This window comes from Tateyamaria sp., assembly GCF_039940735.1.
GTDB lineage: Bacteria > Pseudomonadota > Alphaproteobacteria > Rhodobacterales > Rhodobacteraceae > Tateyamaria.
The window spans coordinates 1-57087 of sequence record NZ_JBDVGB010000061.1; the positions used below are offsets into that span (position 1 = coordinate 1).

At 56.2% G+C, this 57087-nt stretch carries 54 protein-coding genes and 1 tRNA gene (1 of these 55 only partly in view); 25 read left to right on the top strand and 30 right to left on the bottom strand.

Annotated features, from left to right (window positions below; translation table 11 throughout):
- Together ABJF76_RS13045 and ABJF76_RS13050 are read right to left on the bottom strand one after the other, a co-directional pair.
- The coding region (locus ABJF76_RS13045; RefSeq protein WP_413822589.1) for a calcium-binding protein at positions 1 to 1185 on the bottom strand (1185 nt) is incomplete at its 3' end.
- A gap of 1116 nt (positions 1186 to 2301) precedes the next feature.
- Positions 2302 to 3669, bottom strand: coding sequence for a radical SAM protein (locus ABJF76_RS13050; RefSeq protein ID WP_348422634.1), 1368 nt, complete (start codon positions 3667 to 3669; stop codon positions 2302 to 2304).
- 649 nt (positions 3670 to 4318) lie between these two features.
- Here ABJF76_RS13050 and ABJF76_RS13055 point away from each other — a divergent pair.
- The 3 genes from ABJF76_RS13055 to ABJF76_RS13065 all read left to right on the top strand — a co-directional run bounded on the left by ABJF76_RS13055 (position 4319) and on the right by ABJF76_RS13065 (position 6376).
- A complete protein-coding gene (locus ABJF76_RS13055; protein ID WP_348422633.1) occupies positions 4319 to 4786 on the top strand; it encodes a MarR family winged helix-turn-helix transcriptional regulator in 468 nt (155 codons plus the stop codon).
- 67 nt (positions 4787 to 4853) lie between these two features.
- Complete coding sequence (locus ABJF76_RS13060; protein ID WP_348422632.1) at positions 4854 to 5438, top strand: YceI family protein; 585 nt, start codon at positions 4854 to 4856, stop codon at positions 5436 to 5438.
- A gap of 86 nt (positions 5439 to 5524) precedes the next feature.
- The gene (locus ABJF76_RS13065; protein ID WP_348422631.1) at positions 5525 to 6376 is read left to right on the top strand and encodes a fumarylacetoacetate hydrolase family protein; all 852 of its coding nucleotides are present in this window, start codon (positions 5525 to 5527) and stop codon (positions 6374 to 6376) included.
- Here ABJF76_RS13065 and ABJF76_RS13070 read toward each other — a convergent pair.
- Genes ABJF76_RS13070 through ABJF76_RS13090 form a run of 5 tightly spaced genes read right to left on the bottom strand, consistent with a single transcriptional unit; the run spans position 6373 to position 11518 of the window.
- Positions 6373 to 7674 carry a TRAP transporter large permease gene (locus ABJF76_RS13070; protein WP_348422630.1) on the bottom strand — a complete coding sequence of 434 codons (1302 nt, stop codon included), beginning with the start codon at positions 7672 to 7674 and terminating at the stop codon, positions 6373 to 6375. The genes ABJF76_RS13065 and ABJF76_RS13070 overlap by 4 nt on opposite strands.
- The gene (locus tag ABJF76_RS13075) at positions 7671 to 8156 is read right to left on the bottom strand and encodes a TRAP transporter small permease (protein WP_348422629.1); all 486 of its coding nucleotides are present in this window, start codon (positions 8154 to 8156) and stop codon (positions 7671 to 7673) included. The genes ABJF76_RS13070 and ABJF76_RS13075 overlap by 4 nt, the downstream gene beginning before the upstream one ends.
- Positions 8144 to 9172, bottom strand: a complete 1029-nt coding sequence (locus tag ABJF76_RS13080) for a TRAP transporter substrate-binding protein (protein WP_413819674.1) — start codon at positions 9170 to 9172, stop codon at positions 8144 to 8146. Before ABJF76_RS13080 ends, ABJF76_RS13075 begins: the two co-directional genes overlap by 13 nt.
- Positions 9173 to 9196: 24 nt before the next feature.
- Entirely contained in the window at positions 9197 to 10231 is a 1035-nt protein-coding gene (locus ABJF76_RS13085; protein ID WP_413819673.1) for a cupin domain-containing protein, read from the bottom strand.
- 3 nt (positions 10232 to 10234) lie between these two features.
- On the bottom strand, positions 10235 to 11518 hold the full coding sequence (locus ABJF76_RS13090) for a Rieske 2Fe-2S domain-containing protein (protein ID WP_413819672.1): 1284 nt from the start codon (positions 11516 to 11518) through the stop codon (positions 10235 to 10237).
- Between the two features lie 105 nt (positions 11519 to 11623).
- Between ABJF76_RS13090 and ABJF76_RS13095 the strand changes: the two genes are divergently transcribed.
- Genes ABJF76_RS13095 through ABJF76_RS13110 form a run of 4 tightly spaced genes read left to right on the top strand, consistent with a single transcriptional unit; the run spans position 11624 to position 15129 of the window.
- Positions 11624 to 12562 carry a PDR/VanB family oxidoreductase gene (locus ABJF76_RS13095; RefSeq protein WP_413822590.1) on the top strand — a complete coding sequence of 313 codons (939 nt, stop codon included), beginning with the start codon at positions 11624 to 11626 and terminating at the stop codon, positions 12560 to 12562.
- A complete protein-coding gene (locus tag ABJF76_RS13100; protein ID WP_413819670.1) occupies positions 12552 to 13718 on the top strand; it encodes a Gfo/Idh/MocA family protein in 1167 nt (388 codons plus the stop codon). Before ABJF76_RS13095 ends, ABJF76_RS13100 begins: the two co-directional genes overlap by 11 nt.
- Positions 13715 to 14701, top strand: a complete 987-nt coding sequence (locus ABJF76_RS13105; protein WP_413819669.1) for an ABC transporter substrate-binding protein — start codon at positions 13715 to 13717, stop codon at positions 14699 to 14701. Before ABJF76_RS13100 ends, ABJF76_RS13105 begins: the two co-directional genes overlap by 4 nt.
- Positions 14698 to 15129, top strand: coding sequence for a hypothetical protein (locus ABJF76_RS13110; RefSeq protein ID WP_413822463.1), 432 nt, complete (start codon positions 14698 to 14700; stop codon positions 15127 to 15129). Before ABJF76_RS13105 ends, ABJF76_RS13110 begins: the two co-directional genes overlap by 4 nt.
- Positions 15130 to 15184: 55 nt before the next feature.
- Here the strand turns inward: ABJF76_RS13110 and ABJF76_RS13115 are convergent, their stop codons facing one another.
- From ABJF76_RS13115 to ABJF76_RS13145, 7 genes are all read right to left on the bottom strand, one after another.
- Positions 15185 to 15544, bottom strand: a complete 360-nt coding sequence (locus tag ABJF76_RS13115; RefSeq protein ID WP_413819668.1) for a hypothetical protein — start codon at positions 15542 to 15544, stop codon at positions 15185 to 15187.
- An 82-nt stretch (positions 15545 to 15626) separates the two neighbouring features.
- Positions 15627 to 15701: transfer RNA gene (locus ABJF76_RS13120), tRNA-Phe, on the bottom strand.
- A gap of 705 nt (positions 15702 to 16406) precedes the next feature.
- Positions 16407 to 16556 (bottom strand): DNA gyrase inhibitor YacG, encoded by a 150-nt coding sequence (locus ABJF76_RS13125; protein ID WP_413819667.1) that lies wholly within the window; start codon positions 16554 to 16556, stop codon positions 16407 to 16409.
- Positions 16553 to 17575 (bottom strand): ribonuclease E/G, encoded by a 1023-nt coding sequence (locus tag ABJF76_RS13130; RefSeq protein WP_413819666.1) that lies wholly within the window; start codon positions 17573 to 17575, stop codon positions 16553 to 16555. Before ABJF76_RS13130 ends, ABJF76_RS13125 begins: the two co-directional genes overlap by 4 nt.
- Complete coding sequence (locus ABJF76_RS13135; protein ID WP_413819665.1) at positions 17572 to 18144, bottom strand: Maf family protein; 573 nt, start codon at positions 18142 to 18144, stop codon at positions 17572 to 17574. The genes ABJF76_RS13130 and ABJF76_RS13135 overlap by 4 nt, the downstream gene beginning before the upstream one ends.
- 33 nt (positions 18145 to 18177) lie before the next feature.
- Positions 18178 to 18396, bottom strand: a complete 219-nt coding sequence (gene infA, locus ABJF76_RS13140) for a translation initiation factor IF-1 (RefSeq protein WP_223428705.1) — start codon at positions 18394 to 18396, stop codon at positions 18178 to 18180.
- Positions 18397 to 18627: 231 nt separating this feature from the next.
- Positions 18628 to 19059, bottom strand: coding sequence for a nitrilase-related carbon-nitrogen hydrolase (locus ABJF76_RS13145; protein ID WP_413819664.1), 432 nt, complete (start codon positions 19057 to 19059; stop codon positions 18628 to 18630).
- A 338-nt stretch (positions 19060 to 19397) separates the two neighbouring features.
- On the opposite strand from ABJF76_RS13145, the gene ABJF76_RS13150 reads away from it, so the two are divergent.
- Complete coding sequence (locus tag ABJF76_RS13150; protein WP_413819663.1) at positions 19398 to 20360, top strand: LysR family transcriptional regulator; 963 nt, start codon at positions 19398 to 19400, stop codon at positions 20358 to 20360.
- Here the strand turns inward: ABJF76_RS13150 and ABJF76_RS13155 are convergent.
- Positions 20357 to 20905, bottom strand: coding sequence for a site-2 protease family protein (locus ABJF76_RS13155; protein WP_413819662.1), 549 nt, complete (start codon positions 20903 to 20905; stop codon positions 20357 to 20359). The two genes, ABJF76_RS13150 and ABJF76_RS13155, sit on opposite strands and share 4 nt — an antisense overlap.
- Before the next feature lie 3 nt (positions 20906 to 20908).
- The gene (locus tag ABJF76_RS13160) at positions 20909 to 21049 is read right to left on the bottom strand and encodes a hypothetical protein (protein WP_413819661.1); all 141 of its coding nucleotides are present in this window, start codon (positions 21047 to 21049) and stop codon (positions 20909 to 20911) included.
- 123 nt (positions 21050 to 21172) lie between these two features.
- Between ABJF76_RS13160 and ABJF76_RS13165 the strand changes: the two genes are divergently transcribed.
- Positions 21173 to 21871, top strand: a complete 699-nt coding sequence (locus ABJF76_RS13165) for an NAD-dependent deacylase (protein ID WP_413819660.1) — start codon at positions 21173 to 21175, stop codon at positions 21869 to 21871.
- 111 nt (positions 21872 to 21982) lie between these two features.
- Here the strand turns inward: ABJF76_RS13165 and ABJF76_RS13170 are convergent, their stop codons facing one another.
- The 4 genes from ABJF76_RS13170 to meaB all read right to left on the bottom strand — a co-directional run bounded on the left by ABJF76_RS13170 (position 21983) and on the right by meaB (position 24449).
- Positions 21983 to 22501 carry a copper chaperone PCu(A)C gene (locus ABJF76_RS13170; RefSeq protein WP_413819659.1) on the bottom strand — a complete coding sequence of 173 codons (519 nt, stop codon included), beginning with the start codon at positions 22499 to 22501 and terminating at the stop codon, positions 21983 to 21985.
- Between the two features lie 48 nt (positions 22502 to 22549).
- Positions 22550 to 22891 carry a hypothetical protein gene (locus tag ABJF76_RS13175; RefSeq protein ID WP_413819658.1) on the bottom strand — a complete coding sequence of 114 codons (342 nt, stop codon included), beginning with the start codon at positions 22889 to 22891 and terminating at the stop codon, positions 22550 to 22552.
- Positions 22892 to 23028: 137 nt separating this feature from the next.
- A complete protein-coding gene (gene rpmB, locus ABJF76_RS13180; protein ID WP_413819657.1) occupies positions 23029 to 23319 on the bottom strand; it encodes a 50S ribosomal protein L28 in 291 nt (96 codons plus the stop codon).
- Between the two features lie 155 nt (positions 23320 to 23474).
- Positions 23475 to 24449 (bottom strand): methylmalonyl Co-A mutase-associated GTPase MeaB, encoded by a 975-nt coding sequence (gene meaB, locus ABJF76_RS13185; RefSeq protein WP_413819656.1) that lies wholly within the window; start codon positions 24447 to 24449, stop codon positions 23475 to 23477.
- A 107-nt stretch (positions 24450 to 24556) separates the two neighbouring features.
- On the opposite strand from meaB, the gene hrpB reads away from it, so the two are divergent.
- Entirely contained in the window at positions 24557 to 26965 is a 2409-nt protein-coding gene (hrpB, locus tag ABJF76_RS13190) for an ATP-dependent helicase HrpB (RefSeq protein ID WP_413819655.1), read from the top strand.
- A 94-nt stretch (positions 26966 to 27059) separates the two neighbouring features.
- Here hrpB and ABJF76_RS13195 read toward each other — a convergent pair whose 3' ends face one another.
- The 3 genes from ABJF76_RS13195 to ABJF76_RS13205 form a co-directional block, all read right to left on the bottom strand.
- The gene (locus ABJF76_RS13195; protein WP_413819654.1) at positions 27060 to 28052 is read right to left on the bottom strand and encodes a 2-dehydropantoate 2-reductase; all 993 of its coding nucleotides are present in this window, start codon (positions 28050 to 28052) and stop codon (positions 27060 to 27062) included.
- Positions 28053 to 28056: 4 nt separating this feature from the next.
- A complete protein-coding gene (argF, locus tag ABJF76_RS13200) occupies positions 28057 to 28962 on the bottom strand; it encodes an ornithine carbamoyltransferase (RefSeq protein WP_413819653.1) in 906 nt (301 codons plus the stop codon).
- 76 nt (positions 28963 to 29038) lie between these two features.
- Positions 29039 to 30211 carry an aspartate aminotransferase family protein gene (locus tag ABJF76_RS13205; protein WP_413819652.1) on the bottom strand — a complete coding sequence of 391 codons (1173 nt, stop codon included), beginning with the start codon at positions 30209 to 30211 and terminating at the stop codon, positions 29039 to 29041.
- Positions 30212 to 30380: 169 nt separating this feature from the next.
- On the opposite strand from ABJF76_RS13205, the gene ABJF76_RS13210 reads away from it, so the two are divergent.
- Together ABJF76_RS13210 and ABJF76_RS13215 are read left to right on the top strand one after the other, a co-directional pair.
- Positions 30381 to 31355: a DMT family transporter gene (locus ABJF76_RS13210; protein WP_413819651.1), complete on the top strand. Its 975-nt coding sequence runs from the start codon at positions 30381 to 30383 to the stop codon at positions 31353 to 31355.
- A gap of 101 nt (positions 31356 to 31456) precedes the next feature.
- Entirely contained in the window at positions 31457 to 32047 is a 591-nt protein-coding gene (locus ABJF76_RS13215) for a GcrA family cell cycle regulator (RefSeq protein ID WP_413819650.1), read from the top strand.
- A gap of 179 nt (positions 32048 to 32226) precedes the next feature.
- Here the strand turns inward: ABJF76_RS13215 and cueR are convergent, their stop codons facing one another.
- Together cueR and ABJF76_RS13225 are read right to left on the bottom strand one after the other, a co-directional pair.
- The gene (gene cueR, locus ABJF76_RS13220; RefSeq protein ID WP_413819649.1) at positions 32227 to 32625 is read right to left on the bottom strand and encodes a Cu(I)-responsive transcriptional regulator; all 399 of its coding nucleotides are present in this window, start codon (positions 32623 to 32625) and stop codon (positions 32227 to 32229) included.
- Positions 32622 to 35003: a heavy metal translocating P-type ATPase gene (locus tag ABJF76_RS13225; RefSeq protein ID WP_413819648.1), complete on the bottom strand. Its 2382-nt coding sequence runs from the start codon at positions 35001 to 35003 to the stop codon at positions 32622 to 32624. The genes cueR and ABJF76_RS13225 overlap by 4 nt, the downstream gene beginning before the upstream one ends.
- A gap of 156 nt (positions 35004 to 35159) precedes the next feature.
- Here ABJF76_RS13225 and ABJF76_RS13230 point away from each other — a divergent pair, with 156 nt between their 5' ends.
- From ABJF76_RS13230 to mdoH, 6 genes are all read left to right on the top strand, one after another.
- Positions 35160 to 36800, top strand: coding sequence for a thiamine pyrophosphate-binding protein (locus ABJF76_RS13230; protein WP_413819931.1), 1641 nt, complete (start codon positions 35160 to 35162; stop codon positions 36798 to 36800).
- Positions 36784 to 38016 (top strand): CaiB/BaiF CoA transferase family protein, encoded by a 1233-nt coding sequence (locus ABJF76_RS13235; RefSeq protein ID WP_413819647.1) that lies wholly within the window; start codon positions 36784 to 36786, stop codon positions 38014 to 38016. The genes ABJF76_RS13230 and ABJF76_RS13235 overlap by 17 nt, the downstream gene beginning before the upstream one ends.
- A 171-nt stretch (positions 38017 to 38187) precedes the next feature.
- Complete coding sequence (locus tag ABJF76_RS13240; protein ID WP_413819646.1) at positions 38188 to 39534, top strand: tetratricopeptide repeat protein; 1347 nt, start codon at positions 38188 to 38190, stop codon at positions 39532 to 39534.
- Positions 39535 to 39626: 92 nt separating this feature from the next.
- A complete protein-coding gene (locus ABJF76_RS13245) occupies positions 39627 to 40883 on the top strand; it encodes an OpgC family protein (protein ID WP_413819645.1) in 1257 nt (418 codons plus the stop codon).
- Positions 40859 to 42415, top strand: a complete 1557-nt coding sequence (locus tag ABJF76_RS13250) for a glucan biosynthesis protein (RefSeq protein WP_413819644.1) — start codon at positions 40859 to 40861, stop codon at positions 42413 to 42415. The genes ABJF76_RS13245 and ABJF76_RS13250 overlap by 25 nt, the downstream gene beginning before the upstream one ends.
- The gene (gene mdoH / locus ABJF76_RS13255; RefSeq protein WP_413819643.1) at positions 42415 to 44268 is read left to right on the top strand and encodes a glucans biosynthesis glucosyltransferase MdoH; all 1854 of its coding nucleotides are present in this window, start codon (positions 42415 to 42417) and stop codon (positions 44266 to 44268) included. Before ABJF76_RS13250 ends, mdoH begins: the two co-directional genes overlap by 1 nt.
- A gap of 117 nt (positions 44269 to 44385) precedes the next feature.
- Here mdoH and ABJF76_RS13260 read toward each other — a convergent pair whose 3' ends face one another.
- From ABJF76_RS13260 to ABJF76_RS13275, 4 genes are all read right to left on the bottom strand, one after another.
- Entirely contained in the window at positions 44386 to 44892 is a 507-nt protein-coding gene (locus ABJF76_RS13260) for a rhodanese-like domain-containing protein (RefSeq protein WP_413819642.1), read from the bottom strand.
- 11 nt (positions 44893 to 44903) lie between these two features.
- On the bottom strand, positions 44904 to 45428 hold the full coding sequence (locus ABJF76_RS13265) for a YHS domain-containing (seleno)protein (protein WP_413819930.1): 525 nt from the start codon (positions 45426 to 45428) through the stop codon (positions 44904 to 44906).
- Positions 45429 to 45580: 152 nt separating this feature from the next.
- Positions 45581 to 46369 (bottom strand): SseB family protein, encoded by a 789-nt coding sequence (locus ABJF76_RS13270; RefSeq protein ID WP_413819641.1) that lies wholly within the window; start codon positions 46367 to 46369, stop codon positions 45581 to 45583.
- A 103-nt stretch (positions 46370 to 46472) separates the two neighbouring features.
- Positions 46473 to 47045 carry a uracil-DNA glycosylase family protein gene (locus tag ABJF76_RS13275; protein WP_413819640.1) on the bottom strand — a complete coding sequence of 191 codons (573 nt, stop codon included), beginning with the start codon at positions 47043 to 47045 and terminating at the stop codon, positions 46473 to 46475.
- Positions 47046 to 47238: 193 nt separating this feature from the next.
- Between ABJF76_RS13275 and ABJF76_RS13280 the strand changes: the two genes are divergently transcribed.
- The 6 genes from ABJF76_RS13280 (at position 47239) to ABJF76_RS13305 (ending at position 53665) form a co-directional block, all read left to right on the top strand.
- Positions 47239 to 47583, top strand: a complete 345-nt coding sequence (locus ABJF76_RS13280) for an ArsR/SmtB family transcription factor (protein ID WP_413819639.1) — start codon at positions 47239 to 47241, stop codon at positions 47581 to 47583.
- Complete coding sequence (locus tag ABJF76_RS13285; RefSeq protein ID WP_413819638.1) at positions 47576 to 48607, top strand: permease; 1032 nt, start codon at positions 47576 to 47578, stop codon at positions 48605 to 48607. The genes ABJF76_RS13280 and ABJF76_RS13285 overlap by 8 nt, the downstream gene beginning before the upstream one ends.
- A 383-nt stretch (positions 48608 to 48990) precedes the next feature.
- Complete coding sequence (locus tag ABJF76_RS13290) at positions 48991 to 49650, top strand: ABC transporter ATP-binding protein (RefSeq protein ID WP_413819637.1); 660 nt, start codon at positions 48991 to 48993, stop codon at positions 49648 to 49650.
- The gene (locus ABJF76_RS13295) at positions 49628 to 51328 is read left to right on the top strand and encodes a capsule biosynthesis protein (protein WP_413819636.1); all 1701 of its coding nucleotides are present in this window, start codon (positions 49628 to 49630) and stop codon (positions 51326 to 51328) included. The genes ABJF76_RS13290 and ABJF76_RS13295 overlap by 23 nt, the downstream gene beginning before the upstream one ends.
- A gap of 1 nt (position 51329) precedes the next feature.
- The gene (gene kdsA / locus ABJF76_RS13300) at positions 51330 to 52163 is read left to right on the top strand and encodes a 3-deoxy-8-phosphooctulonate synthase (RefSeq protein ID WP_413819635.1); all 834 of its coding nucleotides are present in this window, start codon (positions 51330 to 51332) and stop codon (positions 52161 to 52163) included.
- Between the two features lie 5 nt (positions 52164 to 52168).
- Positions 52169 to 53665 carry a phosphomannomutase/phosphoglucomutase gene (locus ABJF76_RS13305; RefSeq protein ID WP_413819634.1) on the top strand — a complete coding sequence of 499 codons (1497 nt, stop codon included), beginning with the start codon at positions 52169 to 52171 and terminating at the stop codon, positions 53663 to 53665.
- A 78-nt stretch (positions 53666 to 53743) separates the two neighbouring features.
- Here the strand turns inward: ABJF76_RS13305 and ABJF76_RS13310 are convergent, their stop codons facing one another.
- Complete coding sequence (locus ABJF76_RS13310) at positions 53744 to 55693, bottom strand: AsmA family protein (RefSeq protein ID WP_413819633.1); 1950 nt, start codon at positions 55691 to 55693, stop codon at positions 53744 to 53746.
- A gap of 102 nt (positions 55694 to 55795) precedes the next feature.
- Here ABJF76_RS13310 and rimO point away from each other — a divergent pair, with 102 nt between their 5' ends.
- Positions 55796 to 57087: the 5' portion of a 30S ribosomal protein S12 methylthiotransferase RimO gene (rimO, locus tag ABJF76_RS13315; RefSeq protein WP_413819632.1), read on the top strand. Its footprint extends 106 nt past the window's final position; 1292 of the gene's 1398 nt are visible here — the first part of the coding sequence; the start codon lies at positions 55796 to 55798; its stop codon lies beyond the right edge, outside the window.

Below are 57087 nucleotides of genomic sequence, written 5' to 3' on the forward strand. Positions count from 1 at the left end.
CCATGTGCCGCTGGCTGTTTGTGCTGCCAGATCAACGTTGACGGCATCCACGCCCGAACGGTCATAGCGCACCCGGTCCTGCCCGTCGCCACCATCGACGGTGTCGTTGCCTTGTTCGGTGATAAAGCTATCGTTGCGATCCGAGCCCATGATGCTGTCGTTGTTGCCGGTGGCGCGAATTTCCAGTCGACCGTCACCTGTCGCGTTGATTGTGTCCTGCCCGCCAAAACCGTCATTACTGACGATACCGGTGCTTAGATCGGCGACCAGGCCAAAAAATGGGCTGGACCCGGCACCCTCATTAAAACTGATCCGGCCTCCGCCACCGATTTCGACATTGAAGGTATCATTCCCTTGGCCCCCAAACAGATTGAACCAGCCGTCATCAGTGTTCACTATGTTAAAGACATCGTTGATTTCGCTGGCGCCAAACCCGATGCCGTCTGCCTCCATGATGCGGCGTACGTCTATCAGTGTGGTTGTGAAACCTGCGCCCGTGATCGTGCCCGTGTTGGCAACGGCATCAAGATTGAAAGTGACGGCCCCGTCCACGAACGCTGCGTAATCGAAGAATTGGAAGTTGGTGTCGCTGACATTAGAAAAATCGATGGTGTCGTTGCCCAATGTCGCTTCGATATTGCCGCCGTCAAATGCACCGCTGTCTGCACCAACGACAATGGAATCGTTGCCAATGCCGCCGTAAAGATTGTCGAACTGGCTTGATCCAAGCACCGTAATCGGCTGGGTCACCAATCCTGTCAGTTCTGGTGGCAGTAGCTCGAACATGATCAGCCCGTTTGGCGCATTGGAACCGTCAATCGTGATCGGTCCGTCACCGTTCAACAAATTGGCAAGGGGTTGGAAGTTGCCATCGAAAGATATATCATCCAAGGCAACGACAAGTTCGACGAACCCCCAATTTATGTCAGTGACTGTCCCCTCAAGGACGGTCCCGTTGTTGCTGGACATCGATATGCTGGTGATGGTGCCTGAAGAAGGATCTCCGTCGTTACCGAGCGCAAAGTTTGTTCCAAGCAACGTTGTGGTAATTCCGGTGTCAGGGTTGTTGACCACGAATTTTGTTGGGGTGTTCGATATGAGGTCCGGGCTGACTTCACCATCATTGCCAAAGAATCCGTCGCCAAAAAAGCCTGAGTTGTTTCCAAAAAGAGTGAATTTGGTCATTTGGGCAGCCTTCCGAAATTGGATTTGATATAACGATGAATTCGGTAGTGAAAATATTACCAATCGATATTAGGGCTGTCGATGTCTGCGTGTGGAATAATACGCGGAAGGTGAAATATATCCATTTTTGGCCCTAAAGGGGCGGTAATGATGGGGCATCAGACGTTGAATGCCGTTTTGCATTGGGTGAAATACCGCAAGAAGTACAATACAGGTTGCGTTTTCACACGCGTTTTTTGGGGCCTTACGGCTTTATTCCACAAATCGTTTGAAGGGATTCACGGGTTGAATCCAATGTGATAGCTGAAGGCCATGAGCAGTTGAGAGCCTACAAAGTACTAGGCCACGAATTGGTCGTCTTACAATGCGGGTTTGAAGCAACGCGGATCGTTGTTAAATCCTTGACCGACAGCATATGCTTGCATGTGTGAGAGGTTGGTTTGATCCAGAGATGGTTTGGACATCACCGCCAAGTGGTAAGCGCGGCGGACAACAGCAGTGCAGTGACGCCGCCATTCAAACCTGCCTGACCATTGCCCGGCAGGGTACTGTACAACAATGTCCCGAAAGGGGCTGACACTCCCAAGCTACCCGAGTTGTTGAAACAATTCGTTGCCGATCATGACATCGTCAGCGTCACCATCGACGGGGCGCATGCAGCGGGAGCTCATCACTTACTGGGCGCAATTGCACAAGTGGAAGAAGCCAGAGCTACCAGTGATCGGGTCTCAAAAGGGCGGCGCGTGATCGGCAGTTGAATTTGCTGCTTAAGCTAGGTCAGATTCTTCAAGACGATGGAGAAAGCTGACCTTGGCGGTCTTCGCACCTAAGGTCGGCAGTGCGTGAAGAAACACTATTTCACTGCGGCGGCATCAACGTCCGGTTTCAAGAAAGCGCGATGCAGTTGCCCGCTTTCAGAATCCAATCTTCGCGCGCCTATGCCAATCGATCACATTGCATCAGACGCAATCCTTGGCCAAGCCTAAACCCATTTTATCTGATGCCGTGACATGGACTTTGGATAGGCTGGTTGCAAGGCAGTCTCCCTATCCTCCGCTCGTTCGGGAAAGCCGTCGCTTCAGAACCACGAACACCGAAGTTCGATGAGGTCGGACGTCATGGTTTCTGGATTTGTCGCTCGCGCGCAGCCAGAGCACGTTGGCGCCCTTTCAAGAGCTTAAATGGTGCAGACTTTGGCTCTGTTTGATCTGGCAACTTGGTTACTTCCCCCGTCGCCGCACTCCACCATTCAGTGCGCTGACCCTTTTGAACAGGGACCGGTTTAAAGATAAGTGCATCACGCTTGGCGTTGAAGGCGCACATGGATATCGGGCCATCCGATGTCATCGTCATGAAGACACATGAGGCACAGCGCTCTGCGTCCAATTGATCTGCATCCATGAAGCTGTGGATCACAACACTCAGCCGGTGCACGCGCCCCCGGCCCGCGATCAGCCCAGTGCGAATTTGCCACAATAGACCGAGCCCCTTGAAAAGCCCTTTCAAAGCAATCCCTGGTTTTTGGCGGATCATGCGCCAAATCACCGGCGCGTTGCGTTCTACATTAGGGTCTTCAAGCGCTGGAATAAGTTGACGCAAAAACGATGTATCGCGCGTCGCCGAAATCGCCTTTTTGCCCGCGACAAGTAGAATGTCGTACCGATTGCATTCGCGGTGACCGATGGCGAGTGATGCCCGAAGGTCCGTTCCAAACCCTTTTGAAAGTGCGTCAGAAACAATATCGCGCGACACAGCCTTGGCATGATGATCTGAAACGCCACGCCCTGTGTCAGCACCCATTTGAAAGGACGCGAGTGTCACATTCGCCGCGTGATCGCGAAAAAACTGCGCCAACAAAGGCAATTCGTCAATGTTGCCGTCAAATACAGTTGTGTTGAAAAGAATGCGCAACCCAAGACCCTTCGCCCTGTCAATGTAATCACGTCTTACAGTGTTCAGGCTCGCTTCTGTTGGGTAGCCTTTGCGCTCTTCCGTCAGGTCGACATGGAATGCGACGTCATCTAACCCCGCCGTTGCAAGGCGGCTTAGCATGGCGCGTGTGGCGCGGATTCCGTTTGTCATCAGGCAGGACCGAAGACCCAAGCGACGGATTTCCGCACAAATCGCCTCGAGATCTTCGGTGGACCGCAGCGTGGGATCGCCACCACTAATCTGGACTGGCGTACCCGGTCCATAGTGTTGCGCAATCATTGCAATGCGGGTGAACAAGATCGGCAACGGAATATCGTGGGCGAGCTCCGCGCGATCCGACAAATAGCATAGCGTACAATCGAGGTTGCAGCGTTGTGTAATTTCCAGAGATACGCAGACCATCGGATAAAAACGTCCTGCGGTTTGTAGATCATCAAATTGCCCCGCCGCGATAAGACCATCGCGCAAAGGGGCTTTCTGATCCGTTCCCTCAAAAGTGCGCCCTCGGGCGGCAAAAGCCGGATCATTCAGAATATCTGGATCGTTCACCATGGGATGTTCTCGCGACGGACTTTCGCCTTATCCTGTCGCTAATTCTTCTCACACGCTAGACGTCATGCTCCAACAATGACGTTATACCTTTCACAGTCTCGTCATTCGAAAGGATATTCAAATGGCAGAGGTCAACGATCCAGTGGCGCGTCGCTACGGCACTTCATTCAAAGACCCATCGCTGTACCGGCAATAGCTATGAGGTTACCGTTTTTGAGACTGTGCTAACACTGTGCTAGGTAAAATCACTGCGCTAGAAGGATTTCTCCGCAAAGCGGAAAATCTTTAACCTACTGTTATTGCAATTTAAAAATGGTGCCCGTGGGCAGAATCGAACCGCCAACACGAGCATTTTCAATGCGCGTCATGGTGGGTTAAGCCGTTGATAAAATTGGGTGCAGTTTGAACTGCGCTAGGCCTGTGCTAGATTTTGGCATCGACACGCGGATTGGCTGAAAGCTTGTTTCAATCAACCTTTCAAAGCGACGTGAACTTCCGTAGCAACGTGTACAAATTGCAATTGTGCCGGGCTACCGTGCGCGGTTGTACCCTTTGTGTCGCTGCCAATGTTGGTGGTGGGCGCATTGCGCTGTTCAAGGATAAATTAGTTCTTTAGAAATGATCCATTCCAAATTGGGTGTATGCGGAAATGACCTCACATAAAGACGAACGCATTGCGCATTTGGTCCGGCTGTTAGAACGCCAGTTTCGCCGTAACTTGCAAGCTAAGCTGAAGCAGCACGATGTGATGTTTGGCCATTGGGAATTTCTGCGGATTCTTTGGGAAGAAGAAGGCCTTTCACAAAAAGAACTGGCAGATCGGGCTGGGCTAACGGGGCCGACGGCGCACACGGCGCTTTCTAAGATGGAGGTGAAGGGGCTGATCGAAAAAGAGGTTCCAAAAGGCGGGCAAAGCCGACCTGTGATTAACCTGAGCCCCTTGGGCCGATCCTTGCGTCTTAAACTTGAACCCCTTGCCATCGAAACGAACGACACTGCATCGCATGGTTTAGCAGCAGATGAGATTTCACAATTCCGTAGACTTCTTATCAAGATGACGCAAAACCTTGACGAAGATAGCGAGGTTCAACGAACTCGAGATATGCAAGAAAGTTAGACATCTATTTTTCTTGCATGTTTGCATGAACCGCCTAAAATTAGATATCTAATTTAGGGAGAGAGACATGAAGCTACTGTTAGGGAAACTCATAAGGCCAGTGATGGCAGCTGCATTGCTTGCGACACCTGCATTCGCCGCTGATGACTATGTGATCGACAGCGGCCACACATTGGTCGTTTTTGAACTGAACCACCTTGGGTTCTCAAAGACCATCGGCTGGATGGGTGATGTATCAGGCACGATTTCTTATGATGCAGATGATATCGCCAAAAGCGCAGTGTCGGTCATCATGGCCGTATCTGCTGTGAATACAAACCACCCAGAGCGTGATGGCTGGATCAAATCAGACAAAGCTTTGAACGTGGCTGCGAACCCGGAGATTACTTTTACATCCACCGGCATCGAAGTGAGCACCGAGACCACAGGTAAGATCACGGGCGATTTGACCATGAACGGTGTGAGCAAGCCAGTTGTACTGGATGCTGTTTTCAATGGCGCTGGCTCCAACCCGTTGACTAAGAAAGATACCATCGGTGTGAGTGCGACGACCAGCATCATGCGCTCTGATTGGGGTGTGACGGCTTTTGTTGGCCCCCTTGGCGATGAGATCGCAATTCAGATTGAGCTGGAAGCCGTCAAGGCCGAGTAGAGCGAAAATTTGACTTCTGACGTTTAAGCGGGGCGGTGTTGATCACATCGCCCCGCTTATATGTATAAAAAATCAAGAGAGATAAAATGCAGTTTTGCCGGTTTAACGTTGATCGCCTGGGTGTTGTTCACGGTGACGAGATTTTTGATGTAACGGATGCGCTAGACACATTGCCTGATGTGAAATGGGTCCGCAGCCTGCACGATCCGTTTGTGGCGGCGCTTGATCAGGTTGCTGTGAAGGCGCGGGCATTGCTGGCATCTGCTCCACGTCTGAACCGCAACGATGTTGTGCTTGAGGCCCCTGTCGCCTTGCCCTCTAAAATCATCGGCGCGCCTGTAAATTATCACGCCCACCTTGACGAAGCCCAAGATGATCACGGGCTGCATCAAGGCGCGAAAGTTCATCCAATTGATGAAATCGGATGCTTTTTAAAAGCCGGATCGGCCCTTGTTGGCGATGGGGCGACGATCACCTTGCCAAAAGACGCAGCACGTGTGGATCACGAAGCTGAAGTGGCCGTAATCATCGGCAAAGCCGGGCGCGACATCGCGGCCAGCGATGCCATGGCTTGTGTCGCGGGCTACAGCCTTGCGCTGGATATGACAGCGCGAGGAAAACAGGACCGATCAATGCGCAAGTCTTGCGATGGCTTTGCCGTATTGGGGCCAACATTGGCCACGCCGGACGAGGTTGCCGACCCCGCCCACATTGCCTTTTCACTGACCGTCAACGGCGAGGTCCGTCAGGCGTCTGATACCAGTCTGTTGATCCGCTCCATTCCTGAACTGATCGAAATGTGTTCCGCATTTTACAGCCTTTTGCCGGGTGACGTGATCATGACGGGTACGCCTGCAGGCGTTGGCCCTGTCAGTACGGGGGATACGATTGTTGTGACCTCGCCAGAGCTTGGGGTGCTGACTGTCAACGTCGCTTAATACAGTAAGCTTGGCAGCCAGATCGCAAGGCTTGGGATCGCGATCAACAGTGCGATCCCAACGATATGTGTCACAAGAAATGGCATGATGCCGCGATAGATTGTCATCAGTGGGATATCTGGCGCTTGGGCCCGGATGACGAATATATTCAGACCCACTGGCGGTGTGATCAACCCAATCTCTGCCACGATGACCAAAAAGACACCGAACCAGATGGGGGAATACCCAAGTGCCTCTACGATGGGAAGGAAGACCGGTACGGTGATTAGGATCATTGAGATTGAATCCAGAAAACATCCCAAGATCACATACATCACGACAAGAAACAGGATCACCGCAAGCGGGGCCATCCCTTGTGATGTGACCCAATCGCCCAACGTTGCGGGGATACGGGTTTGGACCATGAAGGCTGCGAACATGAACGCACCTAGGATGATGAAGAACAACGTTCCTGTGGTCGTGACCGTTTCTTTGAACGCGCTGATCAAAGTTGGAATGTTCAATTGACGGGTCACAAATCCCATCAGAATGGTCAAAAGTGCGCCGATGGCTGCGGCTTCGGTCGGGGAAAACCATCCTAGAAAGATCCCGCCAACAACCAAGGAAAAGATCACGGCCATTTTCCAAAAACCGCCAATGGCGGCAAAGCGCTCAGACCACGACATGGACGGAACCGGCGGCATATCATCGGGACGCAGTCGTGACAGCACGCTCAAGGTCACAAGGTGCAAGGCGGCCAGCAGCAGACCCGGGATCAAAGCCGCAGCGAACAACGCAGGGACGCTCTGTTGGGCAATGATCGAATAGATGATCAAGATGATCGATGGTGGGATGAGAATGCCCAAAGTGCCACCCGATGCCACAACACCGGCGGCGATCGCGTCTGAATACCCATGTTTGCGCATCTCTGGGATCGACACCCGCGTCATGGTGGATGCCGTGGCCAGTGATGATCCACAGATCGCCCCGAACCCCGCACAGGCCCCGACGGTGCCCATCGCAAGCCCACCGCGAAAGTTGGAGAACAGCGCATTTGCCGCCGTAAATAGCTCTGTCGCCATCTTGGTGCGACTGGCGACCACGCCCATCAAAAGGAACAGCGGTACGACCGAAAGTGAATAGGCTTGTGCGAGCAAAAACGGTTTATCGCCAAGCGTGTAAAGCGCTGTTTTTGAGCCATCAATCGCCCAATATCCGCCAAGGCCGACCAGCAACAATGCTGTTCCGACAGGCACGCGCAAGAAAATCATGCCAACAAGGATCGCAATGGCCAGCAGGCCTATAATCTGAGGCGTCACGGTTTTGGACCCTTTTTGGTTACGATTTCAAGCAAGACAGCAAGGATGGAAAACCCTATGCCAACCCAAATCGCGATCCAGTAATAAAACTTCAAAATGCCCAAATCGAACGTCACCTCGCCCCATTCAAGCACAGCAAGTGCCGGGCGAATGATCTGTGAGCCAACAGCGATCAACGCGATCAAAGTCAGCATTTGGCCGATCTTTTGAAAGCGGTATCTGGTGTCCCAATTATCGATGATATCCACTGCAATCACCTGTCCCGCAAAAAAGGCGGCGGCAATCGAAAGATAGATCATCCAGTCTAGGGAAAACTCAACATAGTCCAACGTCCCTGATATCCGCCACTTTGGATCAATTGCGCGCATGGCAACGTCAGCGGTGACGATCAGCATCAGGAAAGCCAAACAAACAGAAGCCGCAGCAGTCATCACCGCTGCGGCTCCGTTTCGTATCGTGTTCAGGGTCGTTAAGACTGACATCCAGGTCCCACAGGTCCGACGACCTCAATCGCTGCTTTGATCGCAGCCATAACGTCATCACCAGGCAGCCCTGCGTCATTGAGTGAAGCAAGATATCTCGCCGTCTGCGCGGCGCCAACAGCTTGGAACTTGGCGGTTTCCTCGTCAGACAAGGTGTGAATGTTTACACCCGCTTTGGTCAGCACATCTTTGCCAATCGCATCTAGCTTGTCCCAGATCTGACCGATTTGGGGCGAGATACCAACAAGGCTTTCGTCCACCATCGCTTGCAGATCGGCAGGCAAATCGCCAAAGCTGTCCGGATTCATAACTAACGCGAACGACGAGGTGTAGGCGTAGACTTCGGTGATATCCGTCAAGAATGGTCCTAACTGGAAGGCAAGACCGGCCCCACCATAATCGATCATGGTGCCGTCAATTGTGCCTTTTTGCAGCGCTTCGGCCATCGCGGTTGGCGGCAATCCAACAGGTTTTCCGCCCAGCATCGCAATCAATTGCCCGACCGTTTTCGACGGCGGTCGCATGGCTTTGCCCTCAAGATCGGACAGCGCCAGAACAGGGCCGCCCTTCATGTTGATCTGCCCCGGAGGGTGCATAAACGTTGTCAGAACTTTAACACCGCGATGTTCGGGATCGGTCAGCGCCCGCACGGATGGGTCGTTCAAAACTCGCGTCGCCTGTTCTGCCGAGCAGAACAGATACGGCATGTTCGAAATCTCAGTCAGCTTGAAACGCCCCGGCGTCGCGCCGTGCAAAACCCAAGTAATGTCCGCTTGGCCATTGGACGCAAGGTCGTAATAGGCCGGAGGTGGGCCCATCTGCGCACCATGCAGGATCTCAAATTTCAGGCGGCCTTCGGACTTTTCTTCAAGCGATGCCGCCCAACCGTCGATCCATTTGGACATCCCATGTTTTGGCGTCACAAAGGTCGCAATTTTCAGATCATGCGTCTGCGCCGAGGCAAAAGTACCCACAGCAGACAGCACGGCGGCTGCGATGATAGATTTTAATTTCATCTGTCCCTCCCAAGACAATTTACGTTAGGCAGCAGGCTTTTCTTCGCGAAAAATCCCTAGCTTTTCTTGCGCGGCCCGGTCTGAGAAACTGAACAGCACCGCGTCCGTGTCGGCTGTGATTTGGTAGGCCGTCCAATTGGGGACAACGAAGGTGTCACTTTCTTCAAAGCGCATTTCGGTGTCGCCAACACGCACAACGCCTGATCCTTCGACCACGCTGAACACAGTTGATTCCGTTGAGCGCCACGCGGCCGTCTCAAATCCCTTTGGCAAATGCTGCAAAAACGCGGAAATTGTTGGCAGAACATGCCCCCCGTCATTGGGGTTTGCGTAGATCATTTTGTGACCCAGATATGGATCGATGGTGCCTTGTGCCATATCCATCAAAGCCGCGCGGCAGCGGTCGTATGGATAACGAAAGATCGGAGAATAGGGTTTCTGTTCGGCCCCATTGAATGGGCGCAAGCCAGTGCCATACGTCGCGACAGACGCATTATCGCTGCGAAAGATCGGTTGCTGGTCCGTTTCATTTTCCTCGGCAAATTTGCCGCCCAAGAAATTCACAAGCGGCACATCCAGACCATCCAACCAAATCATCGGGCCATCGCCTGTGTTCTCGTGATCGTGCCAGCACCAACTTGGTGTCGTGATAAAGTCCCCGCGCTGCATTGTGCAACGTTCACCTTCAACCGCCGTGTAACCGCCTGTGCTTTCCAACACGAACCGAATGGCCCCTTGCGTGTGGCGGTGTGCGGGCGCGATTTCGCCCGGCATGACAAGTTGCAAACCCGCAAATAGTGTCTGCGCTATACCGGGACGTTCAAGGCCGGGGTTCTTGAGGGCAAGAACGCGGCGTTCTGCCTCTTCAGCAGAGATTTTATTGCCAGCGTCCAGCAAAAGTGGGCGCAGATCGCTATAGCGCCACAGATGCGGATCACCCATCGGCTTTGGCTCGTTTGATACCAGCAGGTGATAAATCTCCCACAAGGGGATCGTGGAATGCTTGCCCATTTCTTTATAGGCGTCGGCCAAATGCGGGTGGATTGGGTTCTTGATCATCATCTACTCCGCTGCGGTCTTTGTATTGGCGCCAACAAGATCACGCCAATCCACATCCTTGGAGACGACCCCTTCATAAGACGCGATATCGGTTTGGACGATGTCAGGATTGGCCCCAATTACAGGGCCGCCCTCAGCGACCAGTTGTGCCGCATCCACCATCAGGCGACGGAACTCGACAATGGCCAAATCGGACGCCCCCAAGATATCTTTGCTACGGTCAACCTTGGCCCCCATCGAAACCCACATGGCGATGTCTTGGTTAGGGATACCCGCGATGCCGGTAAAGTTCCCTTCTTTCATCCACTCGCGGTCCTGACCGAACCAGTTTTCCTTGGTCCGTCGTGTGGCCCACGTGCCTTCATCAAGGTCTACGCCGGGCACAACATGGTTAAATTTGCGCCAGCTGTCGGTGTCGGGGGTTGTTTCTGCATCACCCCACGCGATGAAGTGAAACGCGCTGGTTTCATCGTCAATGGGCACAATAACGGTCGCGACTTGGTACGAACTGTTGGGGGGGATCAGCGAGAAATATGGTGCGACGTATTCAGTCACGCGGATGTAGTTATGCGTCGCAGCCCCTTTGATTGGACGGCGAATGGCGGCGTAGTGAAAGCCATATTCTGTGGTCTGCGTTTGCATGCGCGGCGATTTATCAGTCGATGGGCGATACCAGCTTTTGTCATCGGCTGCGGCCCCTTCGACCCGTGCAGGCACCATGTCTGAGGAATGCAACGACGACGAATGCGCGCTGTCGATTTGGCCCTCGGTGATTTGCGCCCAGTTGGCGGGAATGCGGATCTTTAAGATAGACACGCGCACATCGTCATTGGGTGCGAAAGGCGGGCGGCGGAATTCTGGTGTGTCTTCCTTTGCGCCCAGCCACGCCCAAACAAAACCACCGCATTCACGTACAGGGTATGACCGCGCGCTGACTTTTTCGGCCAGCGGACTGCCTTCGGGTTCAGACGCCATTGCAACCGTCTTGCCGGTCACGTCGAACTTCCATCCATGATAGAGACAACGTAATCCGCAATCCTCGTTGCGCCCAAGAACAAGCGAGGCTTTGCGGTGCGGGCAAAGTTCATCAAGCAAACCCAAGCGGCCTTCGGAGTCGCGAAACGCCACGTAGCGTTCGCCAAGCGCTTCGACCAACAGTGGCTTGCAATCGGGTTCGGCAACTTCTTCGACTAGACAGACAGGTGTCCAATGGCTGCGCATCAAGGTGCCCATTGAGGTGCCAGGTCCAGCCTCTACAAGCGTTTTGTTTTCTTCTGTCGTGAGCAAAGCAACCGTCCAGATAACCTACATTCAAGCCCAACCTTATCACCATATTCTCGATTGACAATAAAAATTAGATATCTAATTATTATTCATCCAAGGAGATTGATTTTGCCCCAAGACATGATGCTTACCTTGATGTCGCGCCGTGACGTTGCGCAGGACATCACAGAGTTCACGTTTGAAGCATCGGGCGCAAGCGTTCTACCTGCGGCGGATGCGGGTGGGCACGTCGCCATTGAAACGCCCGGTGGTGCTGTGCGTCAATATTCCTTGGTGCATCCCGACCAAAGCCCAGCCCGCTATACCGTTGCTGTGAAACGCGACAAAAACGGACGCGGCGGGTCGCTGGCCATGCATACGCTTGGTGTTGGCGACAGCGTATCGGTTCAGGCCCCGGCAAATAATTTCCCGCTTGGCGCAGCCCCCGAATACATTTTGATTGCAGGCGGTATCGGCGTCACACCGATTTATGCGATGGCCCAGCACCTAATGGCCTCAGCGGCAAAACTGCGGATGATCTATTGCGCCCGCAGCGCCCAAGACGCCGCTTATGTGCCCGAACTGCAAGCCTTGCTTGGGGATCGATTGACCGTTCATTATGATAACGGCGACTTGGCAAATCTGTACGACTTTTGGGATGATTTCGCAGAACCCAACAAGGCGCATGTCTATTGCTGTGGCCCCGGCCCGTTGATGGAAGAGATTAAAGGCATCTCTGGCCATTGGCCCGATGATTCAATTCATTTTGAGGATTTCGCAGGCATCGCCGCCGTGCGCGAAGATGACAAGCCCTTTAAGGTGAGCCTTCGAAAAACCTGTCAAACGATCACCGTGCCAAGCGATAAATCTATTCTTGAGGCGCTGCGCGATGCGGGGATTGCAACGATCAGTTCGTGCGAAAGCGGCACCTGTGGCACCTGTAAATGTGGCCTGATCGAAGGCGACGTAGACCATCGTGATATGGTGCTGATGGATGACGAAAAAGCAGACCAGATTATGATTTGTGTATCGCGCGCGCGCGCAGGCGAGTTGGTTCTTGACCTATAGTTCGATCAAGATGGGCGTGATCGGGTTGGGCCGCGGCTTTGCCCTTTCGGCGCGGGGATTGCAGGCGCATCCCGACATTCACCTGATCGCAGGCGCAAACCCTTCCGAAGCCCCACGCAAAGCCTTTGAGGCGACCTTTGGCGGGCAAACATACCCTGACTATACAGACATGCTGCGTGATCCCGAGATCGAGATCGTCTATGTCGCAACCCCGCACCAAATGCACAGCGCGCATGTCACCGATTGTTTGAATGCGGGCAAACATGTGGTTGTCGAAAAACCCATCACCATTGATCTGGATGAGGCGCGCGCGCTCACGCAATTGGCCGCCGACAAAGGCCTGCATCTGTTGGTCGGCCCTAGTCACAGCTATGACGCACCTGTGGCGCAAGCCGCTGCCACAATCGAAAGTGGCGCGGTGGGGCATGCCAAAATGCTACATATGCTGACGGCCACCGACTTTATGTACCGGCCCCGCAGGCCTGAAGAATTGCAAACCAGTGCGGGCGGCGGTGTCATTTTCTCGCAGGCTGTGCATCAGGTGGACGTCGCCATGCGATTGATCGGATCGCGCCCCGTTTCCGTCTTTGCCAAGACCGGAAATTGGGATCCTGGGCGTCCCAGCGAAGGGGCTTTCATTGCGATTGTGTCGTTTGAAAATGGCGCGCACGCCAGTCTGACCTATTCAGGTTATGGGTATTATGACAGTGATGCGCAGATGGATGGAGTGTCGGAGCTGGGGGTGGCAAAGCCTGCGGATACCTATGGTAAAGCCCGCCGCACACTGAAAGACGTCACCGACGAGGCCACTTTTAAACGCACCCGTGCTTTCACCGGCATAGACGGGTTACCAGACCCCACGCATCACGAACACTTTGGGCCCATCACCGTGTTTTGCGAGCGTGGTGATATTCATATCGGCATGGACCGTGTTTCAATCTATGGACATGACAAAATCGAATCCATCGATTGCCCTTTTGACTATTCCCGCAAAGACTTTGCACAGGCGATTGTAGATCTTCTTCGTGCTGGCCCAATGCCTGTGCAAACAGGGGCATGGGGCCATGATGCCCTCGCCACCTGCCACGCAATCTTGGACAGCGCACATTCCGGGCAGCCGACTTCGATAAACCCACTAAGAACTGGTGATACATGACTGATCTGACGTTATCCGTAGCCGTTGGCGACTATGATCGCACCCGCCCAATTTACGACGGGCGCGTCAAGATTGACGGCGTCGATCCTGTGGTCATGCTGCAAAGCCCCGAAGAGATGTTCTTTAACGCTTTTCGCCACAAAACTTGCGATATCAGTGAACTGTCATTCAGCTCTTACTGCATGTCTCTGACCCGCGATGATCCGCCCTACATTGCGGTGCCCGTGTTCCTTAGCCGCGCCTTTCGCCATACCTCGATCTATATCCGGACGGACAAAGGCATCGCGTCACCCGCCGATCTGAAAGGCAAAAAGATCGGCATTGCCGAGTATCAGTTGACCGCAAACGTTTGGGTGCGTGCGATCTTGCAAGACTACGGCGTGTCACCCAGCGATATCGAATGGGTGCGCGGTGGCATGGATACGGCCGGACGCCCTGAAAAGCTCAAGTTCACGCCACCGGATGACGTAACCATTACACTGGCACCAGAGGGACGTTCGTTGAATGAAATGCTCGCAGCAGGAGAGATCGACGGTTTCGTCGGCCCCCGCTGGCCGCGCTGTTTTGCTGAAGGGCACCCTCATGTCGGACGCCTGTTTGCCGACAGCCAAGCGGTTGCAACGCAGTGGTACAAAGACACGAAAATCTTTCCGATCATGCACGTGCTTGGCGTGCGCCGTAGCCTTGCAGATCAACATCCTTGGTTGCCCGGCGCGCTGTTGAAAGCCTTTGGCCAGTCCAAAGCAATGGCCACGGCGGCGCTGGCGGATACATCAGCCACCAAAGTCACAATGCCGTTTGTCGAGGACACGTTGCGCCTTGCTGATCAACTCCAACCCAACATTTGGTCCTACGGTGTGGCGGGCAACGAACATGTCATCGACGCCTTTTTGACTGCGCATCACGCGCAAGGTCTTTCCCCGCGCAAACTGGATATCGCAGAGCTGTTTCATCCCGCGACATATGAAGGTTACAGCCTGTGACACTACGCGCTGGCGACGTTGTTCGCATCGACCTTGATGATGCGCATTTTTATGCGAAATGCGTTTGCGTTCATCCAACCTATCACGAAATTTTGGCGATTGACCCGAACCGATACGAGGTGCCCGTTGCAACATCTGATGCATTGTCATTTTCTGAGTTTGCAATTGCCTCAATGTCGCACGCTTTGCAGTCAGGCAGCCTGAAGGGGCAAATCCAAAACCATCTGTCCAATCAAAATCCGCTAACGATGCCTTTGTTTCGGTTTGCTGTAAGAGACAGCGCAGGACGACCCATTTACTGGTGGTTGTGGGACGGGCAATCAATCAAAATCGCAGAACCTGGTTGTGATATTTCTTGTCTACCGGACCGCAAACTGACGTCGATTTCTGACCTTACGTCTCGGTGGGTTCATCAAATGGACGACTGATTGTTGCAAAAAAAGTGGTGCATTGGATTTCTACCCATCCAATGATGCGCATCCTCTACGGGTCCAGTAGCTTGCTTGCCTCTTCTTGCCGCCACGTCCATTCATTGAGGTTGCCTTCGTCGTAACCTGACGAGTGAGGGTCAGCACCCCACCTTTCCAGTAACGCCTTGAGGCGAGTCCGTTGTTCGTTTGGCGACAGGCCCGCGACCCCGTTCTCTGCCAGTGCCTTCAAGTGTTCGATCTGCGCATGACACCGCGTGTATTCGGCCAGCACGTTGGCACCTTTGCCCAGCGCCTTCACCAGCATAGTTTGCCCACGAAAGTACGACTTAAGCACTTTGGGTACGCGCCTGCGGTAGTTGATGTTCTTGTTCCGAGGATCGGTCTTTGCGTATTTCACGGCTATCGTCATCATAGTTGTTGCCCGTCATGTGAACACATATACAGACAACCACCTATGGGAACACAATTAAATCAACGCATTACAAGAGATTTAATGGTGCCCGGGGGCGGAATCGAACCACCGACACGAGGATTTTCAATCCACTGCTCTACCCCTGAGCTACCCGGGCACGGAATGAAGGCGACGCCTTCTGGGTGGAGGCGTGATAGGACGAAGACGCCACACTGTCCATAGAAAAACCAAGAAAAAATGACCGTCTGCCCACATGATACCATCAATGTGCCACTGGACCCGCGTCATCCGGAAAAACTTGGTCTTTAAAGTGGTTCAGGAAAACAAGGTAACGTGTAAAATTGAACTCAACAAAGAAGGCAAAGGACCCAGATATCCGGACAAGTTCTAAGCCAATGTTGCGCTTGAGGTGCGGGGTGACGACAGGATGGTTCAGGAAGCATTCCACAGGTTGAACGTCAAACTTTGCGTTGAAAAAAGCCATCATTAAGCACACCACGCCAGAGATAATGAATAGTGATCAAGGATCGCAGATCACAAAGCATCTGCCTGAAAAAGCAGCTTAATCGATAGTTGGCGTCTCGGCATTCATGCTCGACGGGGCGGTAACCTTGGTCTCGTTACACCTTCGAACCAACTGGCGCAAAGAATCGCCACCTTCGTCGAACGGTTTTGTCGACTGTTTAACCGCGAGGCTTTTCAAACGCACAAACTGCATGGCCGGTTCTAGGCCAGCCGAATGGTCAAAGCTTAGATTGGACCAGGCAACACCGAAGCCTTTCGACAAGTAAACACCAGACATAGTAAACTTCGAGGCGGAACGGCCCGAACGCATCTTAACGGAATAACAAACCTGCCTGAATTAGTGGATCCGCTCTACATCTTCTTCGCGCTCAGACGGTAGCGCGTAGCCACCGTTCACCCAACGTGCCAGATCGACATCCGCGCAGCGGCGTGAGCAGAATGGGCGGTAGGCAGGTTCCGTCTTGCGCTGACAAATTGGGCAACTCATGCCAACACATCCGACAATGGCAACCTCGCGCGTTTACGTTGCAGTTCGAAATGGCCCAAAGGGGTCCAGCCCGCCAGCACAGTATCCACATCATCGGCGCGGAACGCGCTGCGCAGAGTTGCTTCGAAGGTTTTGCGTTCTTTCTTTGGCATCGGGGCCAAGTCAATTGTGATCTGCCCGCCAAGGCCGCGCACGCGTAATGCCGCGGGCAAAGCACGGGCGCAGGCCATGTTGGCCTTTAGTCCCGCCGAAAACGATCCGTCCGCGCCTGTGTTCACATCCACTGCAACCAAAGCACGGGTGGTTTCAACAAACATCGATGCATTTGCACCAAGAGGGACGCGGAGGCCGCGGGCCTCGTCCAATGCATCAAGCACACCGTGGGTTTCAAAACAACCGGCCTCAGTCACCACATCTGCATCTGCGATCCAGTCACGCCACGCCAACACATGTGGGCCATCGCCAAGGGTCAACGTTTCGACCCCTGTGTCCGTGTCTCCGGTAACCTGTTCAGCCAGTTCGCGCATGGCGGCAATGTCTTCGGCCACGGCGTCTTCATCGGCACCCGCAGCGGCGGAGCGCAGGATGAGGCCCATCACACAACCTTCCATCCCGTCGTGCGCCAAAGCAAGCAATCCGTCGCGCACATCATCGTCACGGATGCTGCGTGACAAATTTATACCCGGGGCGTCGGGCGTAATGATTGCATAGCGGCTTTTAAACAGCAGTTTGTGCGACACAGGGATCGCTTTGCCTTCTTCGGCGTAGCCTGTGACCTGCACTTGCAAATGCTCACCCGCATCGATGCCTTTAACGCCGCGCAGATAGGCCTGCCCATCCGGCGTCTTGAGGAATATCCCCCCCTGCCCTGCCACCGGGCGGTCGGTGATCGCGCGGTAGATTGTACCGGGACGTGAGGCGTCACCTTCGATCAACAGATCGCTAAGACGCCCATCAACCATCAAAGCAGCGGCTTCGCGTTCGCCCATATGATCCAACAGTATCTGAGTACCCTTCATGCCCACACCTTTAATCCAGCAGCTTGTAACAGCCCTGCGGTTTCGGCCAACGGCAGGCCAACAATTCCCGTGAATGACCCCGATATCCATGGGATCAATGCGCTTGCGGGCCCCTGAATGCCATAGCCACCTGCTTTGCCACGCCAGTCTTCAGAGGCAAGGTAACCTGATACCTCAGGTTCCGAGAGGTTCTTCATGCGCACAATGCTGACCACGTCCTTTTGCCAGATCTGCGCGCCTTTGCGCACAGCCACGGCTGTGACGACGCGGTGGCGACGGCCCGACATAAGTTTTAGAAACGCGCGGGCCTCGTCTGCGTCCGCAGGTTTGCCCAAAATCCGTCGCCCCAATGCAACGGTCGTGTCTGCGCACAGCACGACATCATCTGCGTCGGCTTCCACCGCGGCGACCTTTTCACGCGCCATACGTGCGCAATAAGGACGTGGCAGTTCTGCCCCGTTGGGATCTTCGTCAATGTCAGGAGGGCGCACAGCGTCTGGCACAATGCCCAACTGCGCAAGCAGCTCAAGACGACGCGGGCTGCCAGAGCCAAGGATAAACCTGCTCATGGGCAACCTGCGGTGCGCGCAAAAGCGCACACCCTACTTAAAGCGGTAATTGATGCGGCCCTTGGATAGGTCATAGGGGGTCATTTCGACCTGCACCTTGTCACCTGCCAGAACCCGGATGCGGTTCTTGCGCATTTTCCCTGCCGTGTGCGCGATGATCTCATGGCCGTTTTCAAGCTCGACCCGGAACGTCGCATTCGGCAGGAGTTCCTTAACGACACCGGGAAATTCGAGCGTATCTTCCTTGGCCATGGTCTCTCCTTGAATTGGACAATCCGCCATATATGCGGACGCGGCACTAAATGCGCCTGCACGGCCCATAATTCAAGGGCTAATCCACCAATGATGTCACGGGGGTTGGGTCAGTGCGTCCTTGTTGCAAGTCCCAATGGTGCCGATTGAGCACAACACCGTCCGCGCGCACGGCCCTGACGGCACCAATGTCGATGTCTGCATACCCCCAGCCCGGCGCGTCAAGCGTGCTCAGCGCGATAATACCCGTATCCGGAAAACCGACATCCGACGGGCCAAACCGGTCGAGACATCCACCACAGACGACCAAGGTGCGGGCCCGATCACGGACGACATCACTGTAGCGTGTTGATTCTCTAACGCGCGGGCCCGCGCATCGATCCGAATCCAAGAATAGCCCGCAAAGGCTTTGGTCACGGAAGGCACCAAAATGAAATTGGCCTCGGCCAATGCCCGGCCAAAAAGCGGGAATTCACTGTCATAACTGATCAAAATGCCGATCTTGCCCAAGTCTGTGTCGAACAGCCGTGCACGGTTTACCGGGCGCGTGGTGCCGCCCGGCAACGCGTCAGTTGCAGGGCCTGAGCCAGCCAGAACATGCCCCTCCCTGCATTTGTGCCAGATCGGCATGTAATGCATCCGCAATCCGCGCCGCAACCGCATGCAACGAGGCCTCAAGATCGTTTGCGACCTCAGGTCCTGCCAAAGCGGCCAGTTCCATTACGCCAAATACAGGAAACACCAAAAGGGCCGCACCATGACGCGCCGCCTCTTCCATCCACGTTATCAGTTTGGTGGTGCAGGTGGCTCAATTGAGAAAGACATCGAGCGGATAAGAGCCTGTCGCGATTTTCGTATCCGCATGATGGTGGGCCACGACAACCTAAGCAAGTACGTGGATTTTTCCAAAAACCAGAATATAAAAAACGGATCTGTCATATTTTCATTGACGAACTTGCTTAGCAGTTTCAAAAAACGTGAAGCTAGAAGGAAAAAACCGAATGCTCAGCAAAGGCGTCACATTGCGCGGTCTCGAAGTATTCGAGGCCCTTGCCGCCACCGGATCGGTTGCACAAGCCGCAACCGTAACCGGGCTAAGTCAACCTGCCGTTAGCCAGCAATTACGCAATCTAGAAACGGCCTTGGCCACTGATCTGATCAATCACGGCAAACGCCCCATGCGGCTGACCCCGGCAGGCCAAAGTTTTCTAGCACGGGCCGAGGCAGCTTTGTCGCAACTGCGGCTGGCGCAATCCGAACTGACGGTCATGGACCTTGCGCATCTTTCAGCCTTGTCCATTGGCGTGATTGACGACTTTGAAAACGATCTAACACCGCGTCTTGTGACGATCTTGGCCGACAGTCTTACACGCTGCAAATTCACGCTCGCGACGGCGCCCAGCCATGAAATTCTGCGCTCAATTCGGGACAAAAGTTTGCACATCGCCATTTCGGCCAGCGACGGCACTATGAACGATGGGGTTCTGGAATACCCGCTGGCCCGCGATCCGTTTATCCTTGTCGCCCCGAAAGGGTTAACGCAACAAAACGACGTCCTGAGCGGCCTCTCACATCTGCCGTTTCTGCGGTACGAACGCGATCAATTGATCTCGCGCCAGATCGAAGCGCATTTGGCGCGGCAAAAGCTTAACCTTGTGGACCGCTTTGAAATCGGCAGCCACCTGGCCCTGATGGCCATGGTCGCCCGTGGCATTGGTTGGGCCGTGACGACCCCCCTTGGCTTTATGCGGGCCGGGCGGTTTCACGATCAAGTCGATGCCTTCCCCCTGCCCTTCGCCCCGTTTTCGCGCACGATTTCACTGTATGCCAGTGCCGATTGGGCCGGAAACGTGCCCACTGACGTGTCGCAGACCATGCGACGCCTGATCCAAACGCACGTGATTGACCCCGCTTTGGGGCACTTGCCTTGGTTGGCGGGTGAATTGCGGTTGATCGAAACTTAAGGCATTGGCCGAAAAAGCTGTGCCGGGCCTAGGATCGGCTTGATGTCCAACACTTCTGGCCCTGTATCCCGGCCAAAAATCATACGCCAATGGGTTTGTAGATTCGGCAAAACCGGGATGAAAAGCCCCCAAGTCAGCATCCAAAACATAAACGGCACCCAAATCACCCCAATCGCCAGCCCCACGCAACCAGCGATCAAGCGTGCCCGATCGGGATCCAAAAAGCGCGACAATCCCAGATGCACCAACCGTCCCCCATCCAAAGGCTGGAACGGAAACAAATTGAGGACGGCAAGGGCCAGATTGATACAACCGAATATAACCAACCACATCCAAAGGTGGGGGTTTTCTGCGATCACAGACGCATCGACACCTCGAAGCGTCAAATAAACGACGAAAACAACAGACGCCGCAAAGCTAGAAATGCCTATCGCAACACTGGCCATTGGCCCTGCCAGCACCATCCAAAAGACGCGGTTCACATCACCCCCGCCCGTGTCGCACACACCGCCTCCGAGCGTCAGCGCGATCCGCTCGACCTTCAAACCTTAGCGTCGTGCCCCCCACTCATGCCCAAGCACGGCCAGCGCGAACATCAAAGGAACGGCAAGAGCCTGAAACGACAACCCATTTGGCACCATCAGAATGGCGGTAAGCAACACGTAAAACAGCACTGCTCCGCGCGTCACGTCGATGCGTATTCCCAAAGACCGATTGCGCTCCAAATGACTGTGTTCAACTTCATGCCGGGACTTGCCTTTGCCGTGTCGCTTTGTTCAGGTGACAGTGAACCAGAATAAATGGACCGAAATGTGACGCATCCCTCCATCGTTATCCTGACAGGCGCAGGTATTTCAGCTGAAAGTGGCCTTGGCACCTTTCGCGACGAAGGTGGGCTGTGGGCGCAGCACCGGATCGAAGACGTGGCGACGCCCGAAGGGTTTGCGCGCAACCCAAGCCTTGTGGTGGAGTTTTACAATACACGGCGCGCACAAGCGCACGATGCCGTTCCCAATGCGGGTCACACGGCACTTGCGCGTTTACAACGTGAACACAAAGGCGAGGTGCTGCTTGTCACGCAGAACGTTGATGGGCTGCACGAAAAGGCCGGGAGCACGGATGTCGTCCACATGCACGGTGCGCTGAACTCTGCCCTGTGCAGCACTTGCGACCACCGCTGGGCGGCACCATTGGAAATGCAGGTCGGCGAGGCCTGCCCTAACTGTGCGGCCCCGACGGCGCGCCCTGACATCGTGTGGTTCGGCGAGATGCCCTATCACATGGATCGTATCGAGGCCGCTTTGATGCAGGCGGATATTTTTGTCGCCATCGGCACCTCGGGCAACGTTTACCCCGCGGCTGGTTTTGTGCAGATGGCACGCCATGTGGGGGCCCATACGGTTGAGATGAACCTTGATCCATCCGAAACCGTGGCGCTGTTCGAGGACACGCGCCCAGGCAAAGCGTCGATCACAGTTCCAGCGTGGGTGGATGACATTCTTGACAGCTAAGGCGCAGTAAACTGCGCCTTACAGGCTCTAAGATGGCCCTGTTTGCCGTTTCAAAGCACGAGACTGCTCTTGGACGTAAGGCGGAGGTATCCCTCCGCCCCTTTCCTTAGATTACTCGTTGGCCGCGCCGTGACCTGAATGATCGTGCGAGTCGTCTTTGTGGCCCGAATGATCATGAGAACCAGCTTTGGGTGTGCGTTCGTTGTCGACAGGAATGGTCACTGTCACTTCTCCGGCCTTTTCAAAGACCAGCGTGACTTCGATTTCATCGCCCTGTGTCAACGACCCCGTTAACCCCATCAGCATGACGTGATCTTTGCCACGCACCATTTGGTGTATGCCGCCAGCAGGCAGTGCAATCCCGCCTTCGATTTCGTGCATCTTCAGGATCCCATCACCGGTTTCAGTATGGGTGTGCAATTCCACACGCTTCGCCGCATCAGTACGCGCCCCGATCAGGCGATCGTTCGTATTGCCGGTGTTATGAAGCGTCACAAAAGCCGCACCTGCTTTGGCATTTGGACTAGCGGCACGCGCGTAAGAATCCATCACCACAACGCCGTCAGCAAAGGCTGGGACAGCCAAAAATGCAGCCGTCACAGCCGCCAAAATACGTACACGATAGGACATCATAGTCCCCTTTTCTTGATCTGATAGTTCTGAAAAATGAAAGACTGTTCAGATCAAAACAGGCGGTGCACGCGCCAATGCGCGCCCATAGGCCAGCAGACGCACAGCCAACGCGACCTCGCCCGCCGCGTGATGCGTAAAGACCGATGCATGCTCAAGAACAGGTGCCGCTGACGACAACACATCCAAACCATGCAATGCACAGTCCGGACACATGTGTGGTGCTTGTGTCGGTTCCCCTGTTGCGTCGACATAAACGGTAACCGCGCGCGCGCCCGCACAAATCACCATCCGGTCCACTGCGGGCTCTGCACCGCGCGCCTGCGCCATGTTGTGGCTGGTCACCACAAGCATCAGGCTAAAGAAAAGGGTTAGGCAACGACGCAACATAGGGCAAACTTTAGGCCACCCGAAGGCGACACTCAACTGCGACACTTTACAACAACAGTCACCAAAACATCACAAAAACGAAAACCCCGCCTGCAGTAAGCAGACGGGGTTAAATCCGTAATCGATTGTCCGAACGCTTACGCGCTGGCAGCTTGTGCCTTGGCAATCTCTTTTTTCACTTTCAGCATGCTGGCTGACAGTTCAGCGTCCTTGGCTTTCGCCATGAACCCGTCCAAACCACCACGGTGATCGACAGTGCGCAAAGCAGCTGCGCTGATGCGCATCTTGATGCCACGGCCCAACGCTTCGGACTGAAGCGTCACATCGTTCAGGTTCGGCAGGAAACGCCGACGTGTTTTGTTGTTGGCGTGGCTGACATTGTTGCCAGTCATCGGGCCTTTACCGGTCAATTCGCATACTCGCGACATGGGCGTACCTCGTCAGTTTGTGCGAAAGTCAGGCTATCGCAAATATCAATGGGGCACAGCGACAGCCAACCCCGGGAATCTGGTCTGGGGCTGATTAGGCCCCCCCCGCGCCCGCGTCAACCCCGTCCGGGCCATCCAGTCGCGCAATTCACACCTTACTGACCGGCTTGGCCCGCAATCAACGCCTGCGCCGCGGCCGCCGGCGTCAATTCACCCGCAGCCACACGGCTGCCAAGCGCGTCCATCGCAGCCCGCATATCCGCACCGCGCAATTGCGCAAGCAAGGCTTCGCGCACCTCTTCTTCGAACCAATATCGCGCCTGAGCCGCGCGTGTCGCATCAAAAAACCCGTTGGCACGGCGCCATTCGACCAAAGCCTGCATATCAGCCCAAGCCGTTTCCAACCCTTCTTCGGCCATGGCAGACACCATCATGGCACGCGGATAGCCATCCGGGTCCTGTTCGCGCTTGCGCAACAACCGCAATGCCCCCGCATAATCCGCACATGTGCGCGTGGCCGCCGGTTTCAGGTCACCATCGGCTTTGTTGACAAGGATCATGTCCGCCATCTCCATGATGCCGCGCTTAACACCCTGTAATTCGTCCCCCCCCGCCGGGGCCAGCAACAGCAAAAACAAATCCGCCATTTGCGCGACCACAGTTTCTGATTGGCCGACCCCAACAGTTTCAATCAATACCACGTCAAAGCCCGCGCCTTCGCACAGCGCGACGGCCTCGCGGGTGCGGCGCGCCACACCGCCCAAATGGGTACGGCTGGGCGAAGGGCGAATGAACGCCGCCGCCTCACGGCTTAAGCGGTCCATCCGCGTCTTATCACCAAGGATCGACCCACCCGACCGGGCCGAACTTGGGTCAACCGCCAGTACAGCCACACGCAAACCCGCGCGCACCAACATCATGCCAAAGGCCTCAATAAACGTGGATTTCCCCACCCCCGGCGTACCTGACAACCCGATACGAAGCGCTTGCCGGTTACGCGGCAAGGCGGCTATCACCTCTGCGCCTTGCGCCTGATGATCCGCGCGCGCGCTTTCCACCAGCGTAATGCCACGCGCAAGTGCGCGGCGTTCTCCGGCGGCAATGCGCTGTGCCAGATCGGTGGTGTCCATGGGCTGCTCTCCTTGGGTAAGGTTTTGTGCAACGGGGCACAAAATGTCCAGTGTTGGTGCGGTCTGCGGTGTTGGCGGCCCCGCCCACTTGCGCCATAACCCGGCACATGACGCATGACTTGCCCATCGACGTGATCCTGCCCGAGCTGATCGAGGCCTTGCGCACCCATGGCCGCGCGGTGCTGCAAGCGCCCCCCGGCGCGGGCAAAACCACACGCGTGCCCCTTGCGATGCTGGACGCAGGGCTGACCACAGGCAAAATCCTAATGCTTGAACCCCGTCGCCTTGCCGCACGCGCCGCTGCCGACCGTATGGCCGCAACCTTGGGGCAAAAGACCGGCGAAACCGTTGGCTATCGCATCCGGGGCGACAGCGCCGTCGGCCCGAACACCAGAATCGAGGTCGTCACCGAAGGCATCCTGACGCGCATGTTACAGGACCAACCGGACCTACCGGGCATCGGCGCAGTGATCTTTGATGAATTTCATGAACGTTCCTTAAACGCTGATCTTGGGCTGGCCCTGTGCCTTGAGGTCACAGAGGCCTTGCGCGACGACCTGATACTGTTGGCCATGTCCGCCACCCTTGATGCCGCCCCTGTCGCCGAGGTGATGCAAGCGCCCATCCTGACGTCCGAAGGTAAAAGCTTCGAAGTCACCCCCCTGTGGCTGCCAAAACCCACGCCAAAGGACACGCGTTTCGAAACCGCTATGGCCGACCTCACCCTTAAAGCTCTGCAAGAGGCCGACGGCTCCCTCCTTGCCTTCCTTCCCGGCGAAGGTGAAATTCGGCGAACCCTCGCCCTGATCGAAAACCGCGTGCCCAAGGGTACAACCGTGCACCCGTTATTCGGCGCGATGGATTTCAAAGCACAACGCGCTGCCATCACGCCGTCCGACGCGCGCAAAGTCGTGCTTGCCACCTCTATTGCCGAAACCTCGCTGACGATCCCCGATATCCGCATTGTAGTGGACGGCGGGCGGTCGCGGCGCGCGCAATTTGACGCAAGTTCGGGCATGTCCCGGCTGGTCACCGAAAAAGTCACCCGCGCCGAAGCAACGCAACGCGCAGGCCGCGCGGGTCGCGTCTCGCCCGGGGTTGCCTACAAACTTTGGACCAAAGGCGAAGATGGCGCACTGGCCGCCTTTCCACCGCCAGAAATCTCCAGCGGCGATCTGGCCGGGTTCGCGCTGGAGCTGGCCGTATGGGGCACCGAAGATGGTCTGCGCTTTGTCACGCCCCCACACGAGGGACGGCTCAGCGAAGCGCGCAGCTTATTACACATGCTCGGCGCACTTGACGGCAATCAGCGCATTACAGATCACGGCCGTGCGCTGGCAAAGCAACCCTTGCACCCCCGGCTTGCGCATATGCTGGTGAAAGGCGGCGAACAGTCCGCCATCCTTGCCGCGCTGTTGGCCGAACGTGACCCCTTGCGCAATCGCGGCACGGATCTGGCCCTGCGGATGCGCGCGATCCATAATCCAAACGCATTTGCCGACGCCCATCGCGGCACCATCGCGCGGATCAAAGACGAAACCAAACGGCTCAAACGCGCGACGACCAAACGCGCCAAACTGGACTTGGGCGAACTGGCCGCCCTCGCCTATCCTGATCGCATCGGGTTACGACGCGCAGGGGCCGCGCCGCGTTATGTCCTGTCAGGTGGCAAGGGTGCAATCCTGCCCCAAGGCGACGCGCTGGCAGGCCACCGCCTGATTGTGGCCACCGACCTTGATGGCGACCCGCGCGAAGCCCGCATTCGTCAAGCCGCCGCTTTGTCGATGGAAGGTCTCGAAGCCCTGTTTGGCGATCAAATCAAATGGCACAACATCTGCACATGGTCACGCCGCGACCGCGCTGTGCTGGCCCGCAAACTCCGCCGCTTTGGTGCATTGATCCTAGAAGACAATCCTTGGCACGACGCCCCTGATGCGGATGTGGCAAAGGCGATGCTTGATGGCATCCGTGAGTTGGGCCTAAAGCCCTCCCGCGCCGCACGCCGCCTAATGGCAAGGGCTGCGTTGATGGGTGATGACTTCCCTGACATCAAAGAAACCACCCTGATGGAGACACTCGAAGACTGGCTCTTGCCGCACCTGATGTCCGTGCGCACCGCTGCTGATTGGAAAAGCTTCGACATACTTCCCGCCCTGCAAAGCCACCTCGGATGGGACAACACGCAGCGGCTAGATCGGGCCGTACCGGGGCATTATGAAACACCACTGGGGCGCAAAATCGCAATCGACTACGACGAAGCCACACCCGGCATAAACGTCCGCTTGCAAGAAATGTTCGGCGTCACACGCCACCCCATGGTGGGCCAAACACCGCTCCAAGTCACACTGTTGTCCCCCGCCCAGCGCCCCGTCCAAGTCACCTCCGACCTACCTCGCTTTTGGCGCACGTCATACGAAGACGTGCGCAAAGACATGCGCGGCCAATACCCCAAGCATCCCTGGCCCGAAGACCCCACGCAAGCAGACCCGACTTTACGCGCCAAACCCCGAAAATAGATCTGTTTTCTTTGGGTTCAAAGTACCTTGGGGGAATCCGAAAGGATGGGGGTGAAACCCCCTAAAACATGTCGTCGCGCCAGCGGCCTTCGGATCAAGATTTCTGGCCGCGCACCTGCTCTACACCCAGCCCGGGCGGCCCGTCAGCGGCCGCTTCGGCGGCCCGAATCAACACCCGCATGCGCGCATTCAAAGGGGCTTGGCGTCCGAAACGCTCTGCCAATTGCAAGATCGCACCTTGAAGCGCTTCAATTTCAGTTTTTCGACCATGTTGAAGATCATCCCACATAGATGACCGCGCCTGCCGATCAATTGTCAGCATTTGGCTGGCAACGATGCGAAATAACGACGTCGGGAGCCTCAAAATATGTGGAATCAAACCCGGAGGCACAGCTGACGTCTTGGCCGGAGAAATATTGGCCGCGCGTAGCACGCGTAACGCCTCGATCATTTGATCCGCCATCAACAAGCGCCACTTGCGATCGTTCAATTGATCCAGCAAGGGCATATCCGCCAGCGCATTAACAGCGTTGCCCAGATTGATAAGCAACTTCCCCCATTGCACGGCCTCGATATTATCAACCGAACGCCATGTTGCATGCGTCCCGCTCAGTTCCGGCAACGGACCTTGCTCAACCAAAATGTCACCCGATGTCGCGCGATGATACTGTCCCGGTGCGCTCGACACGACATTGAATGGAACCATTCCGCCGCGCACATCAGCGCCCGGCAACACATCTCGTAAAGTAGACGCATTGCCGACCCCGTTTTGTAAGCTGATCACCTGCGCCGACCGCGCGTAGGTGTTGATCACACGGCCCATTTTCTCGGTATCGCCGGCTTTGACGCACACCAACACAAGATCTGCACCGTCCAAGGCCTGTTCTTCATCTTCAAAGGCCAAAATTTCTGGCACATGCAGGTCCAACCCGCCAAAGTCGCTTAACCGCAGCCCTTGTTTGCGCACCGCCTCGATCATTGACGGGCGCGCCAAAAAGCGGACGTCAAACCCTTGGTGAACCAAGAGGCCACCCACGAAACAGCCAATACTGCCCGCCCCTGCGATTGTGATGCGTGACCGGTTCATGAAACTACACTCCTAAACACCAGCGCATGATCGACTTTTGCGCATGTAAACGGTTTTCCGCCTCATCAAAGATCACGGAATGCGGGCCATCCATGACTTCCGAGGTCGCCTCATCATCGCGGTGGGCAGGAAGGCAGTGCATGAACAGACTGTCCGCATTTGCCTTGGCCATGAGGTCTGCGTTGACCTGATAGCCCCGCAATTGGTTGTGGCGCCGCTCGCGTGCGGATTGCGGGTCGTGCATCGACACCCACGTGTCAGTCACCACAAGGTCTGCGCCCTGCACCGCTTCATTCGGGTCGCGCACGGAGGTGTAAAGCCCCTTCAGCGCGGCTTCAGGTTCCAATGTTTCGGGCCCGGTGAAAACCAGCTCGAAATCCAACTGTTTGGCTGCGTGGGCAAAGCTTGCAAACACGTTGTTGCCATCGCCGGACCATACGACTTTTTTGCCTTTTATGGGACCGCGATGTTCCTCAAAGGTCATGATGTCGGCCATGATCTGACAGGGATGTGTGCGATTGGTAAGCCCATTGATCACCGGAACCGAAGCATGTTCGGCCATTTCCAGCAGCGTGGCTTCCTCAAAGGTGCGGATCATAATCAGGTCGACGTAACGTGACAGCACCCGAGCAGTGTCGGCGATGGTTTCGCCGTGTCCCAGTTGCATATCGCTGCCTGACAACACCATCGTTTGCCCGCCCATCTGGCGCACCCCCACATCAAAGGACGCGCGCGTACGCGTCGAGGGCTTTTCAAAGATCAACGCAACCATGTGTCCGGCAAGCGGTTGGTCTTCGTCCATGGTGCCTTTGGGCAGGCCTGCGCGCGCCTTTTTGATGGCCTGCGCGTTATCGATGATTCCGCGCAGTGCGGTCGGGTCAGTCGTGTGGATATCGAGGAAATGGGTCATTCTGGTATCTCTTTGTGGAGAGTGCCGGGGGCCAGCCCCCGGACCCCCGGAGTTTATTTAGCAAGATGAAGGAGGATCAGTCCGAAAGGGATTTTGCGGCTTTGTCGAGGCGATCCACCGCTTGCGCGATTTCTGCGTCGGTGATGTTAAGCGGGGGTAACAGGCGGATGGTGTTATCGGCGGCCGGCACTGTCAGCACGTCTTGATCATAGGCGGCTTGCACGACGTCCATGTTGGTCGCTTTACATTTCAGCCCCACCATCAGGCCCTGCCCACGTACAAAATCAAAGACGTCGGGGTGTGCCGCGACCAAGCCTTCGAGCTTTTGCCGCAGGCTGCCTGATTTGCGGTTCACTTCGGACAAAAATTCAGGCGTGTTTACAATATCCATCACAGCATTCCCGACAGCGCATCCCAATGGGTTGCCTCCATAAGTCGAGCCATGCGTGCCTGCTGTCATGCCACTGGCCGCGTTTTCGGTTGCCAAGACACAGCCCAAGGGAAAGCCCCCGCCGATGCCTTTGGCGACCATCATGATATCGGGTTCAATCCCCGCCCATTCGTGTGCAAAGAGCTTGCCGGTGCGTCCAACGCCGCATTGCACTTCGTCCAATATCAGCAGGATGCCGTGTTCATCGCACAGATCGCGCAGTCCCTTTAGACATTGATCGGGCAATGGAATGATGCCGCCTTCGCCTTGGATAGGTTCGACCAAAATGGCAGCCGTTTTGTCGGTGATCGCAGGCGCAACCGCATCGTGTTCTGCAAACGGCAGGTGGACAAAGCCGGGCAGCAAAGGCCCAAAGCCTTTGGTCATTTTTTCCGACCCTGCCGCCGCGATGCCAGCAGATGAGCGGCCATGAAAGCTGCCTGAGAAAGTAATGATGTCGACCCGTTCAGGCACGCCTTTTTCATACCAGTACTTACGGGCCATTTTCACAGCCAGTTCGCAGGCCTCGGTGCCCGAGTTGGTGAAGAACACTGTGTCAGCAAATGTTGCATCCACCAGCTTGTCCGCCAGCGTTTTTTGCTGCGGAATTTCGTACAAGTTTGAGGTGTGCCAAAGCGCACCGGCCTGTTCGGTCAGTGCCTCGGTCAATGCGGGGTTGGCATGGCCCAGAACGTTCACCGCAATGCCAGCGCCAAGATCCAGAAAACGTCGCCCGTCTGCTTCGATCAGCCAAGCGCCTTCCCCTTTAACAAAGCTAAAGGGCGCGCGGTTATAGGTCGGCAGAACGGAAGCGATCATCGGGATCATCCTTTTGAAAGGCCAAATACGTCAAACACGTTGGTGCATGAGGCATCGGGCGGGGTCAACAAAATTGCAAGTGAGGGGGACGTGTACAAGACACAGGTGATCTATCGCAGGTTTAGCTGCGGCGCGTGTTTCGTCGGAAGGGCACAAGAGCGATCATGTCATGGCACTAACGCAGCGCGTACAACAATACCAGAGCGTTTTGTGCCTTGCATGGCCGTCCAAACAGGCGCAGAGCAGCAAGGTGTATTCCGCAAAACCTCATAATCCGGCCCTTGCTGCGACGCTGATTGCGATCGCCTGTGCATTCATTGCCTATACGACACTTGCCGCCAAAACACTGGCCAGCGCCCAGTTTGGCCCCCCAATGAACCCGTTTCAAATTGTGTTTGGACGGTATCTGTTTGCCTTTCTGATTTTCACAACTGCGGCTGCTCTGCTTCGCCCCAGTTTGGATCGCCCCCACGTGCCGCTGCACCTAACGCGCACGCTTGCCGGTTGGGCGGGTGTTGTGCTGATGTTTGCCAGCGTGGCCTATATTCCGCTGGCCGATGCCACGGCGATTTCCTTTTTGAATCCAGTCTTTGGCATGATCTTTGCCATTCCGCTGTTGGGCGAAAAGGTGGGTAAGTGGCGTTGGATGGCCGCGGGCATCGCATTTATCGGGGCTTTGATCTTACTGCGTCCGACCCCTGACAGTTTTCAGCCGGCCGCGTTGTTGGCGCTGGGGGCTGCCTTTGCTTTAGGGTTCGAGCTGAACATCATGAAAATGCTGACGCGCCGAGAGAATCCCTTTGCGATCCTTTTGTTCAACAACGCCGTTGGTGTCATCATATCCAGTGTCGCACTGTTGTGGGTGTGGATTTCACCGACCGGCATCCAATGGGTGCTTATGGCCAGCATCGGATGCGCAATGGCTGTGGCGCAAACCTGCTTTGTCAATGCGATGGCGCGGGCCGATGCCAGCTTTGTTGCGCCCTTTAGTTACGGCACGCTTATTTTTGCGGCAGTGTATGACATCGTGTTCTATGACGTGGTGCCAGATGCCGTTACGATCCTAGGCGCCAGCGTAATCATTGCCGGTGCGCTTTTGCTTGCGTGGCGAGAGGGACGAAAGGTTACGCGCCAAGCTGATTAAGCTCCCTTGTAACTTTGGCGTGCGCCATTAGAATGCGCTTTGAGTACGAAATTATGGGCGGCCCCTGCGGGAGGCCGCTTTTTAGCGAAGAAAGCCTGCCGATGTCCTGGACTGACGAGCGCGTTGAAACACTGAAAAAGATGTGGGGCGAAGGCCAGTCGGCCAGCCAGATCGCCAAAGAACTTGGCGGTGTGACCCGCAACGCGGTCATCGGCAAGGTGCACCGTTTGGGCCTGTCAAACCGCGCAGGCACTGGCGCGAGTGCCGCCAAAGCAGAACCCAAGGCCAAGCCCGCCACGCCCAAGGTCGAGGCAAAGCCCAAGCCGCAGCCCCAAGCTCAGCCGCAAATGAGAACAGAGCCTGCGATCAAGCCAGTTCCGCCCGGCGAAAGCCGTCCGAACTTGCCCGCGCGCAAACAGATTATCCCTGCGGGTCAGCCTTTGCCGCCGCAGCCTTCGGCCAATGAAATCAGCCCAGAGGCACTGGCCAAGGTCAACGAAGTCGAAAAGAAGGCCAAAAAGATCGGCCTGATGGAATTGACGGAACGCACATGCAAATGGCCCGTGGGTGACCCTGCGACGGAAAACTTTTGGTTTTGCGGTTTGCCCGTGCAACAAGGCAAACCCTATTGCGAGGCCCATGTAGGCGTCGCGTTCCAACCTATGTCTTCGCGTCGCGATCGCCGCCGTTGATCTGATCGAAACGCACACAGCAACGTATTTAAGGCGGGGATGAACCCTCGCCTTTTTTGTGCGCACGTCGGGGCGTTTCAAGCAGGAATTCAGAAATCCAAACCACCCAGCCCAGTCTGAAGTAATATATTTCAACGGGTTAGGTGGTAAATGACATGGCAGGCCGTTTGCGCTTCGCTTTAGCGCGATGAAACAGGCGCAGACAGGCTATTCAAGATTGGGCAATTGGGTCTGTCATTGCCGTCGCATGACGTGACGAGATCCGTCAAAGTATCACGCATGGCCGACAAGTCAGCAATTTTGACTTCGATTTCGCTTAGGTGATCCTTTGCGATTTGCTTCACGTCTGCGCTGGCCCGCGCATTGTCTTCCCAAAGCGCAAGCAGCGACCGGCAGTCGTCAATCGAAAAGCCCAGTGCGCGGGCGCGCGCCAAAAAGTTAAGCTGATGTAGGTTCGTGTCGCTGAATGTCCGATAACCATTGGTACTACGCTTTGGGCGGATCAAACCAATGTCTTCATAATAACGGATTGTTTTGGCCGGCAAACCAGACGCCGTCGCCGCTTGCGAGATATTCATGTTCGTCCTTTCCCACGCAATCGCAGCGCGTTTGTCACCACAAAGACAGAAGACAGCGCCATCGCCAGTGCCGCCAATTGCGGCGAAAGCTGTGGACCACCCAAGGGCACAAGCGCGCCAGCCGCCACCGGGATCAAAAGCGTATTGTACCCAAACGCCCATGCAAGGTTTTGCCTGATGTTCCCAAGCGTCGCGGTACTCATGGTCAATGCACGCAGCACAGCATCGGGTTCGGCCGACATCATCACCACATCAGCAGCTTCGATTGCGGCATCGTTCGCGCCATTCACCGCCAGACCCACATGTGCAGCCGCCAAGGCGGGGGCGTCGTTAATGCCGTCTCCGACAAATGCGATGGGGCCGTATGCTTCGCGCAGCGTGTTGAGGGCTGCCACCTTGCCGTCGGGGCGCACATTCGCAACCACATGATTGATGCCTAAGATTTGTGCGACGTGATCCGCCGTACCCTGTGCATCGCCAGAGATCATCGCAACACGGCGTCCCGTCGACTTGAGTGCCGCAATGGTTTGCGCAGCACCCGGACGGATTTCATCGCTTATGGCAATAACACCGGTATGAATGCCGTTGACCGCGACATGCACAGAGGTCGTACCGGTCTTGGCCCAGATGTCAGCTTGGGTCAGCCAATCTTGCGATGCTTTCACCCCTGCGCGCTGCAACATTTCCGCATTCCCAATAACCACCTGTTTTCCAACCACCGTGGCCAGGGCTCCTTCGCCCAAGATGGCATCAAAATCTGTGGTCTCGGCTGGGATAACTTCGACTGCAGCCACAATTGCACGGGCAATGGGATGTTCAGAGTGCTGTTCAACCCCCGCCGCCAAGCGCAGAAAGTCGCAGTCTTCATCGCCCATTGTTTCTATCACCACAGGTGTGCCGCGTGTCAGCGTACCTGTTTTGTCAAAGGCAATGACCTGTGCGTCCTGCAAGTGTTGTAGTGCAGCGCCTTTGTGAAACAGCACACCCAACTCTGCGGCACGCCCTGTGCCGACCATGATCGACATCGGCGTCGCCAACCCCATCGCACAAGGACAAGCGATGATCAGCACAGATACTCCCGATACGACCGCAGGCCCCAATCCGGCCAAGATCCACCACAGCCCAAAGGTCACCGTGGCAATGACCAGCACCACAGGGACGAACCATGCGGTAACGCGGTTGACCAACGCCTCGACCGGCAAGCGCGCGGATTGCGCCGCTTCGGTCAACGCCGTGATACGCGCCAGTACAGTGTCTTGGCCCACATGCGTCGCGCAGTAGGTCAGGCTGCCAGTGCTTGCTAACGTACCGGCCGTGACTGTGTCGCCGGGACGTTTCAGAACCGGAATCGGTTCCCCCGTGAGCATGGATTCGTCCACATGCGTTTCGCCATGCGTCACTTCTCCATCGACGGCGATGCGCCCGCCGGGACGCACACGCAGGGTATCGCCAACCCGCACATCACCAAGAGGGACCTGTTCAAACCGCCCGTCTTTTTCAACTTCGGCTTCGTCCGGGCGCATCCCTAGCAAACGCCGTACAGCATCACCGGTGTGACCCTTGGCGCGCGCCTCAAGCCAGCGCCCCAAAAGGATCAGCGTCACAATGACCGCAGCAGCTTCAAAGTAAACGCCCGCAGGCGGCAGAACGTTCGGGAACAGCACGGCAATCGCGGAAAACCCAAAGGCCACCCCCGCGCCCAGCGCCACCAGTGCGTCCATGTCCGGACGCGCCGAAAGCAAACCCGGAATGCCGCGTCGAAAGAACCCAGCCCCCGGCCCCACAAGCACAAGAGCCGTCAAAATCAATTGGATCATTTGGCTGGTTGCCAGACCGATCGTTCCAGCGATCCAGTGATGAAATGCCGGAAAGATGTGGCCCCCCATTTCCATGGCAAACACCGGCAACGTCAAAATTAAGGACAACAGAAAACGATGCAGCAGGGGCTGGACCAGATCTTTTTCCTCAGTTTCGCCTTCTGCTTGATCTACGGGATATCCGGCGTTGGCAAGGGCGGCTTGCAGCCCATCGCCATTGCCCAAAACCTCGACATGCAATGCCCGTGTCGGCAGCTTCGCTTCGGCGCGCAGAACACCAGGCACGGCCTGCGCCGCGGCCTCGATCCGCGCCGTGCATGACGCGCAGGACATCGCCGGGATGCCCAAGCGTAGGTGCGACACTTTGGCCGGATAGCCTGCATCGCCCAAAGCCTGCACAACAACATCGGGTTCAACGCCCGTAATTCGCGCACTGTGGTCGGCCAAATTCACCCGCACATCACGTGCTCCGGGTACTGCATTTAGTGCTGTTTCGGCACGCCCTACACAAGATGCGCAGTTCAGGCCCGTAACGGCGAAGGTTAGGATTGAGTCTGTCATATCCTCCACATAGGGGTTCCCGTTACTGGAAGGTCAAGGGGGAGATATGCGTTCAATGAAACATTGTTCAACGCAGGTGTGAGTTGTACCAAAACCAGACCCATGACAGGAAGGCGCAAAGCCTGTGCCATTTTGAAAGACCGAGTGATGAAAGACATGCCACCCTCTCCTCCGCGCGCTGCCGATGTGCTGGCGGCACGGCTATATGACGCGGGCTGTCGCTTTGCGTTTGGGATGCCCGGAGGCGAAGTTCTGACGCTTGTCGATGCGCTGGAACGGGCGGGGATTCGGTTTGTTTTATGTAAGCATGAAAACGCCGCAGCATTCATGGCCGAAGGCGCGTGGCATCGCACAGGCGCACCCGGCATTCTGGTCGCCACCGTTGGCCCCGGCGCGTTGAACGGCGTGAACGCCGTCGCCAATGCCCACCAAGATCGCGTGCCTTTGATTGTATTGGCAGGATGCGTCGATGCGGACGAAGCCCAAACCTATACTCATCAGGTGCTGGATCAGACGGCAGTCTTTCGGCCCATCACCAAAGCAACGTTTACGCTGAACACTGGGGCCGCCCATGTGATCGCCGACAAAGCCGTCAGCATCGCAACCGAAGGACGCCCCGGCCCGGTTCACATCGATGTGCCAATCACCGTCGCCGTTACGCCTGTAACTCCTGACATTCCGGCCAAACGCGCACCGGCAACACCCGTCGTTCCAGCACCCGCGCAACTTGACGAAATGCGCGCCCATTTGGCCCGTGCCGAACGTCCCGTTCTGATTGTTGGCGTTGACGCGTTGACCCAAGGGTTCGACCCTCGCCGCACTGATATGGCCGAAGATTTGCGCGCCTTCGCAGAGCGCTTCAACGTGCCCGTCATCACCACCTACAAGGCCAAAGGGTTATTGCCCGAAGATCATGCCTTGGCCTTGGGCGGTGCAGGATTGTCCCCCAAAGCTGACGGAATCCTGTTGCCGCTGGTGCAGCGCGCAGATCTGATCATTGGGCTTGGGTATGACCCGATTGAAATGCGCACCGGCTGGCGCGATTTCTTCTTTCCCGGCATCCAGACCATGATCGACATCACGGCAGAACCGAACCACCATTACATGCACCAAGCCTCAATGAACGTAATCGGCGACTGTGCCGCGACGCTTGCGGCGATGGCCGATGGCGTTGCCCCGCGTGACACATGGACAGCAGGTGAAATCCAAACAGCCAAGGCTGCACTTGGTGCAGCCTTTCCCAGCGACGACGCATGGGGTCCGGCGGCAGTGATCGACACCTGTCGCACGTCCTTGCCCCGCGACACGTTGGCCACCGCCGACAGTGGTGCGCACCGCATTTTACTCAGCCAAATGTGGCACTGCTATGAACCGCGTGGGTTGATGCAGTCTTCGGCACTTTGCACCATGGGGTGCGCTGTTCCGCTTGCTATGGGCGCGCAGGTGATTGAACCAGACCGCCCTGTCGTCAGCTTTTCCGGCGACGCCGGGTTTTTAATGGTCGCGGGCGAATTGACTACAGCCGCCGAGCTGGGTTTGAAAACCATATTTGTGGTCTTTGTTGACGCATCCCTATCGCTGATCGAACTCAAGCAACGCCAACGCCAATTGACCAATGCAGGCGTAGATTTTGCCAAACACGACTTTGCCGCCATGGGGCGCGCCTTTGGCGGAGCGGGGCACACTGTGACCTCACGCGCCGAACTTGAAACCGCGCTTAAGGCCGCACAGACCAGTGAAACCTTTACCGTGATCGCAGCCGTGATCGAACGAGGGGCCTATGACGGACGCATCTAAAACAAACACCGCTAAAACGCCGGGCGCGCTGGACGGTGTCTTTGTCCTTGATTTGTCGCGCATCTTGGCCGGGCCGACCGCCACGCAGCTACTTGGCGATCTCGGCGCGACGGTCATCAAGGTTGAAAACCCCAAAACCGGCGGTGATGATACGCGTGGTTGGGGGCCGAACTATGCCAAAGGGGCAGATGGGCAACCCACTGACCTTTCAGCCTATTTCATGGCGGCCAATCGCAACAAACAATCCATTTCGGTGGATATTTCCACCCCCGAGGGTCAAGATACGGTCCGCCAACTTGCCGCCCGCGCCGACATCGTCATTGAAAACTACAAACCTGACGGTTTGGTTAAATATGGTTTGGATCACGCGACATTATTGAAGGCTCATCCGGGGCTTGTGTACTGTTCGGTTTCGGGGTTTGGCCAAACTGGTCCAAATCGGGATCAACCGGGTTATGACCTGATGGCCCAAGGCTATGGCGGGATCATGTCTCTTACGGGTGATCCGGAAGGTGCGCCGACCAAAGTTGGCGTTGGAATCGCGGATGTCATGTGCGGCATGTATGCGACCATCGGCATTCTTGCCGCCTTACGTCACCGCGACGCAACCGGCGTTGGTCAACACATCGACTTGGCCTTGGTGGACGCCCAAATGGCATGGCTCATCAATGAGGGCTGCAATTTCCTGACCTCTGGCCAAGTGCCCGAACGTCGTGGCAATGCGCACCCCAATATTGTGCCCTACGACACGTTCCAAGCAAGCGATGGCCACCTGTTGATCGCCGTCGGAAACGATTCGCAATTTGCGCGCTTTTGCGACGTGATCGGCGCGCCAGACCTAGGCCGCGACGCGCGATTTGTTACAAATATGGGTCGGATCGAACACCGCGAGGCCTTGATTCCGGCTTTGCGTAAAGTGCTTGCAACGATGACCAAGGCCGAAATCCTTTCAAAGCTGCATTCTGTCAAAGTGCCATGTGGCCCTATCCACGACATCGCCGAAGCTCTGAATTCGGATCAGGCACAGGCGCGTGGCACCGTGGTCAAAGCGGCACGCGATGATGTGGCCGACGGCCATGTACGCCTTTTGGCAAACCCGCTTAAGTTTTCAGCAACACCAGTGCGGTACGACCGGGCGCCACCCCGTTTCGGACAGGATACAGAGGCAGTACTTGCCATGCTCACCCCCTCAACAGGACAGGACAGAAAGTCCTGAATTTCAGAGGCTTGGCTGAATTCCGCCGCTTTTCCGTCAAAACATGGGAAAAAACGCCTAGAAACTGATCCTTTGCTATTCACGTGTCCGTGTGACAGCAGGTCAAAGACTGCTTTTCACGCCCATATGCTCTACAACGTCTTAAGTCACATGTTACGAGGTACTCCACCCATGATGCACGATATTTGCCAATCCCCCGTCTCTCTGGAGGATCCCGCCGATCTGATAGAGTGGAACGGGTTGATCCGCGCATTCATGTCTCACGGTACAGCAACGCCGACCCATTTGGGCGCGCTGCTGTCGAGTGCGCCACAGTTTGCTATGGGTTACGCAGCCAAAGGGTTGTTCTCGCTCATGATGGGGCGCAAAGAACTGAACGTCGTCGCACATCAAGCCGGGCAAGACGCCGTGGCAGCCCTTGCCGCGTCTGGCGGTAGCACCCGCGAACGTCTTTGGGTACGCGCCCTTGGTGAATGGCTCGAGGGTCGTCCATCTGGCGCCATCGCCGCGATGGAACGTATCCTTGCCGAGCACCCAACCGATACATTGTCCGCCAAGGTTAGCCATGCGATCCGTTTTATCCTTGGGGACGGCGTTGGCATGCGGTCTTCGATCGAAAATGTTCTGGATGCTCACAAAGGGCACGAGCTTGAAGGCTATGTGCTTGGTTGTCACGCGTTCACACTGGAAGAAACCGGTGAATATGATGCAGCCGAGGCAACGGGCCTAAGAGGTCTGCAATTGGCCACGGATGATGCTTGGGGTCTGCACGCAGTTGCCCACGTTTATGACATGACCGCGCGCCCGGATCACGGCATTTCCCTGATCGAAAACAATACATGCGCTTGGAATCACTGCAATAACTTCCGCTACCACGTGTGGTGGCACAAAGCGTTGCTGCACTTGGACCGGGGCGAGAATGACATCGTGCTTGCGATTTACGACGACCAAGTGCGCGCCGAAAAAACTGACGATTACCGCGACATGGCCAATGCCACATCGCTGCTAACACGCCTTGAATTGGAAGGTGTCAATGTTGGCAAACGTTGGGACGAATTGGCAGACTTTGCGCAAAACCGCACGGATGACGGGTGTTTGGTCTTTGCAGATCTCCACTATCAGCTGGCTCTTGCTGGTGCCGGTCGCACTGAAGCCCAGACCGCAATGACCACGCGCTTTGCTTCTGATGCTGCCCGCGCGGGCGAAATGCCATCGCGCGTTGCCAACCCGGGCAAAGCCGCACTTGCCGGGCTGAACGCGTTTTCCGAAGGACGATACGACGCGGCCTTTCAAAACCTCGCGTCTGCCCGACCGGGCATGCAAACCATTGGTGGCAGCCACGCCCAACGCGACGTGTTTGAGCGTATGACCATCGATGCCGGTCTACGTGCAGGCAAGATGGACGCAACTGAGGCACTCATCGAAGACCGTATTGCGCGCCGCGCAGGGGCCATTGACCGCTTTGCCTCTACCCGTTTGAGCAGCATCCGCGACTCGCGGCGCATTCCTGCGCAGTAATGCCCTGTTGCCCGCGTGGTTTCGTCACATATTCTTATGTGTGACGACGCGCGGGGCAAGACTCTCATAACAAAGAAGATTAATAACCGGCCATGACATTTGCCGATCCAACACAAACAAGCGCGTCCCCTGCGGCCGCAGCCCCTGTCGCAACACCTCGTGTTCGCGATATTCGCTTAGATTTCTTTCGTGGACTTGCGATGTTCATCATCCTGTTTGCCCACACGCCGGGCAACATGTTCACCAGATGGATTCCAGCCCGCTTTGGATTTTCCGACGCCACAGAGATCTTTGTCTTTTGTTCCGGGATGGCATCGGCCATCGCCTTTGGCGCGACCTTTGACAGGTCGGGATGGTTTTTAGGAACAGCCCGGGTGATTTACCGCATTTGGCAAGTATATTGGGCCCATATCGGCCTGTTCTTTGCCACGGCTGGCATGTTGGCCTTTTTGTCAGATCTCACATTCACCGAACGAAATTACTGGGGGCAGCTTAATCTTTGGATGCTGTTTGTCGAAAGCGAAAATTGGACAAACCCAGACATGCTGTACCGGTTTATGACCCTGCAGTGGGTGCCCAACCTGTTCGACATCCTGCCGATGTACATGGTCATTCTGGCCATGATGCCGGTGGTGATTGTGCTGGGGCGCACCAATTTCGCCTTGCTAGCGGTCGTCAGCTTGACCATGTGGTTCTTTGCGCAACGCGGCTTCATGGAGGCCCTCGGGCTGCCCTACCTTAACTTCACAGCCGAACCGTGGGTTGGCCGTGATGATTGGCAAAGACGCTGGTTCTTGAACCCCTTTGGTTGGCAACTGGTCTTCTTTACAGGGTTTGCGTTTATGCGCGGTTGGATTCCCAAACCGCCAGTGACGCCTGTGCTGATCGCGATCGCTACGTTTTTCGTATTGGCAAATGTGCCGCTGTCCAGCATCGGCGTGCGTGAGTTCGGCTTTGATTGGGCCCGCGATTGGCGCATTGAAAACCGCCCTTGGATTTCCAAATCCGATTTCGGCATTTTGCGGTATGTCCAATTCTTGTCACTGGCCTATTTGGCTTGGGTCATTGCTGGTGACAAAGGTAACCGCATCCGCGCCGGGGCCAGCACATTGGGTCGCATTTGGGGGCCTGTCCTTCAGATCATCCTGAGAGTGGGACAACAGTCGCTGGCCGTCTTTGTTGTGTCGATCTTTGTGGCCCGCTTTAATGGTTTTGCCTTGGACATGCTGGGCCGCGAGGTTGGCACGGTTTGGGCCGTCAACCTGTTTGGCTGCGGCTGTTTGATCCTGACAGCCTATTTGGCTGGGTGGTTCAAAGGCACACCATGGAAACCGAAGGTGGCGCGCTGATGCTGCGACGCGAATTCCTGTCTGCAATCGCCGCACTGGCTGCCGCCCCCAGCGCAAGCTGGGCGCAAGAGGCAGACGTGCCCGGATTGCAGCTGGGAGATGCGACATCGTTTTCTGCCTCAGACGTCATCGAACGTGCCCGCGAAATGGCGCGCCGCGACTACAAAGCCCGCCCTCTGATTCCAGAGGCGTGGCAGAACCTAACCTACGACCAGTATCGCAAGATTTGGTTTGATGCCCGCAATGCCCTTTGGGAAAACACGGATGCGCCACAACGTGTCGATGTGTTTCCACCGGGGTTGTATTACCCGCAGGCGGTCCGCACCTATGTGGTCGAAGACGGGCAAGCCCGTCCCATGCAGTTCGATTTGGGCGTTTTTGACACCACCGACAAGTTCCCTAACGTGCCAACAGACGACACGTTGGGATATTCCGGCCTACGCATGCGCGCCGAATTGCGCCAGCCCGGCATCTTTGAAGAATACGCCGTGTTCCAAGGTGCCAGCTATTTCCGCGGCATCGGGTCCGACAATGTGTATGGCCTATCGGCACGCGGCCTTGCGCTGAAAACCGGCGACCAAATGGGCGAGGAATTTCCTGACTTTACCCATTTCTGGCTGGAACGCCCTAAAACTGGCGCGCCGACGATTATCCTTCATGCGTTGCTCGACAGCCCCTCCTGCACGGGGGCCTACCGTTTTGCTATCACGCCGGGCCAACCGCTGGCGATGGAGGTCGAAGCCGAGATCTTTGCACGCAACACGCTGACCCATGTTGGCATTGCGCCGCTGACATCGATGTTCTTGTTTGATGACACAGACCGCCAGCGGTTCAACGATTTCCGCCCTGCCGTGCACGACAGCGACGGGCTGATGATCCACAATGGTGCTGGCGAAGTCATCTGGCGGCCCTTGGCCAACCCGACGTCACTGCAAATCAGTTCCTTTAGCGATATGAACCCGCGCGGTTTTGGCCTGATGCAACGCGCCCGATCGTTTGGGGATTTCAACGACCTTGAGGCGCTTTATCATCGCCGTCCCGGCCTGTGGGTGACCCCCGGCGAAGGCTGGGGTCGCGGTCACGTGCAACTGATCGAAATCCCTGCTGACCTTGAAATTTACGACAACATTGTCGCGTTTTGGCGCCCTTCGGCCGACATCGAAGCTGGCACATCGCACCGCATGACGTATCGCCTTGATTGGGGCAGCGATCCAGCGCCGAAAGCCGCGATGCCGCTGCGTGTCATCAACACAGCCGCCGGTGGGCGCCCCGAAGGTGGGCGTATCTTTGCCCTCGACTTTGAAAACGCCGCCCACGTCCCCCAAGATGTATCCAAGATCGAACGCCTTGTGCGCAGTTCTGCTGGCGAGGTCACGGAAGGCATCGTGCAACGCAACCCCGCCACTGGCGGGCCGCGCCTTGCCTTTACCTTTAAACCTGGCGACGCCCGATGGGCCGAATTCCGTGCCCAATTGCGCCTTGATGGCGAAGCACTCAGCGAAGTATGGCTTTATCGGTGGACAAAAACCTGATGTCATATCCTCGGAACATGCCACAACCTGCGCCGCTTGCGATGCCCGAGCAGGACTTTTCTGCCGCTCCGCAAGTGTCGCACGCGGCGCGCAATAAGCGTGATCCGTTGTGGCGTATTGCCGTCTTTGTGCCTGCGTTGGTGACAACAGGGCTGATGATTTGGGCGTTTCACGGCCTGTTCGAACCGTCCGGCATGACCACGTTGGAATATTTTCTGCTGGCATTGATCGGGCTGACCTTTGTCTGGGTCACACTGGCGGTATCGACTGTGACGGTTGGCCTTCTGGGGCGGCTTGAAGCCGAAGAAAAGACCGCACAGGCCGCGCCTTTGGATGTTGCCTTGCTGGTTCCGGTTTATAACGAAACGCCTTGGGATGTGTTTGGCAACGCCGAGGCGATGTTGAACGATCTGGCGCATCAAACTGGCGGGCATCGCTACAGTCTGTTTGTTCTGTCCGACACACGTGATGACGCAATTGCTGCTCAGGAATGGCAGGCATTTGAGGCCTTACAGGCCATTGCCCCCTTTCCCGTGTATTACCGGCGTCGCGATGACAATATCGATCGTAAAGTGGGCAATTTGCTTGATTGGGTCACCGGGTGGGGTGCCGCTTACGAATCGATGCTTGTGCTGGATGCCGACAGCCTAATGACCGGACGCGCCATTGATCGGCTGGCCTGCGAACTGGCGGCTGATCCGCAATCCGGCCTCATCCAAAGCTTTCCACAGTTGATCGGGGCAGGCACGCTGTTTGCACGTATGCAACAGTTTTCCAATGTCGCTTATGGCTGGTTACTGGCCGAAGGACTTGCGCATTGGGCCCGCACCGAAGGTAACTATTGGGGTCACAACGCGATTATTCGCACCCGTGCTTTTGCATCATCCGCAGGCCTGCCGCATTTGCGTAGCTTAACGGGGCGCAAAGACTTGATCCTGAGCCATGACTTTGTCGAAGCATCCCTGCTGCGTCGTGCCGGATGGCGTGTGCGGTTTTTACCGCGCGTGTCCGGCAGCTTTGAAGAAACGCCCGGCACGTTGATCGATTATGTCCTGCGCGACAACCGCTGGTGCCGAGGCAACTTGCAACATTTGCGCCTTTTGACCACGCGCGGACTTCATCCCGTTAGCCGCTTTCACCTGTTTCAAGGTGCTGCGGCCTATCTTATGTCGCCCGCATGGTTTGTATTGCTGGTCTTTTGGGCGCTGTTGGGGCGGGATTCTGAAACCAACGTGATTTCTTACTTCAACGAAGCCAATCCGCTGTTCCCAAACTGGCCCCCGGCTATGACCCACATCGATAGCGCGGTCTTTCTGGTGGTGATGTATGCGATGCTGCTGGCGCCAAAAATCACCAGCGCGGGCATCATAATCGCGCACGCGAAGGCAGTGAAACTTTTTGGCGGGCGTCGGTCATTTACCATCGCAGTTGTGCTCGAACTGGTCCTTTCGGTGGCTTACGCGCCAATCATGATGATCCAACAAACTCGTGCAGTACTGCGATCTTTGTTTGGGCGCGGCTCTGGCTGGCAGCCTCAGCAACGCGACGCGCGAGCCTATCCGTTTTCAACACTGGTGAAATTCCACTGGATCGAAACCGTGCTGGGTGTCTTGCTGCTGGTCGGGCTGACGGCTGGTCTGGTTTCGTGGTGGTTGTTGCCGATTATGGCCAGCCTGATATTGGCCGTGCCGCTGTCTGCCCTCAGCGCAACGACGTCGCACATCCTGCGCCTTGATAATCCGTTGACCTTGCGCGAACCCACCATCGTTGCGCGCGCCCGAACTGCGCGTGCTGATCTGCGCAAACAGATCGAAGACCCCGAGGTCGAAACCTCGGAAATCCCAGCTGAGTAAGCCAAAACGTTAAAATGCAGAGGGTGTGAAGCGTTGCTTGCTACGTGTCACATCTTTGACATGCGACGCGCAAAAACTGCGATGGTTTATAGGAAATCTATGGGACGGAAACAGACGTTATTCTGGTTTCCAAACTACTGTCGGCAAGTCGCGCTTTAGCCAACCTGGCCCAGCGCCTGATCCCAACATGCCTTCGGGCACATCAATGATGTTGGTAAAGCCCGCCCGTTGCAGCCGCGCCGTCATGGCACGCGAACGCACCCCGCGCGCGCAGATCAAAGCAACTGGCGTATTGGTGCGCCCGCCTGTGCGTTCTAGCAGCACATCGGTAAAATCCTTGCGCCGCATATCAAGCGGCATGGCTCCTTCGCCAACGCCCGTATGCTTCCATTCGTCAGGTCGACGGATGTCGATCAGCAAGACATCCCCGGCAACGGCAGCGCGGTGGGCATCAGGCGTGCTTAGCACACCTTCGCCGCTGGCCTGCGCCCCAATGTTAAACCAATACGAGGCGAAGATCGCCCCACCCGCAACCGCGGTCCCACCGCCAAGAATAAATGCCCGGCGCGCCATGCGTGTCGGACGTTTGCCATGTGCAGATTTGGTCTTAGGGCCGTCAGTCATGGTATTTGTCCTTACGTTTCAGGCGCTGAACTTGAAAACTGCGGAATCCGGTCCCTAGATGCCCGTCGGCGTTCCAGCCATCCCCAGTTTTTTTCAGATTTCTTAAGGTTGCCGGAAATGTTGTCTTCCCAATAGTCTTCGATGTCGACTGTGATGTTCAAGTACAACTTGCCATCCACAATGCGCCACAAGTTCGGGTTGGCAGGAACTTTGTTGCCTTGTGCAACGCCGTAGGCGCAGTGGCCGTCATATTGCGGCGCGTATTTGGCTGGGTTTGCAAGGAACGTGTCGCGGTTTTCGGTCGTTGAGAATGCAAATTTCGCGCCATTGTATTCTGCCGTGATGTCAGCAACACCGGACACAGCGCGGGCTTGCGTTTGCCCAACAGGCACTTGATCAAGGGAAAAATACGCCACCACATCATATCCCGAAGCAGCATACCCGGTGCGGTCGATATATTGCGGCCCTGCAAAAGCGGCCGTTGCAAAGGCCAAGGTGCTCGCGGCGGCGGCGATCGTCATGGTGAAGCGGTTCATCATCGGTCTTGGTCCTTTAGGCGGAATGGAATCGAGTCAGCAGGAATTGGGCGGCAAAACCGCCGTTTCCTTAACATAGAGGTGGATTGGGCAGCCTGTCATGTGGCCTCGCGGCTATGTGACCAGGTACGCGTCGTTTGTGATCCGTGGAATCAGCGCAAGCGTGGCGGGCGGGCCGGGTCCGAACCCGGGGCTTGTGCGTCAGGCACGTGCGCGGGGGCCGGTTGCGGCAGATCAAACCGCAGCCCAACTCGCGCCAATCGCGCCGTAACCGGGTCCGCAGCATCAAAAAAGCCCACATCCATCGCGCCTGCTTCAATACCGGAAAACGTCAACGCCTCGGATGCGGCGCGTGCCAGTGCAGGCTCTGCCCCCGGGGCTGCACCAACAAAGGCCAACAGGTGCGAACGTTTGCCGTCTGTGTCCACACTGGCCACTAAATAGGCCATCTGCGCCAACCCCGTTGCTGTGGCCAGCTTTGTATCAAGCGCTGTGATCAATGTATCTGGCAGGCCCGTTGGTGCGGAAACTTCGGCCAACCGCGCTTCGATTTCGTCCGGGCCATGGCCCAGCGTCTGCGCCAGCCATTGCACCCCATCACCGTCCAACAGAAACGAGGACGGCGCCACATCAAGGTTAAGCCCAAGTCCTAATCCCTGTTCCGCCAAAAGCCCCGCGATCAATCGCCCCGATAACGCCGCATAGGGTGCCTCGGCCCCGACGAACCCGGTCAATCGTTCCTCACGATCGAAGACCAAAACGATTGACCCGGTGCCGGGGTCAAAAATTTGCGGCGTAATCGCATCCCCAACGGGTTCACCTTCCAACAACATGAACAGTTCCGCATCGCCAAGCCGTTCGAAAAACCGCAAGCGGGCGGCGTCATCATCGGGGGCGGCCTGCATTGCGGCGTGCGCAAGGTCTAGCGGTGTTTGGGTCATGCAAGGTCTTCTTTCAGTACGACGCGATACGACAGACCGCGGAAATTACGACAGCACTGCGGTAGAGTGAGACGGCGGGTGTGGCAAGCTATGTTTGCCGAAGTCAGCCCCCCAAACACTGGCGTACCGTGTCTTGGATACGCGGCACCACATCCTGTTCAAACCACGAGTTTTGCCGCAGCCACCGATTGTTGCGCGGGCTTGGGTGCGGCAACACAAATACGCCATCTCGCCCATCACTGGCATGGCGTACGGCCTTGACCACAGAACTTCCTTTGAGCTGCGGCAAGTGCCATCCAATCGCATAGGCCCCCAGAACAAGGGTCAACTTCACGTTCTGCAAAACATCCATCACAGGCTTCCGCCACGTCTGTGCGCAAATCGGTGGTGGTGGATTGTCACCGCTTGCCCCCGTTCCCGGGAAACACAGCCCCATCGGGAAAATCCCCATGCGCGGGTCGTCATAAAAGGTGGTCTTGTCAACACCCATCCACGCCCGCAGGCGTTCTCCGGAAGGGTCGTCAAAAGGGCGGCCCTTTTTATGAGTGATCCTGCCCGGCGCTTGTCCCACGATCAGAATCGTCGCGCTGGGATCAAGTTGAAAGATAGGTTTGGGCCCAAGCGGCAAATCCTTGCACAGCGTGCAGGCGCGCATCTGGGTGATCAGTGTTTGCATGTTTTGCTTTCTCGTCGGACCCGTTGGTTGCCGGGACCATTCTAGAATGTCGTGTTAGGCATTGGGCCCCCTCTATGAAACGGTGGCGGAGGAGTGTGGGTTGTTCAAGTCTCATTTTAGGCTGCCGCCTTCATTTCGAACTTTGTCGAAATAATGCTTGGTGCTGTGCAATTATTTCGATATCTCTAGAAATATGAAAATAGAATCGCACCCCCTACCCGACCTCATCCAAGCCGCCAGCGCCTTTGCCGCCCTTGGGTCCGAACAACGTCTGTCTGTCTTGCGCACCTTAGTGCGCGCTGGCCCCGAAGGGCTAAGCATCGGCGAATTGGGCACACGCACCGGAGTGACCGGGTCAACTTTAACGCACCATATGAAAATCTTGGCCGCTGCCAGCCTTGTGACGCAAACACGCCAAGGACGGTCAATCATCTGCGCCGCTGTAGCCTTTGATCAAGTGCAAAGTCTGTCGGCCTTTTTGTTAACTGAATGTTGCGCTGACGGCGTGACCCCAGACAAGGATTATGACCATGGCTGAAACAACGACAACGCCACCCGCCGTCTTGTTGCGCAAACGTTTCGGTAACGCTTGGGCATTATCGGCTGCGTTGTTGATATTGGTTGCGGTATTCGACCCAACCCAGCTTATTGCAACCCTAACCTTTGCAGGTAAAGCACTGGCAGGCACTGCGCCCTTCATCGTTTTTGCAGTGTTGGCCGTGGCTTACCTAAAGGCGACGGGAGCAGAAAACCTACTGGCCAAAGCGTTTGAGGGCAACCCAGCCCGCATGATCATCTTGGCCGCGATGCTGGGCGGGCTTTCACCGTTCTGTTCATGCGAAGTCATCCCTTTCATTGCTGCATTGTTGGCAGTCGGTGCACCACTTGGCGCTGTCATGGCATTCTGGCTTGCATCCCCGTTGATGGACCCCGCCATGTTCGCCATCACAACCGGAGCCATCAGCATAGAATTCGCGGTGGCCAAAACGCTCGCCGCTGTCAGCCTTGGCATATTTGGCGGGTTCGGCACGTTGTTGCTGTCGGGCACCCCCGTTTTCACCAGCCCTTTACGCGAAAACCCACAGGTCGGCGGTGGCTGTGGCGCCAAAAAACCGTTTTCATCGGCCCCTGTCTGGCGCTTCTGGGTTCACAAGGACCGCACACAGACCTTTCGCGACACCGCAATCGAAAACGGCGCATTCTTGCTGAAATGGCTCACATTGGCCTATGTCATCGAAGCGTTGATGGTTCATTACATGCCCGCAGGCCTTATTGCGAAAGTGCTGGGTGGAAACGGCCTTGGCACAGTGATCTTAGGCGCGTTCGTTGGCATGCCAGCATATCTAAACGGTTATGCAGCCGCACCATTGGTGGCGGAACTGTTGGATCAAGGCATGTCAAACGGGGCGGCAATGTCATTCATGATCGCAGGTGGTGTCAGCTCTATTCCAGCAGCAATTGCGGTTTGGGCACTGGTCAAACCACGGGTCTTTGCCGCCTATTTAGGCTTTGCGTTGACTGGTTCGATCATCGCAGGAATGGTTTGGCAAACGTTAACGTAACGCAAAGACATTGGCTTAACCGCATTGTGATCTGCCGTGTTTCGCCTCACTGCCCAATTCGGCGCCTCGGCGGCTCAATCGCCCAATCAGAACCTTTTTACGCACCAGTTGCGTCGATGCAGAACCACTGCAACCCTCTAAAATAAAACGGTTAACCCAGCTTAAACAGATTATGCGCACCCCATTCGCGATAGTGTTACGGGTTAAATTCGTTGTTTATTCCCCGACAACAGTATGTCGGCGAACCTGTACATTTATCGTAAACTTGGACATAATGTCGCCAAAGTCAGTTACTAAACGGTTCATACACCTCTGGTAAGGAGGGAACCGGCGCCCCACCTGTAAACGGGGGGCAACTTGAAGCACACCGCGGAGCAACGGAGATGCTAGAATTTTCAAACGTATCCAAATCTTTTTGGACCGGCACACAACACAAGGTCATCCTTGATAAGGTGTCTTTCCGTGTGGAATTGGGCAATTCGTTTGGCATTCTGGCCCCCAATGGCACCGGTAAAACCACACTTATCAACATGATGGCGGGTTTGGAAAAACCTGACGAAGGCGAAATTCGACGTGGGTGCAACATCTCGTTTCCGTTGGGCTTTATGGGGGGTGTGATCCCTAAAATTTCGGCACATGAAAATTGTCGGTATATCGCCCGGCTTTATGGGTTGGACCCCGACTATATCGAAAGTTTCTGCCGCTGGCTGTGTGGCTTGGGTGAATATTTCGATCAACCTATTGGCACCTATTCGTCAGGCATGCGCGCGCGTTTTTCGTTTGCGCTGATGCTGGCACTGGATTTTGACATCTATCTGATCGACGAGGGGATGCCGTCATCCACTGACGTCGAATTTAACCGCAAGGCGGGCGAAGTGCTGCAAGAGCGCTTACGCACAACAACAATTGTTATCGTGTCGCACCAGGCCCAGACGCTCGAAAAATTCGCGCGCTCGGCGGCCGTCCTTTTGGATGGCCAATTGCATATGTTTGACACGCTGGAAGAGGCAAAACGGCTTTATGACTACGAAACCCAAAGCTAGAAAGTTTCGGATCAAGCGGGCAACCCCGTTGACCGAATCGTCGAACGCAACACCAAATGCGGAGGATGACGTTGGCAACGACGCCGCCGTCGCCGCGACCCCACGCCGCCCGAAATCCACCAAGGCGGGCGCAGCCCCTCGAAAGGCAGCCGCCGCGACAGGTGATGTGTCTTCTGCTGCACAAGTGGCCAGCGAAAACACCATCGATTCCATCCGCCAAGAAGGGCTGACGGGTCGTCAGTTGCGCATGGCGCGCCGCATCGCTCAAAAGCACAACTTGCCAGCCACTTCGGATTTTGACGCCGTTCGCCTGTTGCGCAATCAAGGTATCGACCCATTCCAGCGGACCAACATGCTGGAACTTGTTGTCCCGCAAGCCGGGGCCGAACAGCACGAAGGCGGCGCGCCCGATGCATTTGCCAACCTCCCCGCCACGACAGGGGGCGCAGGTGCTGCGCGCGTGCAACTGCCACAAACCGTACCAGTTCAAAAACAACAACTACCCTCTACCGAGGTCAGCCCGGCAGATCGCCGCGCGCAAGAAATGCGCAATATTCAGCGCGACATTGGCCGCCGCCGCCGCAAAAAGACCGGCCTGTTGCTGGTGCGCCTTGCGTTCTTTGTGATGCTTCCAACATTGCTGGCAGGGTACTATTTCTACGCGATCGCAACGCCCATGTATGCGACCAAGTCCGAATTCCTCATCATTCAGAACGAGGGATCAGGCGGCGCTGGCCCATTGGGCGGCTTGTTGCCCACGCAGTTTGCCACCAATTCAGACAGTATCGCCGTCCAGGGATTTTTGCAGTCCAAGGATGCGATGCTGCGATTGGATCGCGATGTCGGCTTTAAATCGCACTTTACTCAGGATTGGATCGACCCAATCCAACGCCTAAGTGACGATCCGACCAATGAAGAAGCCTATAAAATCTACAAGAAGAACGTGAAAATCGGTTATGATCCGACCGAAGGCATGATCCGAATGGAGGTCGCAGCCGCCGATCCGGCAATCTCGGCTGACTTTTCGCGGCAGCTGATCAAATACGCCGAAGAGCGGGTGAACAACCTGTCTGCTCAAAAGCGTGGCGATCAAATGCGCGATGCTCAAGACGGCTTTGACCGTGCCGAAGCGGATCGTCGCGCCGCGCAAGAAGCCATGGTGCGCCTGCAGATTGATGGTGCGATCCTTGATCCTGCAAGCGTCATAGCCTCGTACCGGACACAGATTTCGGCGTTAGAAACTCAGATTATCGAAAAAGAAATCGAACTGGGTAGCTTACTTAACAACGCTCGGCCCAACCAAAGCCGCGTGGATGGGGTGCAGGGTTCGCTTGGCGTTCTAAAGACCCAGTTAGGTCTGTTGAACGATAAGATGACGGATGTGTCGCAGGGCGAAAATTCGCTTGCCGAATTGGCCGCGCGCTTACAAATCGCACAGGCTGATTTAGCGGCACGCGACTTGATGATGCAATCGGCGTTACAACAAATGGAACAGGCCCGTGTCGAAGCCTCGCGCCAGGTGCGCTATCTGACTGTCGCCGTTGATCCAATTGCCAGCGAAGAAGCGTCCTATCCTCGCTCGTTTGAAAACACGATCTTGGCATTCATCGTCTTTGCAGGCATCTATCTGATGATCTCGCTTACTGCGTCCATCCTCAGAGAACAGGTAACCAGCTAATATGAAACACGTCTCGGTCGCCGACCTGACCATCGGCAATGATCGTCCTTTGACGGTCATTGCTGGACCTTGCCAACTGGAATCTGCAGACCATGCGCAGATGATCGCTGGTGTGATGAAAGAAGCATGCGAGGCCGCAGGCGCGCAGTACATCTTTAAGTCATCCTTTGACAAAGCCAATCGAACATCGGCGGACGCATCGCGTGGGCTGGGCATCGACAAAGGATTGGCGGTTCTTTCAGACCTGCGCAAAACCATAGGTGTGCCGGTGCTGACGGACATCCACAACGAAAGTCAGTGTGCCCCTGCGGCGGCGGCCGTAGATGTGTTGCAAATCCCGGCCTATCTGTGTCGTCAGACGGATCTACTGATTGCGGCCGGCAAATCTGGCGCGATCATTAACGTCAAAAAAGGTCAGTTTCTTGCGCCTTGGGATATGGCCAACGTTGCCGCCAAAATCGCCAGCACCGGCAATGACAAAATCATGTTGACGGAGCGCGGCGCGTCCTTTGGGTACAATACTCTTGTGACCGATATGCGTGCCCTGCCACAGATGGCCCAGACTGGTTATCCCGTCATAATGGATGCCACCCATTCCGTGCAGCAGCCCGGTGGACTTGGCGGGTCTTCGGGCGGGCAGCGCGAACTTGCGCCTGTCATGGCGCGCGCAGCGGCCGCGATCGGTGTTGCGGGCATATTCATGGAAACCCACCAAGATCCTGACACAGCCCCCTGCGACGGGCCGAACATGATCTACCTTGACCAAATGCCCGCTCTCATCACCTTGTTGATGCAAATGGACAAATTGGCCAAAGCCAACCCCATCACACTGTAGGCCACATGAAACAACCCAACGCGACTGTCACACCCAACACATGGGAATTCCTGCGCGACCCGATGATCGCGCCCACGGGTTTTCGCGAATATGATGCGCGTTGGAAGTTTCCCGAAGACATTAACCTTCCCGGCGTGACGGCCCTTGGCCTTGGCCTTGGCACGCAGATGCACCGCCGTGGCATCGAACCGCTGATCGCCGTTGGCAATGATTACCGTGACTATTCTTTGGCGATCAAAAATGCGCTGATCCTTGGGCTTATGCAGGCCGGCATACAGGTGCGTGACATTGGTCCAGCCCTTAGCCCCATGGCCTATTTTTCGCAGTTCCATCTGGATATGCCCGCAGTTGCGATGGTCACAGCCAGCCACAATCCCAACGGATGGACCGGGGTTAAGATGGGCTTTGAACGCCCCCTGACCCACGGTCCCAGCGAGATGAGCGAATTGCGCGAGATTGTTCTATCCGGACAAGGCAAAGCACGCCCGAATGGCGGTTATGAATACGTTAACGGTGTGCGCGAGGCCTATCTTGATGACCTTGTAGGTGACTTCAAAATGTCGCGTAAGCTGAAGGTCGTGTGCGCCACGGGCAACGGCACGGCTGGGGCCTTTGCGCCGCAGCTGCTGGAACGGATCGGGGTCGAAGTCGTGCACCGCCATACCACGCCCGACTACACCTTTCCCAACTACAACCCAAACCCCGAAGCAATGGAAATGCTGCATGACATGGCGGATGCTGTGCGTGAAAGCGGCGCTGACCTTGCCCTTGGCTTTGACGGAGACGGTGATCGATGCGGTGTTGTCGACAACACCGGCGACGAGATTTTTGCCGACAAGATGGGCGTGATCCTTGCGCGCGATTTGGCCAAACTGCATCCTGGAGCGCAATTCGTTACGGATGTGAAATCGACGGGTCTGTTTGCTTCAGATCCTGAATTGCAGGCCCTTGGAGCTAAGGTTGATTACTGGAAAACCGGTCACAGCCATATGAAACGCCGTGTCAAGGAATTGGGTGCATTGGCTGGCTTTGAAAAGTCAGGCCACTACTTCATGGCTGCTCCAATTGGCCGCGGATACGATTGCGGGATGCGCGTGGCTGTCGAAATTTGCAAACTTTTGGATCGCAACCCAGATCAGTCTTTGTCCGATCTACATTCCGCCCTACCCAAGACCTATACCACGCCAACCATGGCGCCGTGGTGTGCTGACACGGAAAAATATGAAACGCTGGACCGCATCATGGTGCGGTTGGATGAAATGCAGGCAGCCGGTGCGTCTCTTGCAGGCCATGCCATCACAGACATCGTCAAGGTAAACGGAGCACGCGTGATGCTAGCGGGCGGCGGCTTTGCCTTGGTGCGTGCGTCATCCAACACGCCCAACCTGGTGGTGGTTTGCGAAAGCCCAGAGTCAGACGCCGATTTACGCGCAATCTTTGCAGATTTCGACGCTGTGATCCGACTGCAACCCAATGTGGGCGAGTACGACCAGACTTTCTGAGGTTGGGCGCACGACACGTGCGCCTTACCGAAACGCCCCTTCGTAAGGCGCACGTGTCGTGCGCCCTCGGCCCCGTTGTCAGTCAAACAACTTCAGCAAACCTTTCTTGACCTCATCTTGCAATTTTTCCTTGGCCGCATCCTCAAGGTCTTGGCCAGTATCAGTGATGTTCAACTCCTCAGCCACTTTGGCCCGCACCGCCTCTTTTGCTTTCGCTTCCAGCTTCGCCTTTTCCTCTTCCAGTTTGGCGCCAAGGTTCAGGTCAATCGCCGCCTCAAGGTCGGGCCGAATGCTGACATCAGACCATGGCCCAAGGATACGCACCGGAATCGCAATTCCGTTACCTTCATTGGCGCGCAATGCAACCGGCGTGAACGTATAATCAATCGTTTGCGCGCCAAGGCCAACTTGCCCTACACCGCGTGCTTCGTAGTTGGCGAGTTTCAACAGCAAATCATCGTTTCGCATCACGCCTTTGTCGATGGACCATGAGGCACCAAGGCTGTCAAACACGGTCGTCCCCCCGCTCGACTGTCCAGACCGCATCAATCGGTCGAGATCAAAACCAATTATCGTCCCGCGTCCAAAGCTAATCGCGCCCTTGCCTGACAACGATTTCATAATCGCATCCACCGATTGACCGACACCTAGAAAGCTCATCTCGGCATTGGCATCGCCTGTCAGGCGGTCAATGCCCGCACCATCCGTCAACACGGCCTGCACATCGATCGAACTTGCGTTGATTTTACCCCCGACTGACAGGCCCGAACGATTGTTCATCACAAATTCGCCCGTCACTGTGCCGCCGTAGGCCGCCACTTCTCGCAACTCAAACACCATGCGGCTGTTGTCGTTGCGCAGCAAAGTGCGGGTTTGGCCCAACTTAAACGTCCCAAGGTCGATAGACGTCGCGCTTAACGCAATTTCGCCGTTAAAGGCACCAAGCCCGCTGGCATCAATTCCATCTGTAGGCCAGCCGCTGCCGGTTTCTGCGTTACCCGTACTTGGCCCAGCATCCCCGCCTGTGGCACGGCTCAAGTCGAGCGCCCCAGCATTCAACTGCGCATTAATCTGTGGCGTGCCGTTCAGATTGACATCAGCCGCCCCGCCCAGTGCATTCCCCCCAAGATCCACTGACAAGTCGCGCAAAGACAGTCGGCGGTCCGCCGTCAACGTCAGGTCTGCGTCAAGATCAACAGATTGTCCCAACCCCTGTTGCAAGCCAGGTTGCGGCAAACCAAGTGCGCCCAAGAACGCATCGGTGTTCGGCATATCCAACGCCAAACGTCCCGCCACATCCCCAGCCGTGCTTGCACGCCCATTTAAGGTTAAAGTGCCGCCACCTGCTGAAACAGTGGCATTCACACCCTGCACTTGCCCAGCAATAAAGCCCGCAAACCCGCCAATAGTGGCGCGTACATTCACGTCGCTTCCCGCTGGCCGTAAGGACGCGACAATATCCGCAGCCCCCAACCGTTCGGGCCAATCCAACGTCAAATCGACCCCAGAATAGGACACGAGGTCAGACCCTTCGGCATCATAGATCAAGGTGGCGCCCGTGATTGACAGTCTTTCAATCCACACGGCTTGGGGCGTGCGTTCGGCAGGTGCGACCTCGGTTTCGATTTGGGCAGCACCGCTGGCATCTGTGAACACCCAACTGGCACGCCCGTCTTTGCGGCTTTCAAGCCGGATGGTCGGGCGCGTGGCCTCAATATTCGTGATCCGTATTTCGCGCCGTAGCAATGCCATGGCATCCACACCAATCGCCGCGTTTTCCGCCGTCAGCATTGGGCCCTGTTCGGACCATTCAGCATTACCGACCTCAAGTCCGCCGACGCTGACACCCAACACGGGAAACAACGTCATCGACACATCACCGGTAATGTTCACATCACGCCCGGTTGCCGTTCGGATCTGATCTGCTGCAAGCCGCGCGATCCGGTCGGCAGGTAAAAAGAACAACGACACGACCCCCACCAAGACAAGGACAACGAAAAAGCCGATCAACCGGGATATCCATTTCATGCGTTCTGCTCCGCTCTTATGACGATTAACGCCAGCTTAGCGCAGCACATGCACACATCCCAACCCTTTTCCCGGCGTCCCCTTTCCCCTAAGAGGCTGCATATGAGCACAAACCCGCCTGACCTCCGCCCTGATCTCGCGCCAAAGGCGCGGTTTGATGAGACTGCGCCAAGCGCAAAAATCGATGCCAAACGCCGCCCCGGCCAACCGAGCATCGGTATGGTTAGTCTTGGCTGTCCCAAAGCGTTGGTCGACAGCGAACGCATCCTGACCCGCCTGCGCGCCGAAGGCTACGGTATCTCGCCTGATTATTCGGGCGCTGATGCGGTGATTGTGAACACTTGCGGCTTTCTTGACAGTGCCAAGGCCGAAAGCCTTGAGGCCATCGGCGAAGCGTTAAGTGAAAATGGCAAAGTCATCGTCACTGGCTGCCTTGGGGCAGAACCGGATTACATCACCGGCGCGCACCCCAAGGTGTTGGCCGTGACCGGCCCGCATCAATACGAACAGGTGTTGGATGCGGTGCACAGTGCTGTGCCCCCCGATCCTGACCCGTTTATTGACTTGCTTCCGGCCAGCGGTGTCTCTCTCACACCGCGCCATTTCAGCTATTTGAAAATCTCGGAAGGCTGCAATCACAAGTGCAAGTTCTGCATCATCCCCGACATGCGTGGACGGCTTGCCAGTCGTCCCGCCCATGCGGTGATGCGCGAGGCCGAAAAGTTGGTCGATGCGGGTGTGCGCGAATTGCTGGTGATTTCGCAGGACACCTCGGCCTATGGGGTCGATATCAAGCACGTCGAAGCGAACGGCCACCGCGCTCACATCACCGATCTTGCACGCGATCTGGGGTCTTTGGGGGCGTGGGTGCGCCTGCATTATGTCTATCCCTACCCGCATGTGCGCAAATTGATCCCATTGATGGCCGATGGTTTGGTGTTGCCTTACCTCGACATTCCGTTTCAACATGCCCACCCGGATGTTCTGAAACGCATGGCCCGCCCGGCAGCTGCGGCTAAAACGTTGGACGAAATTGCAGCGTGGCGCGACATATGTCCGGACCTGACCCTGCGATCGACCTTTATCGTCGGCTATCCCGGCGAAACCGAGGCTGAATTCCAAACCTTGCTGGATTGGATGGACGAGGCGCAATTGGATCGGGTTGGTTGTTTTCAGTATGAAAACGTCGAAGGCGCACGGTCAAACGCGCTGCCTGACCATGTGCCCGCTGAGGTCAAACAAGATCGCTGGGATCGTTTTATGGCCAAAGCCCAAGCCATTTCAGAGGCCAAGTTGGAAGCCAAGGTTGGCCAAACGTTGCAAGTCATTGTGGACGAGGTCGACGATGAGGCCGCGACCTGTCGCACCAAGGCCGATGCCCCCGAAATTGATGG

Bases quoted from the DNA above. Each gene is read 5' to 3' on its own strand.
- ABJF76_RS13050 (WP_348422634.1), bottom strand. From the start codon at position 3,669: ATGGTGAACGATCCAGATATTCTGAATGATCCGGCTTTTGCCGCCCGA.
- ABJF76_RS13055 (WP_348422633.1), top strand. From the start codon at position 4,319: ATGACCTCACATAAAGACGAACGCATTGCGCATTTGGTCCGGCTGTTA.
- ABJF76_RS13060 (WP_348422632.1), top strand. From the start codon at position 4,854: ATGAAGCTACTGTTAGGGAAACTCATAAGGCCAGTGATGGCAGCTGCA.
- ABJF76_RS13065 (WP_348422631.1), top strand. From the start codon at position 5,525: ATGCAGTTTTGCCGGTTTAACGTTGATCGCCTGGGTGTTGTTCACGGT.
- ABJF76_RS13075 (WP_348422629.1), bottom strand. From the start codon at position 8,156: ATGTCAGTCTTAACGACCCTGAACACGATACGAAACGGAGCCGCAGCG.
- ABJF76_RS13080 (WP_413819674.1), bottom strand. From the start codon at position 9,172: ATGAAATTAAAATCTATCATCGCAGCCGCCGTGCTGTCTGCTGTGGGT.
- ABJF76_RS13085 (WP_413819673.1), bottom strand. From the start codon at position 10,231: ATGATCAAGAACCCAATCCACCCGCATTTGGCCGACGCCTATAAAGAA.
- ABJF76_RS13105 (WP_413819669.1), top strand. From the start codon at position 13,715: ATGACTGATCTGACGTTATCCGTAGCCGTTGGCGACTATGATCGCACC.
- ABJF76_RS13115 (WP_413819668.1), bottom strand. From the start codon at position 15,544: ATGATGACGATAGCCGTGAAATACGCAAAGACCGATCCTCGGAACAAG.
- ABJF76_RS13125 (WP_413819667.1), bottom strand. From the start codon at position 16,556: ATGAGTTGCCCAATTTGTCAGCGCAAGACGGAACCTGCCTACCGCCCA.
- ABJF76_RS13130 (WP_413819666.1), bottom strand. From the start codon at position 17,575: ATGAAGGGTACTCAGATACTGTTGGATCATATGGGCGAACGCGAAGCC.
- ABJF76_RS13135 (WP_413819665.1), bottom strand. From the start codon at position 18,144: ATGAGCAGGTTTATCCTTGGCTCTGGCAGCCCGCGTCGTCTTGAGCTG.
- infA (WP_223428705.1), bottom strand. From the start codon at position 18,396: ATGGCCAAGGAAGATACGCTCGAATTTCCCGGTGTCGTTAAGGAACTC.
- ABJF76_RS13145 (WP_413819664.1), bottom strand. From the start codon at position 19,059: ATGCGGTTGCGGCGCGGATTGCGGATGCATTACATGCCGATCTGGCAC.
- ABJF76_RS13150 (WP_413819663.1), top strand. From the start codon at position 19,398: ATGCTCAGCAAAGGCGTCACATTGCGCGGTCTCGAAGTATTCGAGGCC.
- ABJF76_RS13170 (WP_413819659.1), bottom strand. From the start codon at position 22,501: ATGTCCTATCGTGTACGTATTTTGGCGGCTGTGACGGCTGCATTTTTG.
- ABJF76_RS13175 (WP_413819658.1), bottom strand. From the start codon at position 22,891: ATGTTGCGTCGTTGCCTAACCCTTTTCTTTAGCCTGATGCTTGTGGTG.
- rpmB (WP_413819657.1), bottom strand. From the start codon at position 23,319: ATGTCGCGAGTATGCGAATTGACCGGTAAAGGCCCGATGACTGGCAAC.
- meaB (WP_413819656.1), bottom strand. From the start codon at position 24,449: ATGGACACCACCGATCTGGCACAGCGCATTGCCGCCGGAGAACGCCGC.
- hrpB (WP_413819655.1), top strand. From the start codon at position 24,557: ATGACGCATGACTTGCCCATCGACGTGATCCTGCCCGAGCTGATCGAG.
- ABJF76_RS13195 (WP_413819654.1), bottom strand. From the start codon at position 28,052: ATGAACCGGTCACGCATCACAATCGCAGGGGCGGGCAGTATTGGCTGT.
- argF (WP_413819653.1), bottom strand. From the start codon at position 28,962: ATGACCCATTTCCTCGATATCCACACGACTGACCCGACCGCACTGCGC.
- ABJF76_RS13205 (WP_413819652.1), bottom strand. From the start codon at position 30,211: ATGATCGCTTCCGTTCTGCCGACCTATAACCGCGCGCCCTTTAGCTTT.
- ABJF76_RS13210 (WP_413819651.1), top strand. From the start codon at position 30,381: ATGGCACTAACGCAGCGCGTACAACAATACCAGAGCGTTTTGTGCCTT.
- ABJF76_RS13215 (WP_413819650.1), top strand. From the start codon at position 31,457: ATGTCCTGGACTGACGAGCGCGTTGAAACACTGAAAAAGATGTGGGGC.
- cueR (WP_413819649.1), bottom strand. From the start codon at position 32,625: ATGAATATCTCGCAAGCGGCGACGGCGTCTGGTTTGCCGGCCAAAACA.
- ABJF76_RS13225 (WP_413819648.1), bottom strand. From the start codon at position 35,003: ATGACAGACTCAATCCTAACCTTCGCCGTTACGGGCCTGAACTGCGCA.
- ABJF76_RS13230 (WP_413819931.1), top strand. From the start codon at position 35,160: ATGCCACCCTCTCCTCCGCGCGCTGCCGATGTGCTGGCGGCACGGCTA.
- ABJF76_RS13235 (WP_413819647.1), top strand. From the start codon at position 36,784: ATGACGGACGCATCTAAAACAAACACCGCTAAAACGCCGGGCGCGCTG.
- ABJF76_RS13240 (WP_413819646.1), top strand. From the start codon at position 38,188: ATGATGCACGATATTTGCCAATCCCCCGTCTCTCTGGAGGATCCCGCC.
- ABJF76_RS13245 (WP_413819645.1), top strand. From the start codon at position 39,627: ATGACATTTGCCGATCCAACACAAACAAGCGCGTCCCCTGCGGCCGCA.
- ABJF76_RS13250 (WP_413819644.1), top strand. From the start codon at position 40,859: ATGGAAACCGAAGGTGGCGCGCTGATGCTGCGACGCGAATTCCTGTCT.
- mdoH (WP_413819643.1), top strand. From the start codon at position 42,415: ATGTCATATCCTCGGAACATGCCACAACCTGCGCCGCTTGCGATGCCC.
- ABJF76_RS13260 (WP_413819642.1), bottom strand. From the start codon at position 44,892: ATGACTGACGGCCCTAAGACCAAATCTGCACATGGCAAACGTCCGACA.
- ABJF76_RS13265 (WP_413819930.1), bottom strand. From the start codon at position 45,428: ATGAACCGCTTCACCATGACGATCGCCGCCGCCGCGAGCACCTTGGCC.
- ABJF76_RS13270 (WP_413819641.1), bottom strand. From the start codon at position 46,369: ATGACCCAAACACCGCTAGACCTTGCGCACGCCGCAATGCAGGCCGCC.
- ABJF76_RS13275 (WP_413819640.1), bottom strand. From the start codon at position 47,045: ATGCAAACACTGATCACCCAGATGCGCGCCTGCACGCTGTGCAAGGAT.
- ABJF76_RS13280 (WP_413819639.1), top strand. From the start codon at position 47,239: ATGAAAATAGAATCGCACCCCCTACCCGACCTCATCCAAGCCGCCAGC.
- ABJF76_RS13285 (WP_413819638.1), top strand. From the start codon at position 47,576: ATGGCTGAAACAACGACAACGCCACCCGCCGTCTTGTTGCGCAAACGT.
- ABJF76_RS13290 (WP_413819637.1), top strand. From the start codon at position 48,991: ATGCTAGAATTTTCAAACGTATCCAAATCTTTTTGGACCGGCACACAA.
- ABJF76_RS13295 (WP_413819636.1), top strand. From the start codon at position 49,628: ATGACTACGAAACCCAAAGCTAGAAAGTTTCGGATCAAGCGGGCAACC.
- kdsA (WP_413819635.1), top strand. From the start codon at position 51,330: ATGAAACACGTCTCGGTCGCCGACCTGACCATCGGCAATGATCGTCCT.
- ABJF76_RS13305 (WP_413819634.1), top strand. From the start codon at position 52,169: ATGAAACAACCCAACGCGACTGTCACACCCAACACATGGGAATTCCTG.
- ABJF76_RS13310 (WP_413819633.1), bottom strand. From the start codon at position 55,693: ATGAAATGGATATCCCGGTTGATCGGCTTTTTCGTTGTCCTTGTCTTG.